56 protein-coding genes and 1 tRNA gene (1 of these 57 only partly in view) are annotated in these 57,061 nt (G+C 45.2%); 34 read left to right on the top strand and 23 right to left on the bottom strand.

What is annotated here, in order from left to right; genetic code table 11:
• Positions 1-55: 55 nt before the first annotated feature.
• The 3 genes from gcvP to ACLWOR_RS10325 are packed head-to-tail and all read left to right on the top strand — an operon-like array spanning position 56 to position 4,923.
• Positions 56-2,926: an aminomethyl-transferring glycine dehydrogenase gene (gene gcvP / locus ACLWOR_RS10335; protein ID WP_413940626.1), complete on the top strand. Its 2,871-nt coding sequence runs from the start codon at positions 56-58 to the stop codon at positions 2,924-2,926.
• A 5-nt stretch (positions 2,927-2,931) separates the two neighbouring features.
• Positions 2,932-3,897: a glycosyltransferase family 9 protein gene (locus tag ACLWOR_RS10330; RefSeq protein ID WP_413940625.1), complete on the top strand. Its 966-nt coding sequence runs from the start codon at positions 2,932-2,934 to the stop codon at positions 3,895-3,897.
• Between the two features lie 3 nt (positions 3,898-3,900).
• Positions 3,901-4,923 carry a small ribosomal subunit Rsm22 family protein gene (locus ACLWOR_RS10325; protein ID WP_413940624.1) on the top strand — a complete coding sequence of 341 codons (1,023 nt, stop codon included), beginning with the start codon at positions 3,901-3,903 and terminating at the stop codon, positions 4,921-4,923.
• A 700-nt stretch (positions 4,924-5,623) separates the two neighbouring features.
• On the opposite strand, the gene ACLWOR_RS10320 is transcribed toward ACLWOR_RS10325, so the two are convergent.
• Together ACLWOR_RS10320 and ACLWOR_RS10315 are read right to left on the bottom strand one after the other, a co-directional pair.
• Positions 5,624-6,121 (bottom strand): DUF4423 domain-containing protein, encoded by a 498-nt coding sequence (locus tag ACLWOR_RS10320; protein ID WP_413940623.1) that lies wholly within the window; start codon positions 6,119-6,121, stop codon positions 5,624-5,626.
• A 62-nt stretch (positions 6,122-6,183) separates the two neighbouring features.
• The gene (locus tag ACLWOR_RS10315) at positions 6,184-6,705 is read right to left on the bottom strand and encodes an SAM-dependent methyltransferase (protein WP_413940622.1); all 522 of its coding nucleotides are present in this window, start codon (positions 6,703-6,705) and stop codon (positions 6,184-6,186) included.
• A 58-nt stretch (positions 6,706-6,763) separates the two neighbouring features.
• On the opposite strand from ACLWOR_RS10315, the gene gcvT reads away from it, so the two are divergent.
• From gcvT to ACLWOR_RS10300, 3 genes are all read left to right on the top strand, one after another.
• On the top strand, positions 6,764-7,846 hold the full coding sequence (gcvT, locus tag ACLWOR_RS10310; RefSeq protein ID WP_413940621.1) for a glycine cleavage system aminomethyltransferase GcvT: 1,083 nt from the start codon (positions 6,764-6,766) through the stop codon (positions 7,844-7,846).
• A gap of 10 nt (positions 7,847-7,856) precedes the next feature.
• Positions 7,857-8,246 (top strand): glycine cleavage system protein GcvH, encoded by a 390-nt coding sequence (gene gcvH, locus ACLWOR_RS10305; RefSeq protein WP_413940620.1) that lies wholly within the window; start codon positions 7,857-7,859, stop codon positions 8,244-8,246.
• Between the two features lie 56 nt (positions 8,247-8,302).
• Positions 8,303-8,385 (top strand) — tRNA-Leu (locus ACLWOR_RS10300).
• Positions 8,386-8,469: 84 nt separating this feature from the next.
• On the opposite strand, the gene ACLWOR_RS10295 is transcribed toward ACLWOR_RS10300, so the two are convergent.
• Positions 8,470-9,834 carry a hypothetical protein gene (locus tag ACLWOR_RS10295; protein ID WP_413940619.1) on the bottom strand — a complete coding sequence of 455 codons (1,365 nt, stop codon included), beginning with the start codon at positions 9,832-9,834 and terminating at the stop codon, positions 8,470-8,472.
• 300 nt (positions 9,835-10,134) lie between these two features.
• Between ACLWOR_RS10295 and ACLWOR_RS10290 the strand changes: the two genes are divergently transcribed.
• Entirely contained in the window at positions 10,135-10,767 is a 633-nt protein-coding gene (locus ACLWOR_RS10290) for a hypothetical protein (RefSeq protein ID WP_413940618.1), read from the top strand.
• Between the two features lie 170 nt (positions 10,768-10,937).
• A complete protein-coding gene (locus ACLWOR_RS10285) occupies positions 10,938-11,324 on the top strand; it encodes a hypothetical protein (RefSeq protein ID WP_413940617.1) in 387 nt (128 codons plus the stop codon).
• A gap of 1 nt (position 11,325) precedes the next feature.
• On the opposite strand, the gene ACLWOR_RS10280 is transcribed toward ACLWOR_RS10285, so the two are convergent.
• The 4 genes from ACLWOR_RS10280 to ACLWOR_RS10265 all read right to left on the bottom strand — a co-directional run bounded on the left by ACLWOR_RS10280 (position 11,326) and on the right by ACLWOR_RS10265 (position 16,925).
• A complete protein-coding gene (locus ACLWOR_RS10280; protein ID WP_413940616.1) occupies positions 11,326-14,127 on the bottom strand; it encodes a hypothetical protein in 2,802 nt (933 codons plus the stop codon).
• Positions 14,128-14,218: 91 nt separating this feature from the next.
• Entirely contained in the window at positions 14,219-15,445 is a 1,227-nt protein-coding gene (locus tag ACLWOR_RS10275; protein ID WP_413940615.1) for a hypothetical protein, read from the bottom strand.
• Entirely contained in the window at positions 15,442-16,209 is a 768-nt protein-coding gene (locus ACLWOR_RS10270; RefSeq protein ID WP_413940614.1) for a TIGR02147 family protein, read from the bottom strand. The genes ACLWOR_RS10275 and ACLWOR_RS10270 overlap by 4 nt, the downstream gene beginning before the upstream one ends.
• Before the next feature lie 137 nt (positions 16,210-16,346).
• On the bottom strand, positions 16,347-16,925 hold the full coding sequence (locus ACLWOR_RS10265) for an NAD(P)H-dependent oxidoreductase (RefSeq protein WP_413940613.1): 579 nt from the start codon (positions 16,923-16,925) through the stop codon (positions 16,347-16,349).
• 100 nt (positions 16,926-17,025) lie between these two features.
• Between ACLWOR_RS10265 and ACLWOR_RS10260 the strand changes: the two genes are divergently transcribed.
• A complete protein-coding gene (locus ACLWOR_RS10260; RefSeq protein ID WP_413940612.1) occupies positions 17,026-17,625 on the top strand; it encodes a TetR/AcrR family transcriptional regulator in 600 nt (199 codons plus the stop codon).
• Positions 17,626-17,696: 71 nt separating this feature from the next.
• Positions 17,697-18,407: a substrate-binding periplasmic protein gene (locus ACLWOR_RS10255; RefSeq protein WP_413940611.1), complete on the top strand. Its 711-nt coding sequence runs from the start codon at positions 17,697-17,699 to the stop codon at positions 18,405-18,407.
• Here the strand turns inward: ACLWOR_RS10255 and ACLWOR_RS10250 are convergent.
• Positions 18,404-19,420, bottom strand: coding sequence for an alpha/beta hydrolase-fold protein (locus ACLWOR_RS10250; protein WP_413940610.1), 1,017 nt, complete (start codon positions 19,418-19,420; stop codon positions 18,404-18,406). The two genes, ACLWOR_RS10255 and ACLWOR_RS10250, sit on opposite strands and share 4 nt — an antisense overlap.
• 195 nt (positions 19,421-19,615) lie before the next feature.
• Between ACLWOR_RS10250 and ACLWOR_RS10245 the strand changes: the two genes are divergently transcribed.
• Positions 19,616-20,026, top strand: a complete 411-nt coding sequence (locus tag ACLWOR_RS10245; RefSeq protein WP_413940609.1) for a hypothetical protein — start codon at positions 19,616-19,618, stop codon at positions 20,024-20,026.
• A gap of 33 nt (positions 20,027-20,059) precedes the next feature.
• Here ACLWOR_RS10245 and ACLWOR_RS10240 read toward each other — a convergent pair whose 3' ends face one another.
• Positions 20,060-22,633, bottom strand: a complete 2,574-nt coding sequence (locus ACLWOR_RS10240; RefSeq protein ID WP_413940608.1) for a hybrid sensor histidine kinase/response regulator — start codon at positions 22,631-22,633, stop codon at positions 20,060-20,062.
• A 77-nt stretch (positions 22,634-22,710) separates the two neighbouring features.
• Between ACLWOR_RS10240 and ACLWOR_RS10235 the strand changes: the two genes are divergently transcribed.
• Positions 22,711-23,118: an Hpt domain-containing protein gene (locus tag ACLWOR_RS10235; protein WP_413940607.1), complete on the top strand. Its 408-nt coding sequence runs from the start codon at positions 22,711-22,713 to the stop codon at positions 23,116-23,118.
• Here the strand turns inward: ACLWOR_RS10235 and ACLWOR_RS10230 are convergent.
• On the bottom strand, positions 23,087-23,806 hold the full coding sequence (locus ACLWOR_RS10230) for a response regulator transcription factor (protein WP_413940606.1): 720 nt from the start codon (positions 23,804-23,806) through the stop codon (positions 23,087-23,089). The genes ACLWOR_RS10235 and ACLWOR_RS10230 overlap by 32 nt on opposite strands.
• A gap of 100 nt (positions 23,807-23,906) precedes the next feature.
• Here ACLWOR_RS10230 and ACLWOR_RS10225 point away from each other — a divergent pair, with 100 nt between their 5' ends.
• Positions 23,907-24,317, top strand: coding sequence for a hypothetical protein (locus ACLWOR_RS10225; RefSeq protein WP_413940605.1), 411 nt, complete (start codon positions 23,907-23,909; stop codon positions 24,315-24,317).
• 10 nt (positions 24,318-24,327) lie between these two features.
• Positions 24,328-25,188, top strand: a complete 861-nt coding sequence (locus ACLWOR_RS10220) for an SDR family NAD(P)-dependent oxidoreductase (protein WP_413940604.1) — start codon at positions 24,328-24,330, stop codon at positions 25,186-25,188.
• 1 nt (position 25,189) lies between these two features.
• Here the strand turns inward: ACLWOR_RS10220 and ACLWOR_RS10215 are convergent, their stop codons facing one another.
• Entirely contained in the window at positions 25,190-25,909 is a 720-nt protein-coding gene (locus ACLWOR_RS10215) for a helix-turn-helix domain-containing protein (RefSeq protein ID WP_413940603.1), read from the bottom strand.
• Between the two features lie 92 nt (positions 25,910-26,001).
• Between ACLWOR_RS10215 and ACLWOR_RS10210 the strand changes: the two genes are divergently transcribed.
• Positions 26,002-27,279 (top strand): aminopeptidase P N-terminal domain-containing protein, encoded by a 1,278-nt coding sequence (locus tag ACLWOR_RS10210; RefSeq protein WP_413940602.1) that lies wholly within the window; start codon positions 26,002-26,004, stop codon positions 27,277-27,279.
• Between the two features lie 80 nt (positions 27,280-27,359).
• A complete protein-coding gene (locus ACLWOR_RS10205) occupies positions 27,360-28,007 on the top strand; it encodes an RsmD family RNA methyltransferase (RefSeq protein ID WP_413940601.1) in 648 nt (215 codons plus the stop codon).
• Here ACLWOR_RS10205 and ACLWOR_RS10200 read toward each other — a convergent pair whose 3' ends face one another.
• Complete coding sequence (locus ACLWOR_RS10200; RefSeq protein ID WP_413940600.1) at positions 28,008-28,796, bottom strand: hypothetical protein; 789 nt, start codon at positions 28,794-28,796, stop codon at positions 28,008-28,010.
• A gap of 238 nt (positions 28,797-29,034) precedes the next feature.
• Between ACLWOR_RS10200 and ACLWOR_RS10195 the strand changes: the two genes are divergently transcribed.
• A complete protein-coding gene (locus ACLWOR_RS10195) occupies positions 29,035-29,238 on the top strand; it encodes a hypothetical protein (RefSeq protein ID WP_413940599.1) in 204 nt (67 codons plus the stop codon).
• 107 nt (positions 29,239-29,345) lie between these two features.
• On the opposite strand, the gene ACLWOR_RS10190 is transcribed toward ACLWOR_RS10195, so the two are convergent.
• Complete coding sequence (locus tag ACLWOR_RS10190; RefSeq protein ID WP_413940598.1) at positions 29,346-29,687, bottom strand: putative quinol monooxygenase; 342 nt, start codon at positions 29,685-29,687, stop codon at positions 29,346-29,348.
• A 120-nt stretch (positions 29,688-29,807) separates the two neighbouring features.
• Here ACLWOR_RS10190 and ACLWOR_RS10185 point away from each other — a divergent pair, with 120 nt between their 5' ends.
• On the top strand, positions 29,808-30,176 hold the full coding sequence (locus ACLWOR_RS10185) for a DUF1304 domain-containing protein (protein WP_413940597.1): 369 nt from the start codon (positions 29,808-29,810) through the stop codon (positions 30,174-30,176).
• Between the two features lie 104 nt (positions 30,177-30,280).
• A complete protein-coding gene (locus ACLWOR_RS10180) occupies positions 30,281-31,093 on the top strand; it encodes a hypothetical protein (RefSeq protein ID WP_413940596.1) in 813 nt (270 codons plus the stop codon).
• 64 nt (positions 31,094-31,157) lie between these two features.
• On the opposite strand, the gene ACLWOR_RS10175 is transcribed toward ACLWOR_RS10180, so the two are convergent.
• Positions 31,158-31,658 (bottom strand): DUF3011 domain-containing protein, encoded by a 501-nt coding sequence (locus ACLWOR_RS10175; protein WP_413940595.1) that lies wholly within the window; start codon positions 31,656-31,658, stop codon positions 31,158-31,160.
• 184 nt (positions 31,659-31,842) lie between these two features.
• Between ACLWOR_RS10175 and ACLWOR_RS10170 the strand changes: the two genes are divergently transcribed.
• From ACLWOR_RS10170 to ACLWOR_RS10155, 4 genes are all read left to right on the top strand, one after another.
• A complete protein-coding gene (locus ACLWOR_RS10170) occupies positions 31,843-32,433 on the top strand; it encodes a hypothetical protein (RefSeq protein ID WP_413940594.1) in 591 nt (196 codons plus the stop codon).
• A complete protein-coding gene (locus ACLWOR_RS10165; protein WP_413940593.1) occupies positions 32,430-35,588 on the top strand; it encodes a beta strand repeat-containing protein in 3,159 nt (1,052 codons plus the stop codon). Before ACLWOR_RS10170 ends, ACLWOR_RS10165 begins: the two co-directional genes overlap by 4 nt.
• 1 nt (position 35,589) lies before the next feature.
• Complete coding sequence (locus ACLWOR_RS10160) at positions 35,590-36,759, top strand: RCC1 domain-containing protein (RefSeq protein ID WP_413940592.1); 1,170 nt, start codon at positions 35,590-35,592, stop codon at positions 36,757-36,759.
• A gap of 129 nt (positions 36,760-36,888) precedes the next feature.
• On the top strand, positions 36,889-38,085 hold the full coding sequence (locus tag ACLWOR_RS10155; protein WP_413940591.1) for a hypothetical protein: 1,197 nt from the start codon (positions 36,889-36,891) through the stop codon (positions 38,083-38,085).
• 50 nt (positions 38,086-38,135) lie between these two features.
• On the opposite strand, the gene ACLWOR_RS10150 is transcribed toward ACLWOR_RS10155, so the two are convergent.
• From ACLWOR_RS10150 to ACLWOR_RS10135, 4 genes are read right to left on the bottom strand one after another with little or no spacing between them, the layout of a single operon-like run.
• A complete protein-coding gene (locus ACLWOR_RS10150; RefSeq protein WP_413940590.1) occupies positions 38,136-39,440 on the bottom strand; it encodes a class I SAM-dependent rRNA methyltransferase in 1,305 nt (434 codons plus the stop codon).
• Positions 39,440-40,528 (bottom strand): esterase-like activity of phytase family protein, encoded by a 1,089-nt coding sequence (locus ACLWOR_RS10145; RefSeq protein WP_413940589.1) that lies wholly within the window; start codon positions 40,526-40,528, stop codon positions 39,440-39,442. The genes ACLWOR_RS10150 and ACLWOR_RS10145 overlap by 1 nt, the downstream gene beginning before the upstream one ends.
• Positions 40,528-41,568 (bottom strand): Rieske 2Fe-2S domain-containing protein, encoded by a 1,041-nt coding sequence (locus tag ACLWOR_RS10140; protein WP_413940588.1) that lies wholly within the window; start codon positions 41,566-41,568, stop codon positions 40,528-40,530. The genes ACLWOR_RS10145 and ACLWOR_RS10140 overlap by 1 nt, the downstream gene beginning before the upstream one ends.
• Before the next feature lie 22 nt (positions 41,569-41,590).
• Complete coding sequence (locus ACLWOR_RS10135; protein ID WP_413940587.1) at positions 41,591-42,451, bottom strand: bifunctional 5,10-methylenetetrahydrofolate dehydrogenase/5,10-methenyltetrahydrofolate cyclohydrolase; 861 nt, start codon at positions 42,449-42,451, stop codon at positions 41,591-41,593.
• Between the two features lie 176 nt (positions 42,452-42,627).
• On the opposite strand from ACLWOR_RS10135, the gene ACLWOR_RS10130 reads away from it, so the two are divergent.
• The 6 genes from ACLWOR_RS10130 (at position 42,628) to ACLWOR_RS10105 (ending at position 45,846) form a co-directional block, all read left to right on the top strand.
• Positions 42,628-42,918, top strand: coding sequence for a hypothetical protein (locus ACLWOR_RS10130; protein WP_413940586.1), 291 nt, complete (start codon positions 42,628-42,630; stop codon positions 42,916-42,918).
• 108 nt (positions 42,919-43,026) lie between these two features.
• Complete coding sequence (locus ACLWOR_RS10125) at positions 43,027-43,302, top strand: Flp family type IVb pilin (RefSeq protein WP_413940585.1); 276 nt, start codon at positions 43,027-43,029, stop codon at positions 43,300-43,302.
• A gap of 2 nt (positions 43,303-43,304) precedes the next feature.
• Positions 43,305-43,673, top strand: coding sequence for a hypothetical protein (locus ACLWOR_RS10120; RefSeq protein WP_413940584.1), 369 nt, complete (start codon positions 43,305-43,307; stop codon positions 43,671-43,673).
• Positions 43,670-44,413 (top strand): hypothetical protein, encoded by a 744-nt coding sequence (locus ACLWOR_RS10115; protein ID WP_413940583.1) that lies wholly within the window; start codon positions 43,670-43,672, stop codon positions 44,411-44,413. Before ACLWOR_RS10120 ends, ACLWOR_RS10115 begins: the two co-directional genes overlap by 4 nt.
• Positions 44,414-44,497: 84 nt before the next feature.
• Positions 44,498-44,968, top strand: coding sequence for a hypothetical protein (locus ACLWOR_RS10110; RefSeq protein WP_413940582.1), 471 nt, complete (start codon positions 44,498-44,500; stop codon positions 44,966-44,968).
• A gap of 8 nt (positions 44,969-44,976) precedes the next feature.
• Positions 44,977-45,846: a hypothetical protein gene (locus ACLWOR_RS10105; protein WP_413940581.1), complete on the top strand. Its 870-nt coding sequence runs from the start codon at positions 44,977-44,979 to the stop codon at positions 45,844-45,846.
• On the opposite strand, the gene ACLWOR_RS10100 is transcribed toward ACLWOR_RS10105, so the two are convergent.
• On the bottom strand, positions 45,832-47,103 hold the full coding sequence (locus ACLWOR_RS10100; protein ID WP_413940580.1) for an amidohydrolase: 1,272 nt from the start codon (positions 47,101-47,103) through the stop codon (positions 45,832-45,834). The two genes, ACLWOR_RS10105 and ACLWOR_RS10100, sit on opposite strands and share 15 nt — an antisense overlap.
• Before the next feature lie 60 nt (positions 47,104-47,163).
• Positions 47,164-49,092, bottom strand: coding sequence for a hypothetical protein (locus tag ACLWOR_RS10095; RefSeq protein ID WP_413940579.1), 1,929 nt, complete (start codon positions 49,090-49,092; stop codon positions 47,164-47,166).
• A gap of 217 nt (positions 49,093-49,309) precedes the next feature.
• Here ACLWOR_RS10095 and ACLWOR_RS10090 point away from each other — a divergent pair, with 217 nt between their 5' ends.
• From ACLWOR_RS10090 to ACLWOR_RS10080, 3 genes are all read left to right on the top strand, one after another.
• Positions 49,310-50,419, top strand: a complete 1,110-nt coding sequence (locus tag ACLWOR_RS10090) for a response regulator (protein ID WP_413940578.1) — start codon at positions 49,310-49,312, stop codon at positions 50,417-50,419.
• A gap of 93 nt (positions 50,420-50,512) precedes the next feature.
• On the top strand, positions 50,513-51,811 hold the full coding sequence (locus ACLWOR_RS10085; RefSeq protein ID WP_413940577.1) for a pilus assembly protein: 1,299 nt from the start codon (positions 50,513-50,515) through the stop codon (positions 51,809-51,811).
• A complete protein-coding gene (locus ACLWOR_RS10080) occupies positions 51,808-52,923 on the top strand; it encodes a CpaF family protein (RefSeq protein WP_413940576.1) in 1,116 nt (371 codons plus the stop codon). The genes ACLWOR_RS10085 and ACLWOR_RS10080 overlap by 4 nt, the downstream gene beginning before the upstream one ends.
• Here the strand turns inward: ACLWOR_RS10080 and ACLWOR_RS10075 are convergent.
• Together ACLWOR_RS10075 and ACLWOR_RS10070 are read right to left on the bottom strand one after the other, a co-directional pair.
• Positions 52,871-53,302: a hypothetical protein gene (locus tag ACLWOR_RS10075; RefSeq protein WP_413940575.1), complete on the bottom strand. Its 432-nt coding sequence runs from the start codon at positions 53,300-53,302 to the stop codon at positions 52,871-52,873. The genes ACLWOR_RS10080 and ACLWOR_RS10075 overlap by 53 nt on opposite strands.
• Positions 53,303-53,398: 96 nt before the next feature.
• The gene (locus tag ACLWOR_RS10070; RefSeq protein WP_413940574.1) at positions 53,399-54,184 is read right to left on the bottom strand and encodes a DUF1266 domain-containing protein; all 786 of its coding nucleotides are present in this window, start codon (positions 54,182-54,184) and stop codon (positions 53,399-53,401) included.
• A gap of 28 nt (positions 54,185-54,212) precedes the next feature.
• Between ACLWOR_RS10070 and ACLWOR_RS10065 the strand changes: the two genes are divergently transcribed.
• The gene (locus ACLWOR_RS10065) at positions 54,213-54,863 is read left to right on the top strand and encodes a hypothetical protein (RefSeq protein ID WP_413940573.1); all 651 of its coding nucleotides are present in this window, start codon (positions 54,213-54,215) and stop codon (positions 54,861-54,863) included.
• A gap of 90 nt (positions 54,864-54,953) precedes the next feature.
• On the opposite strand, the gene aspS is transcribed toward ACLWOR_RS10065, so the two are convergent.
• On the bottom strand, positions 54,954-56,768 hold the full coding sequence (aspS, locus tag ACLWOR_RS10060; protein ID WP_413940572.1) for an aspartate--tRNA ligase: 1,815 nt from the start codon (positions 56,766-56,768) through the stop codon (positions 54,954-54,956).
• A gap of 218 nt (positions 56,769-56,986) precedes the next feature.
• Here aspS and ACLWOR_RS10055 point away from each other — a divergent pair, with 218 nt between their 5' ends.
• Positions 56,987-57,061: the beginning of a polyhydroxyalkanoic acid system family protein gene (locus ACLWOR_RS10055; protein WP_413940571.1), read on the top strand. The gene runs 231 nt beyond the window's last position; the window shows 75 of its 306 coding nt (coding positions 1-75); it begins with the start codon at positions 56,987-56,989; its stop codon lies off the right edge, out of view.

Here is a 57,061-nt window from a genome sequence, read left to right as displayed (position 1 = left end):
AATCTTTCTAAGCAACGGGGGCTATGTTACTGTGGCGTCGTCATTTGAGGTGCACATGAATACTCACGATTTCTCTCCGAAAAACGAATTTATTTCCCGCCATATCGGCCCCCAAGATTCCGACATCCAAGCGATGTTGAAAACTCTTGGTTTTAACTCTCTTGAAGATATGGCCAAAGCCATCATCCCTGCGCAAATCCGCACGGATCACAAATACTCTGATGTCGGTCCTGGTATTTCAGAAGCAGGTCTTTTGAATCACTTGAAATCGATGGTTTCTAAAAACAAAGTTTTTAAAACTTATATCGGCATGGGTTTCCACGACACTTTGACTCCGACTGTGATTCAAAGAAACATTTTCGAAAACCCAGTCTGGTACACGGCCTACACTCCTTACCAAGCAGAGATTGCACAAGGTCGTTTGGAATCTCTTTTGAATTTCCAAACAATGATCACGGATCTTGCGAAAATGGAAATCGCCAACGCGTCTTTGCTTGATGAAGGCACTGCCGCTGCGGAAGCGATGTTCATGGCTCACGCACTTTGCAAAACAAAAGCAAATGCGTTTGTCGTTTCTCCACAAATGCATCCTCATGTAATTGAAGTATTGGGCACTCGTGCCGAACCTCTTGGCTACGAGATGATCATTGCGGATCCAACGAAATACGATTTCGCAAAACCAGTATTTGCAGCATTCTTCCAATACCCGAACACAGAAGGTGTGGTTGAAGATTTGAAAGCCGCGACTGAAAAGTATCACGAAAAAGGTGCTCACGTTGTGGCGTCTGCTGACTTGTTGGCACTTACTATGTTTGCAGCTCCTGGCGAATGGGGTGCGGATATTGTTGTTGGTAATTCTCAACGTTTCGGTGTTCCACTCGGTTTCGGTGGTCCTCACGCGGGATACATGGCAACGAAGGACGCTTACAAGCGTTTGATGCCAGGTCGTCTGGTGGGGGTCAGCCAAGACTCTCAAGGCAAACCGGCGTTGCGTTTGGCTTTGCAAACTCGTGAACAACATATCCGTCGTGAAAAAGCGACTTCAAATATTTGTACAGCGCAAGTGTTGCTAGCAAATATGGCGGCAATGTATGCGGTTTACCACGGACCAAAAGGTCTTAAGAAAATCGCTCAACGTATCAATCGTATGACAGGTGTTTTGAATGCCGGTCTTGTGAAGCTTGGCTTCCAATCATCGCAAGGTCCATTCTTTGATACTGTGACTTACACGACTGACAAAGCAAAAGCGATTGCCGCGCAAGCAGAAAAGCAAGGTATGAATTTCCGTTTGTACAATGCAAATAAAATCGGTTTGTCTTTGAATGAACCAACAACTCCAGAAGATGTTGAACAAATCTGGCAAGCTTTCAACATGGGCGCTGCAGTTCCATTCAAGTACGATGAAGTTGATGCTTCATTGAAACTAGAAATTCCTGCAAATCTTGTTCGTAAAACTGATTACATGACTCACGAAGTTTTCAACTCTCACCACAGTGAGACTGAAATGCTTCGTTACATCCACATGTTGCAAAACCGCGATTTGACTTTGACTCATTCCATGATCCCACTTGGATCTTGCACGATGAAGTTGAACGCAACAACGGAACTTGTTCCTGTTTCATGGCCAGAAATCAGCAAACTTCATCCGTTTGCTCCAGTGGCGCAAGCAGCTGGTTTGATCGAAATGATCAAAGACCTTGAAAAGAAATTGGCTGACATCACAGGTTTTGCAGCAGTGAGCTTGCAACCAAATGCAGGTTCTCAAGGTGAATACGCGGGTCTTCTTGTGATTCGTAAATACCACCAATCTCGTGGCGAAGCTCAACGTAACATCTGCTTGATTCCTCAATCAGCGCACGGAACAAACCCTGCTTCGGCTGCCCTTGCTGGCATGGAAGTTGTGGTTGTGAATTGTGATGACCAAGGTAACGTTGATATTCCAGACTTGAAATTGAAAGCTCAACAACATGCCAAAGACTTGTCATGCTTGATGATCACGTACCCTTCAACTCATGGTGTGTTTGAAGAAGGTATCAAAGAAATTTGCGACATCGTTCACGCAAACGGCGGCCAAGTTTACATGGACGGCGCGAACATGAATGCACAAGTAGGACTTTCTCGTCCGGGTGCATTTGGTGCTGACGTGTCTCACTTGAACTTGCATAAAACGTTCGCGATCCCTCACGGTGGTGGCGGACCGGGTGTTGGTCCTATCGGTGTAGGCGCGCATTTGGCGCAATTCCTTCCGAAGCATTCTTTGGTTCCTGAAGCAGGTCCGGCAACGGGTATCACTTCAACGACATCTGCTCCTTGGGGTTCAGCAAGTATTTTGCCGATCTCTTGGGCGTACATCACAATGATGGGCGCGGAAGGTTTGAAAAAAGCCACATTGGTTTCTATTTTGAGCGCGAACTACATCGCGAAGAAACTAGAAAACCACTACCCTGTTCTTTACAAAGGTAAAAACGGTTTTGTGGCCCACGAATGTATTATCGACCTTCGCGATTTGAAAAAGACTTCAGGCATTGACGTCACTGACGTTGCAAAACGCTTGATCGACTTCGGGTTCCACGCGCCAACAATGAGCTTCCCAGTTGCGGGAACTTTGATGATTGAGCCAACTGAATCTGAAAACAAAAAAGAACTCGATCGTTTTATCGACTCAATGTTGGCGATTCGCTCAGAAATCGCAGCCGTTGAGTCTGGCAAAATGGATAAAGAGAACAATGCTCTTCGCAATTCTCCGCACACAGCACAGATGATGATGAAGCCTGAATGGAATCATCCTTACTCTCGTGAAGAGGCGGTGTACCCACTTGAGTGGTTGCGTGCTAATAAGTTCTGGCCTTCTGTAGGTCGTGTTGATAACGCCTACGGTGACCGCAACCTTATTTGCTCTTGCCCTTCGATTGAAGAGTACAGATAAGCGAAATGAAAAAAGTCCTTCTGGTTCGGCTTGATAAGATCGGTGACCTGATCTCCACGATGTGTGTGGATCAGGCCGAATTCATGAAGGGTGTTGATTCAAGATGGGTGATCGCAAAAGGTTTGTCCTTTGTACCCGATCACTCCACTCCAAAAAGAACTTACCTTGAGCTGTCTAAAGATGACTGGAAAGTTTCTTTCAAAAAACTCCGTGAGTACGTACGCGAATACAAACCCGACGTGGCCGTGAGTTTTCAAGCGCCATGGTGGGTGAATGCGGCTTTTTTCTTAGAAAAAGTTCCGGTTCGGGCGGGCGTCCTCTCACAATGGCATAGTTTTCTATTCCTAAATCGTGGATTGCGCCAGAAACGCAGCCATTCGGTCCAACACGAGGCCGACTACAACTTAGACCTGCTAGCATATGCTATGGATTTTAAAGGCTCTAGGTCCCCGACACCGACGTTAAACATGGTCGCTCCGAACAACCCGGGACTGCTTGAGAAGTTTCATCTTCAAAAAGAATCTTACGTGGTGGTTCATCCGGGAATGGCGGGTTCGGCACTGAACTGGCCAACCAAGAATTATGTTTCCTTGATCGAAAAAACACTCCCGCATTTTCCAGTGGTTCTAACGGGCACTCCGATGGATGAGGCTTTCATTGCTCCGATTCGCGAGCATTTTAAATCTAATTCGCGCGTGATGAATTTGCAGAATCAGTTGAAAACGCCAGAGCTGTTAACGGTTCTTAGCAACAGCAAAGCTGTTGTTGTTCCAAGTACCGGAGTTGCCCATATGGCCGCCTCTTTGGGCGTTCCTGTTTTGGGACTTTATTCTCCCCTTCGCGTGCAACATCCACGTCGTTGGGCGGCTCGTGGAAATAAGGTTTCAATCTTTGTTCCCGAGCAAGAACATCCTGATTGCATGAACGATATTACGCCAGAACAAGTTTCTGCAAAATTGATGGAGCTTTAATCCATGCAACGTTTTTATGGCGTAAGCCCGCAAATTGAAGAATCTATTTCCAAAGCTTTAAAAGCTTACGGCTTAAGTCTCTACAACACTCAAGACCTAGCAAAAGCTGTTCTGGCACTTTCCGATTATTTTATCGCCAATCCTGACAAACAAACACCCTGGCACGAACGCTGGGCACAGATTGCGTACCTTTGTTACTACCTGCCACTGAACATGGCGCGCTTGTCGGCGGTGACAGAAGAAGGCCGCCGTCGTGATTTCTTCAAAGACCTCGATCATGTTATTGATTTTGGCGCAGGCTTGGCGACTGCTTCATTGGTTTTGGCGCAAGAAAAGAATTTTAAATTCACATTGATTGAACGCGCGAACGAGCCTGCGAAACTGATCGATCAAAACTTTGCACATTTCAAAGCGACAAAATGGCAAAAGACGATGGAAGCCAGTGATCTGATTTTGCCAAAAAAATCTTTAGCTGTGTTTTCTTATTCTCTGACGGAACTAACAAGTCTGCCTAAGTGGGCTCTTGAGTGCGAAGCCATGATGTTAGTTGAACCATCAACTCAACAAGATGGTCGCAAGTTATTAATCTTAAGACGTGAGCTTTTAGAAAAAGGCTATCACATCTACGCTCCGTGCACGCACGAAGAGGCGTGCCCACTTCTCACTCAATCTAAAACAGATTGGTGTCACGATCGCTTCCATTTCCAAGCACCAGATTGGTTCACGAAAATGGAAGCCTTCCTACCAATGAAAAACCGCACTCTAACTATGAGCTATCTATTGGTGCGAAAAACAAAACCTGCGACTGAAATCAAAGCCGCACGTGTTGTTGGTGATTTATTAAAAGAAAAAGGCAAAGACCGCCAAATGATCTGCCAAGGAACGGACCGCGAATTCCTCGCTTGGATGCACCGTAAAGGCCAATCGCAAGAAATCCCCCGCGGCGTCCTCATCGAACTCCCCGAAGACCAACAAAAAGTCTCAGCCGAAATCCGCGTCGAAAAAGAACTCAAAATCCTTAAGTAACCAGTCATCTCGAGGCCTTAAACTTTCCAAAGCTTGAACAGCGAAGGCCCTTTGGCGCCATTTAAAGAGTTGGCTCATACTCGTCAGTTTTTATTGGCAATTTACGCTACTACGGAAGGCGCCTTCGCCAGACCCCATCCCTGTCGAACCCCAGCGTCCGGGATTTTACGTCCCATTCCTTGGTCCGAGTCACTGTGTAACACATTGAAACGCAAAAGAGCGACCTCACTGTCAGGTATCAGCTATAAAGCTTTAATTTTTGCGACGATCGTCAAAACCAGTAGAATTATAACCAGAATGGCTCGAGTCACACGCAAAATACACCGATAACGTAAATAACATGGTTTACGTTTCGACATTGAGAGCTCCTTTGTTTTTCGGACGAGAAGCTCAACAAAAGGGATCTAGCGAAAGCAGATCCCTTTTGTGCATTTAAAATACCCACTTCACTCACCATTCACGCGAACAATACGTCCGCAGGACGATTGCAGCCCTACCAAGCCGACAATGAGGCTGTTCAAAAAGGCCCATATGCAAGGCGGAGAGTTTCGCTAAGCGCGGAGGCGTACCCCAGGTACGTCGCAGCGATTAGCGGAATTCTCCAACGCAGTCAGATGGGCCTTTTTCAACAGCCGGCAAAACGAAAAAACCCGAGCTTTTGAGGGCTCGGGCGCAAAATTCAGACAGTGCGATGAAAGAACTAGATTTCGACTTCAGCAACGTTTTCGGTGCGGAAACCAGAAACAGGGAACATAGACAAAGAGATTTGATATGTCTTTCCTTGTGAAGTTCCAGCATCCAAGAAGTTTGCTAGATCACGACGGAAGTTTTTGATCATATCTTTAGCTTGCTCAAGGCGAGCTTCATCTACGTTGATTGAAATCGTTGATTGCTCACGCTCTTCAGTTGGCATTTTCTCCAACAAGCGTTCCAATTTACGTTTCATTTTACGTTCGCGGCTGACTTCACCGAAGTGTTGTAGTTCTTCTGGTGGAAGGTTCAAGCGCTCACCGAACATGCGAATAGTACGCAATGTAACGGTTCTTTTGCCATTTAAAATTTTGGACAGGAATGACGAGTCCACTTCTAAGTGACGTGCGAACGCGCGTAGTGAATAACGAGGATAGTTTTGGCTACGACGAGCCAACTCTTCTTCAAGGAATTGTCTAAAATCCGAATTTTTATTAAGTTCTTGCATACCGACACAATTATAAACAGGGTCCCGAATAATCAATTATTTGTTCACAGTCTTACAGACTTTTAATAATGACCGAGAGACTGCGTCATTTTATCGATCACAAGTAACGTTCGAACGCGCTCTTTTTCCAAAACTTCTAGGTTTTTTTGTAATGCATGACTGAACGCCAATGCCGGTGCGGTTTTCAGGACATCGACGACAAGTGTTTCCATTTTCTGGGGGCCGAGGATCAAACGATCGACATTCGAAAAATTTTGCTGCTGAAGCACACGAATAATGGTGTGAGCGCCCACTCCCAACATCACAACATTACCCGTCAGTTGCTCCCTAATTTCCTCTGCGGGAACCGCGTGAAAAAAAGCCGTGCTTGGATGTCCATCCATGTAAGGTGCGCGACGCCGGAAACGTGTTTGAAGGTTTGTAATGATGGAAGGAACTTGATCTACAAAATGCACTTCCGGGAAGATGCCGCTTTCATAAGCATTCAGACCGAGGTAACCGTGATCGCAACAAAAGTCCCACACCGGTTTTCCGGGCAAGAGATGATCATAAACGGTTTGCAAGCGTGGTGAGAGTTTGAGCACGACGGCAAAATAGAATCTCCATTGACTGTCTGTCTATAGAAAAGAGATTATGCCGCCTATGAAAAAGACTCCACTCGCAGATACACACGTAAACTCAGGTGCCCGCATGGTTGATTTCGCCGGCTGGTACATGCCCGTTCAATACATCGGCCTTCGTGAAGAGCACGACAATGTTCGTAAGAACGTAGGTCTTTTCGACGTTTCTCACATGGGTGAGGTTCGTGTGAAAGGCCCTAAAGCGCTTGAAACTTTGGAATGGCTGACAACAAACGACGTTTCTAAATTGAACGACGGCGAAGCTCAGTACTCTTTGCTTCCGAATGATCAAGGTGGTTTGGTCGACGATATTATCGTTTACTGCTTGTCTAAAAATTCAGACTACTTGGTTTGCGTAAATGCTTCGAACAAAGATAAAGACTTTGCTTGGATGACGAAACACAACAAGGGTGCTGACATCACTGACGAATCAGATCGTTGGGGTCAAATCGCGATTCAAGGCCCGAAAGCCTTGGAACTTTGCGACCGTGTTTTGGGTGTCAAAGTAAGCGAAATGAAACCTTTCACGGTGAAGTCGACGAAATTCCAAAACCACAACATCATGATCGCGACAACTGGCTACACTGGTGAAAAAGGTTGTGAAGTTTTCGTTGAAGCCAATGGAACTGTCGCTTTATGGAATGCTTTGATCGAGCAAGGTAAAGACCTAGGTGTAATGCCGATTGGTTTGGGCGCTCGCGACACTTTGCGCACTGAAATGAAGTATTCTCTTTACGGTCACGAAATCGATGACACAACGAATCCTTACGAAGCCGGCCTTGGTTGGGTTGTGAAACCTGCCAAAAAAGACTTCATGGGTAAGGCTTTGATCGTCGGTAAAAAAGAAGCCGGTTTGGAGCGCACTTTGGTTGGCTTTAAGATGCTTGAGAAGGGCATCCCCCGCCAGGGCTATTCCCTATTTTCTTTTGACAACAAAGAAATCGGCAAGGTAACTAGTGGTACTCACTCTCCGTCCCTGGATGAACCAATTGGAATCGCCTTTATTTCAACGGCTTACGCGAAAGAAGGCACAGAATTTCAATTAGATATCCGCGGCCGTAAAGTGAAGGCAGTGGTTTGCAAAACACCGTTTATCGTTAAATAAAGGACTCAACATGGCTTATCATATTCCAGAAGATTACTATTACACGAAAGAACACGAGTGGGCTCAAGTTGACGAGAATATCGTTACCGTCGGCATCACTGAATTCGCTCAAGACCAATTGGGTGAAGTTGTTTACGTTGAGCTTCCAGAAGAAGGTCAAAAAATCACTCAAGGCCAAACTTTCGGCGTGGTTGAGTCTGTTAAAGCTGTGAGCGACCTTTACGCGCCTGTTTCAGGCACTGTAATCGAAGTAAACACGAGCCTAAACGACGATCCTTCAGTTTTGAACGACGATCCAGTGAACGAAGGCTGGTTGGTTCGTATTGAAATGGACACGGAAAAGGAACTTGCGAACCTAATGCGTGCTCCAGACTACAAAAAATTGATCGTTGAGAAGTAATTCTCCTTGCAATCCCCTAGGGGGTTGCGCTATCAATGTATCTCGCTTTTAGGTGTGCCCCGCTGGTGAAATTGGCAGACACGCTAGACTTAGGATCTAGTGCGCAAGCGTGGGGGTTCAAGTCCCTCGCGGGGCACCAATTTAAAAGAATAAATAAGCTGACTGAGTAAGTCGGCTTTTTTTATGCCCAAAATCTGGCACATCCTCGCGGGGTTTCTTCGAATTAATTTTGAGAAGTATCGCGGATTCCGAGGTAATGGGCTAGCAATGAGAATCCTTGCATGTCGGAGCCTTGGTGGCCTTCGAAGATTCTGCGCATGGCTTGATAGACTTTTGATTTTTTTACGTCTTTGGTGATGGCGAAGTATTCCCAGCTTTTTGATGAGAAATTCGGGGCTTCTTTCAAGAAGCGCAACACCAGGGCTGCATCGTTAAAGTCGCGATTATCCCACTCCGCAGTTCTGCTATTTACATTTTTAAGCGCAGTTAGAACGGCATTCATCGGGAGCTGGTATTTTGTTTCTGCAAATTGTCCGTAAGTAATTAAATCCATCGAAGCTCCACCGTAGGAACTTACGATCTTCCACCAGTTTTTCTCAAGTGCTTGCAGGTCCGTTTTGAGGAGAGCTTGATCTTCAGAAGAAAGTAATTTCAAGATAGATCCGCTTATGAACGTTTGTTCTGTGCTGAGCTTATGCACCAACGGAGTCTGCTCGACCACTTCCTTATATCGGCTGTGAAATCCCCATGATGATTCTGAGAAAATAAATAGCGTCAACCCACCTTCGTCGCGGCGGCGGTAATTGCGTGTGCTGTCTGGACCGATTTTCTTTTCCATTTGCGCCCAGCGAATTTCGCGGGCCTTGTAAGCATTTTGATGAACGGATGCAAAATCGGGATTTTCGATAAAGCTCTGCACGTGCGAGAGATCATGCAAGAAGTCACTCAAGATTGAGCCCTTTTTAAAACGATCAAAATCGAAACGAGTTGTGTTCGTCGCCGACTCTAAACCACCGATTGGGAAAATTCCATTGGCGATCAGTTTTCCAAAAGCTTCAACGGGCAACAAGCTTGATCTGGTTTCATAAACCATGTTGCTGGCTTGAAAGTCTTGAAATGGATCCAGCGTAAGTGCTTGCTCCAGGCCATATTGTTTGTGTTTCAGCGTCCACAAAAATTTCAATTCAACGGGTAGGCTTGCTGACTGTCGCATGAGATCCAGATTCTTCATCATAAAGAAAAAATCAGGAACAACCAAGCGTCCGCCCTTAAATCCAAATCCTAATTTTAGCAGGAACGCGATTGTTGGATGACGGGCGTCCTTGGCTTCTTTATAGACGTCTTGATGATGATCTAAATCGCGCTGAAGAGTTTCCTGAAACTGCTTACCAGTATCGCGCCAAAATTTTTGCGCTTCAGGTGAAGCTTTTTCGAGGTTCGCAATCCATGTCGAAGAATAAGCCGTAGAGAAAAGATCCGAGCATTGATTTGCACTTGCCTGACAGTTCAGGCCAACAAGTGTAAATATGATCGCCAATACAAATCCTTTAAAAGACTTAAATTGGTTTCTACGATTCTTTAGATCCATGACACTTCAGAGTTCAACCTTAGTGCCAAATGCCCGTCTCAATTTGAAACACAGGGCCGGCTGTCTTTTCGAGAAGGTTGAATGCAATAACTCTGAATTGTTGCTCTCAAAAAAAAGCAAAGATTGAATTTGCACCCATAGAACACAGAAAGATATGAGTCTGAAAGCACACAATATTCTCGAATCAATTCGCTCAAACTGAGAAGAAATTAATTAATAAAAAATCGATTTAGTCTGCGAAATATTCGACCGAATGTTAGGTGGCCTTCATTTCGGGGGCTTATAAAAACGGAGAAGAAAATGAAAAGCTTATCCAGTACGTTGTCGAAGCTTATCTTGTCTATCTTGTGTGTGACGGTTCTCGTCAATTGCGAACAACCAGAAGAATCAACAGATGATGGCGGCAGCGAAACGGTTACCTTCAGTGGCGCTTATTATTCAAGCTGTGTACCCGAAGGGGCTCCTGTAGCTAACGGAAATTATACGAATAAAATGATTCACTACCAACCGGATGGCGACTTTGAATACGTCACTTACTACTACAGCGATGCCGCTTGCACCTCAGAAGTATATGCAGTTATTCAGGACGGAACTTATGCTGTTGGACCGGCTACATCGGTGCCTTCCGGTGGGTACGAAGTTGCCTACGCAATTTCTGATTTGTACCTAGCGTACTATACTGATGCCGCTCGCACTGCTCTCATGGGTGGATGCGGAGTTGGTGGCACCTGGTCAGCAGCACCGTCTTTGAAAACGCTTTTTGCTGCTTGGGGATGTGCAAATATCAGCGTTGCTGCACCTAACACAATATTCTACAACGTTGCAAGTGCGGGCAGCACAACAGCAGAAATCGGAATTCCAGATAATGATAATCCAGGCGTTGTGAACGTTGGGAATATCAATATTGGCGCAACTCTATCGTTCTCGAAATAAACAATTTGCGCACTACTAGAAAAAAATTATTCAACTGGTTGAACTCATAATAATCACAGTGGCTGTTTGTACTGGAATACTTCATGCAGTACAAACAGCCATATTTTCGTTTTCGACATCGCGGGATTGCTCCCGTAAAAATCGGGAGCGAACAACACACTGGAGATTTTATGAAAAAGTTCGGCGCATTTGTTTCGATGATGATTTTTGTTTCTAGCTCCGCATTTGCCTCTAGCAACTTTAATTTGGTGATGACTTGCAACGGTCTCAACAAAACCACGGGACAAAAATTAATTGTGCAAGTCTATCAAAACCTGGCAAAGGGCAAAGACCTCGTGACCGTCGGTCAACAAGGTGATTCCAATCAACAACCGTATGAGGCAAGCGTCCTTGCTCAAGAAGGCTTGATTTCTTTTGATCTCGAGTTCGTGCGCAATGGGTTACAATTGGGTGCCAACATTGTTTTTGGCAATCAATCTGTTGTTTCAGGTGTTGCACTTGAATCAAACAATTCTGATATCGCTCGCGCGGTATGGACGTGCTCTAACGATCAATAGTCTATCTGTTAAAGATAAAAACGGCTCCCGCATCTGAAGAGGTGTTGGTGCCGTTTGCATCCGTATCCTGCTTATAAGCGCCAGCTGCGACGGTATTTGCTGAAATCGCAACGGCATAGCCAAAGTTGTCGGATGTAACTCGAGAATTTGTCCCAATCCCAACAAGCTTTTGTCTCTGTTTCCATCCACCGCGACCACGCGAAAAAATAAAAGCCGCGCCCGCATCGCTCACTGCATTGGCACCCGTTTCATCATAATCATTGCGGTAACTGCCCACCACTAATAAATCTTCATGAAGATCCAAAGAGTAACCAAAATAATCTCCGGAATCGCGCGCATTCGTTCCCGTGGGCGTGATTTTCTGACTGACGTTCCAGACGCCTGCTGACCTTACAAAAATCCAAACTGCGCCTGCGCTAATTGTCGAAATTGCGCCTGTTGAATTGAAATAGTGATTGAATGCACCGATCGCAAGAGTGTCTCCATAGATCGCATTTACAAAACCAAAGTTATCGGATGCAGCCCTTCCATTTGTTCCAACTCCAACTAGTTTTTGTTGTTGAGTCCATGTTGCTCCACTCCTAACAAAAACATAAGAAGCTCCCGCATCTGTTAATGAATTCGCACCAGAAACATCGTAGTCTTGCCGATATGCCCCGATAACAACAGTGTCGTTATGAATAGAAACATTTCTGCCGAAAGAATCCAAGGTGACACGTGCATTGGTTCCGCTCGCAATGATTTTTTGTTGCAAGCTCCAGATTGATCCGGACCGTGTGAAAATGTAGGCGGCCCCAGCGTCGGTCACGGCAGCTCCGCCGGAATCATCATAGTCCTGCCCATCTGCACCGACGACAATGGTGTCACCGCTGATAGCGACTGAAAAACCAAATAAGTCTCCCGCCACACGTCCATTGGTCCCAACGCCGACCAAGCGCTGTTGTTGGGTCCAAACACCAGAACTTCGAGTAAAGACATAAGCGGCTCCCGCGTTATTCAGCAGATTGGCGCCCGTGGCATCATAGTCTTGCCAGAAGCAACCCATCACAATGGTATCGCCACTGATAGCGACACTCGAGCCACAACGGTCTGACGCATTTCGAGCGTTAGTCCCTTGGCCGACCAATTTTTGCTGGAAAGCCCATGTGCCTCCGGATTTTATATACACATAGGCAGCTCCTGCCGCCGTCAATGGGTTTGCACCCGAGGCATCCAGTTGATCACTGGTGGATCCAATCACCAGAGTGTTACCATCTTCGGATAGAGCCACTGCATACCCAAAGTATGCACCGTTGGATAAAGATCTTAACGGCGCTGGTGCTTCCGCACTCAAACGCGTAATCTGCGACCAACTGCCACCGCTGTACTCGTCTATAAAAACGGCTCCTGCCGAGGAAAGTGAGTTGCTTCCAATGGAATCGTAGTCCTGCAGGTTAGATCCAACGACCAGTGTTGTTCCAACCAAACTGACGCTCGATCCAAAGTTATCTGTCGCAACTCGAGCATTCGTTCCGCTCGCAATTATTTTTTGCTGTAAACTCCACACCGCTCCACTACGGGAAAATAAAAAGACAGCTCCCGCGTTCGTAACAGTGCCTGCTCCTGCTTCGTCATAGTCCTGTTGATAAGCGCCAATCGCAATAACATCGCCTGAAATAGAAACAGCACTTCCAAATAAATCAGATGCGACACGCCCATTGGTTCCTACTCCGACCAATTTTTGTTGAAGGCTCCATGTGCCACTAGATCTTGTGTAGACATACGCCGCCCCCGCATTTGTCACTGAATTTGCTCCGGCGACATCGTAGTCTTGTTGATGCGTTCCAACGACTAAGGTGTCACCGCTAAGTGCCACACTGAAGGAAAACATATCACTGGTCACTCGCGCATTCGTCCCCGTCGCAACAAGTTTTTGCTGTAAAGTCCAAACACCCGCAGAACGAGTGAACACATAGGCGGCTCCAGCATCATTCAAGGCGTTTCCCCCAGCTGCATCGTAATTGTGCGGATAAGATGCAGCCACCATAGTATCCCCGCTAATCGCAAGCTTGGCGCCAAAGTAATCACCCACACCACGAGCTGCGGTTCCTATAGCGACAAGTTTTTGTTGGAGCGACCAGGTGCTTCCGGTGCGAAGGAAAACGAAAGCTGCGCCTGCGTCAGAGACGGCGGCCCCACCGCTCGCGTCGTAAGACTGATCAGGACAACCCACAATGACCGTATCTCCATCGATCACGACAGACCAACCAAAGTAATCATCAGCAAAGCGGCCATTTAAACCCGTGCCAACTAGTTTCTGCTCCTGGTTCCATACTGCCGCTGAACGCTTAAATACCCATGCGGCGCCAGCAGTTGTTTGTGCATCTGCTCCAGCGGCATCGTAGTCATGTAAAGGTGCGCCGACGACAATCGTGTCTCCGCTGATAGCGACACTCCAACCAAAATTATCTGATGCAATTCGAGCATTCGTTCCGGATGGGACGATCTTTTGTTGATAAACCCAAGCACCGCCCTGCTTGGTGTAAACGTAAACGGCACCGGCATCGGTAACAGAATTTGCACCGTTTGCATCCGTATCATCATAAGGCGCACCAACGACCATCGTGTTTTGATCTTCAGACAAAGCGACTGCATAGCCGTATTGCTGGCCACTGGAACGATGACTTGCCATGGGCACCGTCATGTCAGCGGTTTTGAGATTAAAAGTATAATTGTTAAAATTGTCTCGCGCCCGACGAAGCGACGAACCGGAAAATGAAAAACAAACTTCACAAATCAGCAAGAAGCACAAAACGTATTTCATGCCCTCATTGTTACTGAGAGACTCAAGCGGCTCTAGTTTTAAGGATGGAGCACTTTCATAAAGCGCTCCCGCTGAGAAGACGAGCGCGCAATTAGTTCAAGCAAAACGGAATCTTAAGATCTTTCTTCGCAGACATATCGAACTCGACTTCAGCGAGCTCCGAAGTCACCACAATCGAATGCCCGTTAGAAGTCAGACAGGCTTTATTTTCCAAAAATAATTTTTGAACCTCGCCTCGTGCATCGAATAAAAATCGCGCCCGCTGAGAGGTTTCTTTCGAGAATATAAAAGTTTTTTCATTCACGCGAAGGACATCGTTCGCGTTGTAGAGGCCCGACAATTCATAGCTGCCATCATTCAACAATATCGCTTTGTCAGATTTAATGTCATAACGTCCACTAGTGCCGTTATATTTGTACAGACAGGGAGCTTTAACGAAGAAGACAGCAAGCTTTTCGACGTTTGCTTGACGGCCGAATGTGACCTCACCGTTTAATTCCACAACATCTGAGCGCAAACACTCTTGAAGAGGTTTTAGAAACTCTTGAGCGGATAAAGGAACAGCACTGAAGCGTGCGGCACGAATATGAGAGCTGTCGTGGAAGGTCATGAAATGACGGTTCCACTCCCTGGTCAACGGAAGCCAAGTTCCCAAATCAATACGGAAATCCTGATAGAAAAATTCTTTGAACTGGGCCTCTTGCAACATTGTTAGGTATGTTTGCAAATCCAAACTTTCGAACTCAGTTGAATTTACCCAAGCGTTCAGAAAACGAGTTGGCTCAGAAGTATCAATGCCCGTGCCGAACGTTGTATATTCACGATAAATCAGCTCGTGCAAAACAAGTGCGGCTTTGTTGGCTTCGTCTAATTGCTGCCACAAATCTTGATTGATGCGATAGCGTGACTTATTGAAAATGCTAGGAGCTCTCTGAAATATTGCAAGCTCGAGACGGCAATTTTTCGCAATAACGGTGTAACCAACATCAGGGATTGGATAAAAATTAGAATCGGAAATATACTGCACTTCATTAAAGAAATCTTGAAACCAAGTGTTGTAAAGAAGAGCCCTTTCGGCATCCAAGCGCGCTATCTTAGAAAGAAGACGCGAGAAATGCTGTTCAAGATTCCCAGACGCCTTGGAATCTAAAGAAAGGCCGTGAATATTTTTAGCTTCGTACAGATCCAAAACCTGCGCGGGCTGGGACGGACATAAGACAACATATCCGCCGTTACGAGTTTCAGCCCAATCATTTCCGGCAAAAGCTATCGAGGAAGTTCCCACTAGAGCGATCAGGATTGAAATGAGAGTTCTCATAATCTCGGTCCTTTCTTCATCGGAACAGTTTTCGAGAATGGAAAAAGTTCGAAGCTCATTGTATAAACCTGATTTCTTTTTCCTTTGGACAAATGAGTCGCCAGCTTGCGGCGAAAATTCTGAATCATGATTTTTGCTTCGGGAATTTTGCTTTCATCAATGGCCAGTGTGATTGTTGAAAGATCTCTTTTTTCTACAGGCACTCGATCCATGTTGTTTAAAATATACTGAAGCTTTTCTTTATGCGCTAAGCGAACAAACTGGCTGGGAATATCAGTCGTTGTCGAAATAGGTCCTGTTTTACGTTCGACTTTGCCGTTATCAATCGTAATCAATCCTAAACGGGAAAGCAGCGCTAGAGAACTGACGACAATTGGCTCTGGAATCTCAAGGCGTTCGGCAATCCAACTAGGCTCTAAAATAAAATCCCGCGTGGAGATCAGCGATAGAATCACATAGTGATGCCACTCTACTAAAAGCGCCAACTCGTCGTCGGCCAGCACACGATAATCTGTAGACTTGCGCGCGCGTTCATCGGCAGCAACTAAATGAAGAAAGTATTCGGCTTCAGCGGCGTCCAATCTTAAACCTGGCGACATCTTTTGTGCCATGGTTTTTGAAATTGTTCGTTCGCCATTCATGTATTCGCTGAGACGACCCGAATTAATCCCTAACTGTTGAGCGAAGGCTCGAATGGAGAATCTGGGATTCTTGAGCTTCTTAGAATTATACTGAGCAATCAGATATTCGGCCGCACGTGACATGCGCCGCAATCTAGGAGCAACTCGAATTACTGTCAAAATTAAATATTGTTCAGAATTGGCTTTGACCCAAGTGCAGCGCTCAATATCGCTCCCCGTTTAAGCGGGAGCGAGCAAGTGAAATCTTTTCAAAACAACCACTAGATAGCCCTCTGGCCCAACTCAAAGGTCTTTTTCAAATACTTCTGAATTTCGTGTGGCCGCCTTGTTTTTACAGAGTCAAATTGAGTAACTCCAACGGGTTTGATTCCGCAAAATTCAAGGACTGTAACTTTCATCATGCGAATAGACGGATTCCAATTCACAAACAGATTCCACCACCACGGAGCATCCGTTGTCAGAATAATGCGGCCCGAGCGGCCCTTAAGAAGTCGGTCCCAGAGAGGGTTGTCTTTTCGATATTTGAAAGCGAAGCCCGGTAAGAATGTGCGATCCAAAAAGCCTTTCAAGAGTGCGGGCACAGTCCCCCACCACATCGGATAAACAAAGACCACATGCTCCGCCCAAAGAATATCTTTCTGCGCTTGAATAAGATCAGGTTCGAGTTCTTGAATTTTGAGATAGCCTTTGTGAAGGATCGGATCGAACTTCAGATGAGACAGGTGCACAAGTTTCACTTCATGTCCTGCCTGCTTAGCACCTTCAGAATATTGAAGAGCTAAGTGAGCATTGAGACTCTCATCATTGGGATGACCATTAATTACCAGGACTTTTTTCATAGACTTCCTCCTACACAAAGCATCAATGTCCATGTAACCAATGTTAACATTAATGTTACCGTTGTAAACATAGTAAAAATCTGCTAGCCTTTTTTACAAGATGAAAACGTATCATCATGGCGATTTGAAAATCGCAGCCATTAAGAAAACTGTTGAAATCATTCAGAAAAAGGGTGAGGTCGACTTTACTTTGCGGGAAATCGCCAAGAGCCTCAAAGTGAGCCACACGGCGGTTTATAGGCATTTTCAATCTAAGCAAGACCTTTTGTCTCATATCGCCGAAGAAGGGTTTAGAGCTTTGGTTCAATCCTTCACGGAAGAAGTCAGCAAGGCGCGCACTCCCCGGCAGAAGCTTCAAGCTTCGGGTCGTGCCTATATCGAGTTCGCTCTTAAAAATCCAGGCCATTACCGCAGTATGTTTCACCATGAGCTCCGTTGCGCAACAGAGCAACGTCCGGAGCTTGATCAAATCGGAGCGCAAGCATTTCAAGTTTTAATGGAAATACTTCAAGAAGGAATTAAAACAGGGGTCTTTCGTAAAACAGATACTCTAAACGCCGCTCGCAGCATCTGGTCTGGCATTCACGGATTTTCAATCTTGTTACTGGATGGCCAATTTGCAAGCCTGCAGAGCAAAGCGGAAATCAATAAAGGGATCGATGAGCATCTTGGTTTCCTGGAAAAGGCAATCCTGAAGTAAATTGCATTACACTTGAGCCGCGTTACACCTCATCAGTGACAAGCCCAGTTTTATAAGCTTATTCTTAGAGCATGGGTGCTTTATTTAAATTGCTATTTTGCATCCAGGCGTTCGCCACGCCTGCGCATTCTGAGCCTTCAACGACGTTGGAGATCGCACTTTCGGCCGACGTAGCTCCGTTTTCCTATATGGAAAATGGAACTCTCCATGGCATTAATTACGAAATTCTGAATCAGTTGTCTCAAATAACTGGAATGAAGTTTACCTATAAACTCTATCCACATATTCGACTGCAGAACTCACTATCAAAAATTAATCCTGATATGACGATCTTTTTCTCAGTTAGCTGTGACAAGTACTCGGACCTTTATGAAAAAAAGGAATCCCTCTATACAGCGAAACCCACTTTGTATCTGAAAGAATCCGTCAGTTACGACAAGGAAAAAATTCGTGTAGGCATGCTACGTGGAGCCTGCACCGACCTCAGCACAAAGTATCTAAAACGAGAGCTAATCACGGATGTGACGGATACAAGCCAAGTCATAGAAATGCTTTATACGGGGCGCCTTGATGGTATTTGTGGACTGCCCGCGATGGTAAACTACTTGCTGAAGCAAAGAAAACATTCTGTAAAGCTGATTCCTTATAAAACAGATAGCCAGACACTTGAAGCCGTCATTTGCCGCAAAAAAAACCTATCTCCAGAACTGAAAAAGAAACTAGATGAAGCCTTTAAGTCAGTAAAAATTCCGAGCCTTGATGTTCCAGTCAGTGGCCTCTAGCGCCACTCGTTGGCAAGCCAGTTCCACAACTCAGGACGACGTTCATGGAAATCAAAATGAGTTCCATCAAACTCTGTGTAATCAAGAGCGACGGAGTTCTTATTCAAGATGTCGCGGATATGACGAGCTCCAAAGAATAAATTGAAGTTGTCACGTATGCCGACTTCTAAATAAGATTTCTGCCACTTTTTCACAGCAGTCTTACGCTCTTTTAAAAAGACAACAGGGTCGTGCTCTTTCCACTTTCTCCACACTGATTCACGAATCTCACCCGTTTCAGTATCGATGGGCAATTCAAAGCCGTGATCCGAAGTCGGAGAATAACAAAGCGCCATACAGACGGAGTTTAAGATAGTAAATCCATCTTTGCGCGAGGCAATTTTACCTTGCTTGTGCTGACTCATAAGCCCTTTGAGATCTTTGCACTTCACAATAAACGGAATCGACTGATAAACGTCATTCAAGTAGCAAGTTTCAAAAAACGAGTCTGGAGCCATCGCGGCAACATAAGGAAACACTTCGGGGTAAGAACTTGCCAAGTGAAGAGCTCCATATCCGCCCGAAGAGACGCCCGTGACACAGACTCGACTGTGATCAATCGGGAGATTTGTAAGAACCGTTGGCATCAACTCTTTCATCAAATAATCTTCGTAGCGGCCCATGCCTTTGGAATTAATGAATTGCGAGCCGCCCCAGAATGTCCAAGCATCAACAAACAAATAAAAAGCCTCAGGTCCTTTTCGATCGCTCACACATTCATCAAGCTGTTGAACAAAATTCTTTTCAAACCCTTTGTCGGCCAAATATTTGGGACCGTTTCCGCCAAAACCCGATAATACGACGACCAATGGTAATCGCTCCTGAGGCCTATCCAAATGAATGCGGGGAACTAACAATGGATTGTGTCGAACAGGCGAATCTTTCCAAGGATTGTCTTGAAGAGATGGCGAATCAATGACCACAGATTTCAGAATAAAATTTTCAAGTGCCGGCCACTGAAATTCATTAATCATTTTTACTCCTCATTTTTCTAAGCCAGATTCTCTTTTAATTGGATAAGATTTCTACTTCTTAAGCGTCCCATTGAGACTTTAAAAAGTCAAAAAGCACAGTTTAATCGTACTTGTGCTATTTAACTGACTTACAGGTATTCACTTGTAACGTGTTTTTTGCTTCGTAAGATGAACTCAAAAAGGAGAAATTCCCCAATGAAAACCATACTTGCGCTCACTCTGTTTGCATCAGCTCCACTCTATTCTTACGCGGTGACCACTGAAGAAGTAAAAGAAAAAGCTTCTGACACCATGGTAACGGCGACCCAGTACACGAAAGAGCAGAAAGAAGCATTTCAACGCGAGATGAGAAACAAACTCGACAACATGAAGCAAGAAATCGCCACCATGAAACAAGACGCAGCTAAAAAAACCGGCGAAATGAAAAGCGATATGAGAAAAGAAATCGCGTCACTCGAGAAAAAACAAAATGAAATGTCGAATGATTTGAAAAAGCTTTCAAGAAGCTCAGGCAAAGCCTGGGATGATATGAAAGATGGAATGAATAAGTCCTGGGATGATCTCTCAGCATCTTATGAAAAGGCCAAAGATAAATTCAAGGAATAGACTTCTGAGAAAAGCGGCCTCTTAAAGAGGTCGCTATTCAAGCATTTTGCGAATAGAATCAAAAAGCACAGATTTGCGAATAGGCTTAGTTAAAAAAGACACCTTCGGATATTGCAAAGCTTTTTCCTCTGTCGAACTAAGCGCATCTGCCGTCACAAGCAAAATGGGCTTCGGCGGCGTGCCGGCTTGTAATTCCTGAGCACGAACTTTTTCAACGACCTCAAAACCGTCCATCACAGGCATCCGCACGTCCAAAACTAAAAGATCGGGTTGTTCCCGCAAATACAGCTCCCATGCTTCTTGCCCATTCATGGCATACTGAATTTTCCAAGGACTGCCCTCAAAGTACGCCATATAAAGCTCTTTATTTCCCATATCGTCATCGGCGACGATAAAGGTTCTATTACTTTCCGATTCAGAGATATGCGCCGTCGCCACAGGAGGTTGGATTTGTTTGCGTTCGGCTTTTTTCTTTTGTCGGGTCATCAACCCCATAGCATTCAGAATATCCGTTGCCAAAACAGGTGTGTGATCCAAAACCGTCACTTTAAGATTGTGGTTCGCATCTGCAATCTGGCGTTTGTTTCCTGCAAGCAAGATGTTTTGATGAGCTCCCAACTTTTTCAAACTCTCAATTGCAAAACCTGGAGCTGTGGTGTCGATGACCAACCACGAATAAGGATCTTGACCACTGCGCGCAAGAAGTCCTGGTAAACTTCCGATTTGCGCGGAATGAACCTCGATACTTTCATGCATACTTAAAACAGAAATAGATTCAACCCAACGTGGATCTTGCGAAACCAATTGCAGTTTTCTGATTTGATTGTCCGTGACCTTAAAGGCCGTCAGCCAGCTTTGCTCTTCTAAGACCTCAACATCTAAATCCACTTGGAAAGTAGACCCCTTTTTCGGTTGAGACTTGACGTGCATGCTTCCGCCTAATTTACGCACAAGTTCTTTTACGATAGCTAACCCAAGTCCCACACCCCCCTCAGAGAGCGCGTAAGATCCTTCAATCTGAAAAAAGGCGTCGAAGATTTTAGCGAGCTTGTCTTCTGGAATACCAATTCCAGAATCGGATACTTCAAAACGGATTTGGGTCTTTTGAGCTTGTTGCGCAAGAACGCAAACGCGCAGCTGCACATGTCCTTGGCTCGTATATTTACAAGCATTGCGCAAAAGATTCATAAGAATCTGACGCAAACGACTTGGGTCTGTCTTGATGGCGGCAGGTAGGTCGCCGGCAAAACTCGCGTAAAAGCGCAGGCCTTTTTTCGAACAATCTTGTCCTGCTAAACGAGCGACTTCATCTAAAAACTGGATCAGATTCACTCGCATCGGAGAAATTTGCAGGTCATTGCTTTCAGATTTGGACAGATCCAAAAGATCTTCAATCATCGAGAGGAGATGATTACCGGATGCTCGCATACTTGCCAGATACTGACTGATTTTTTTGTTCGTATCTTCTTCTTCACAAAGATCAACCATGCCCAGAATTAAATTCAAAGGAGTGCGAATTTCGTGACTGATATTTCCCAAAAAGCGGGATTTCCCCAGTAAGATTTCTTCAAGCTCGTGACGGGCTTTTTCCAAATCATTGGTTTTTTCGATAACCAATCTGGTTACAAGCGAGTTTTGACGAACCAATACATAAAACAAGAACGAAACAACGAATGAAATCAACAAACTCATCAGACCAGCAATTAGAGCCGACGAAGACAAAGTGACCTGCTGAAGATAATTAAATCGGAAATTCAGTTTCAATCCTGATTGAGGCATCCCTTCCGAAAAATTAAATTGGTGATGAAGCGTGTTGGGCCCTGGAACTCCCCCACTTGCGACCACGGCTTTTTCACTACCGCTCCCTTTAACCGTCCACGAAAGGCCGCCGGTTTCGTCCATGATATCCAGGCTCTCTCCGGGACGAAGTTCAGTTTTCGCAAAGACACTGCTCAATGGCGCTGTATAGACGAAGTAGACATCGCTGTGAGTTTTTGATCTTAAGATAAAAGAAATTTGCGGCACATCGAGAAAATTGTGCAAAACAGCTTCTTGAAAAGTCTTTTTCGCATCCAATCTCTGCACGCCTTTTAGCGACAGTTCCGAAACCATGTAATCGCTGACCGATGGTGGCAAAGTCGAGTTTTTTGTATTCACTCCCAAAATGACTTTCAGTTTTGGATAACCTGTTTTGGGATCCTTGTTTTGAATTTTTCTAAAAATGGAAATTCGCTGAAAAATCGTATAAGGGAGAGATTGAGAAATAAAGCCCGCATCCTGCTTGTAGGTCCGGGGCTTTGATCCGATATATTCTTCGTAAGATTGAATTCGCAAAATGCTATTAGAAAAAAGAAGGTCGATTTGATTGATCAACTCTTTGGAGCGCGAAAAAGATTCAGCTTGAAGTGCGGCCAATTCCCGTTGTTGGAGACTCTTATAGACATAGACAGAAATTCCGACACCTAAAATAAATGTGAAGATCGGAATCCAAAATAGGAACTTTTTAAGCTGCTTTAATTTCTGAATCTTCTTAGCTGTAAATGGCATCGTTTGATCTTGCTGTTCGCCCTTTGCTTTGAGATTAATTACATTTGAAGGTTTCTTCAAACCAATTTAAAATTGAGATAACCTGCTATTGCTACTGTTTTGCAATGAGACTTTTTACTGAACCGAAAGAAGGCAAAATGGAGTTACAACAAGACTTGGAGCGAGTCGCCAATTACCTTAAAACGTCCTCTGATTTTGATATTGGCGCATTTAATCAACTAACTGAAGACGCGGGCGCTTTGGTTGCACTGCGTGTTTTGGCACGCTTTTGTTTATCCGCTGAAGACTCTTTAAAAGCGATTGAAACCGCTATCGAAGAAGATCATTCCGAAAACGCATGGAAAGCTTGTCACAAGCTGACAGGCTCTTGCGAACTTATTGGACTTAAAGCCTTTGGACAAAGATCTCGTAAGTTGAGTTCAGATATCCGCGCTATGCCTGAATTGCATCTGCACGGCGATGAATTGAATAAATATATTCGCGAGGGACGTCATCTGATTGAAAAAATTGAAACTAACTTTCCGCGCCTGAAGAGCTATCTTTGACTTCGGCCTTATAGCCCACACTCAAAACTGTTTCGATCGAAACACAGCTATCGGTGATTTTCTTACGTAAGTGACTCACATGAGCGTCGACCGTTCTTTGAGTCACATACTTCCCGACACCCCACACTTGATCAATCAATTGATCGCGAGTGAAAACCTGCCCTGGGCGAGCTGCTACAATTTTAAGAATTTTAAATTCAAACGGAGTGAGATCAATTTGAACACGGCCTTTTTTAGAGCTGATAAGTTCTACTGACATGCGATTTGAGTCGATAATCAGGTCGCCAATTTGAATTTGATTGATATTATCTTGCATCACACGCGCCGCACGTAAACGCGCTTCCACGCGGGCACGAAGCTCACTAGCATCAGGTGGTTTTGAGACGTAATCGTCAGCCCCGATACCAAATGCCGCAACCTTGCTAATCACGTCATTATCAGAACTCAAAACAATAATAGGAACAGGCTTTGACTTAAACGCCTCTTTTAAATCCGGCAAAGCACGTACACCGTTTCCATCTGGCAGAGAGATATCTAGAAGGACCAAATCAAAACTGTCTCGTCCTGTTTGGAGAATTTTGAATGCATCATTAAGAGACTCGGCCTGAACCAATATATGGTCCCTAAGGACCGAGGTCAGGTAGATATAAAATTCAGCACTGTCTTCGACGCAGAGAATTTTCGCCATGTAGGTCGAATTTAAGCAAGGTTTTGCGAAATCATCAAATGATTTTAGTCAAAAGACAAAATGCCTCATGCATCCTATTTCAGTAATTCAAGGAGGATTCATGAGTGCACGAGTGCTCGTTGTCGAGGATGACTTGGCTTTAAGGCCACTTTGGGAGCTTGTATTAAAAAGACAGTTCGTTGATTACCATTTAGACTGGGCGATTAGCTGCGAAGAAGCACAACGCTTTCTGACGTCATCTATTAAATACCAGTCACCTTATAGTCTTATTATTACAGATTTATTTCTAGCCGGCTCAGGAACGGGTCTAGATTTGATCCGCTTCAAAGGTCAAATTCACAATACTATTCCTCTGATTCTCGTCTCTGTGGCCGAAGACACTCTTATTAAAGAAAATTTTAATAAGGTCGTCTCATCAACCACTGTTCTGACGAAACCTCTTAGCGTGCCACAACTGGATCGTGCTTTGGAAAAAATCTTTGCGCCTCACGTTCGCCAGGAGTCTAGCTAAGGAGGTCGTCATGAAAGTCATCTTTATCACAGGATGCAGCTCTGGCTTGGGACTTGCTCTCGCAACACATTTTGCAAGCTCGACTCCCTATCGTTTGGTGCTGACAGCGCGTGCCCCCTCCCTTAAATTTTTGCAAAAGCGCTTTCAAGAAAATGATCGCCTACTCATTCGAGAACTGGATGTCACTGACGTGGCTCAAATATACACTGTGGTAAATGACGTGTGTTCAATCTGGGGACGAATTGATGTTCTCATTAACAATGCCGGTGTCTGCTTTCGCTCCGTGATTGAACATATGGACTCTGAATCCGAAGAAATCCAATTCAGAACCAACTATGCAGGTCCCATGGATTTAGTTCGCGCTGTTTTGCCGTTGATGCGCGAACAAGGATCCGGTCACATCGTCAATGTCTCCTCTGTTAGCGGCATGATGTCGATGCCGACCATGGCCTCTTACAGCGCCTCGAAGCATGCACTTGAAGGAGCCAGCGAGGCACTTTGGTATGAAGCCAAGCCTTACGGTATTCATGTCTCTCTTATTCAACCGGGATTCATCAATTCCGCATCATTTAAACGAGTTCTATTTTCGAAAAAAGCGCGCCTCAGCCAAGCTGTTCAGGGACCGCATTGTGAATATTATCTCTCAATGACACCTTTTATTGAAAAACTCATGTCATGGTCGCTCTCTTCCCCAGAGCAAATTGCCAAGAAAGTCCAAAAAGTCATTGAAAAGAAAAATCCCCCCCTGCGAGTTCTTGTCACCCTTGATGCTTTTCTTTTCGCCTGGGTGAGAAGAGTTCTGCCCGCCAGCCTCTTTCATCGAATTATGTTTTCGCTCTTACCTGGATCACGACGATGGGGCGAACGATAAGTTAGAGATCTAAAACTCCTTGAGGAATCGAAGCGACAACCAGTGAGCAACTCATCAGCCTCTCCTTGCTGACTGTCATTTCATCCATTTCGGAATCATGAATGGCGGTATTGATGACCTCATTCATTTTTTTAAGGAACTGTTCATATGAATCTTGAGACATCTGAAGCGCGACAAGGCGATGCAAACCTCGAGATTCTCTTTTCAAGGCCTTCTCAAGTGTCCACTGCGACCATTCTCGATTGAGTGTCTTTGCAAGCTTGGAGTCGTCAGACCATTTGAACTTTCCAGAGTGACGTGCTTTATAAATACCACGACGAACCGACAAAAGATCTAATGCCACCAAACGGTCCAACATTTTCTTTAATTCAGCTTTGGTTAACTTTTGCAGTCGCTCAACTTCAGCTACATCTTTCCCCTCAATGGCAATCCGCCAATAGACTGCTAACAAAGGTCGATTTTTTAATAGGGCTTCTTCTTGTTGCGAAGTTAAGCTTACCTCCGAAACAAATGCTTTTTCCGACAGTGAAAAAAGCTGCCCCGGCAAAACACCAACCGCTTCACAAATCTGTAGAACTCGGCGAAAGGAGATATCTTTCGCGTTCAGCATCTTTTTAATTCCCGACTCTGTCATCTTCAACTGTTCTGCCAAATCTTGATAAGTCACGGATCGCGCTTTCAAAACTCTTTTAATAGCATTCAGATACTGGGAGTGTTCCACGCATGTCTCCTTTACCAGCCTTCAAAGTACCCTAATAGGGAACCTTCATGCTTTTAATATATGATAAAGAATAGTCATTCTATACTCAAGGTATGGAAGCACAAAACTATTTAAAAAGAAGACTCGACCTTGCCACCCGCTACTCAAACACTTTATTTGTTATCTCCTCTGGGACAGAGAGCATGCGTTCGCACTCTGTGGCGTATCGGTACAAAACACCGTCTGACTTTCTATACCTTACCGGTCTGAACCTTTCCCACTCTTATCTGATTATTGCCGGAAAAGATCACTACATATTGTCAGACGCCTTCGCACGCACATCCTCAGTTTGGGGCGAAGAAGCTATGATCGCCGCCAACGAACAACACCTTTTGGGCGACCTCAAATGCGAAAGCTTGCAAAAACTCGATGAGATTCTTCACGATAAGATTTCTCAGTTCGATCGTTTAGCGATCCCAATGGGTCGCGACGCCCATTTAGATCAGAAAGCGCTGTCGCTTGTTTCATTCAAACGTCGCGACCGCCGACGCCTGTCTGCAGTTCCATTAGCTTTAAGTGATTCCCGGACTCTCGTTGGGAGCCTTCGCCTCCATAAAGATACAAGCGAGATTGCACACATGAGAGAAGCAAGCCTTCGCTCCTCGCGCGTTCACGCTGAGATCATGAAATCACAGCTTATTGGGAAGTCTGAAATTCAAATAGCGAACCTGATCGAGTCGCTGTTCTTAAGTGAAGATATGCAATGGACGTCATACGAAAGCATTGTTGGGAGTGGTGAACGAGCGGTGATGCTACACGCGCGAGCAACACAAAAGAAAATTTCAGATGGCGAGTTGATCTTGATCGATGCCGGAGCTGAATGGAATTCGTATTGTGCCGACATCACACGCACAATACCTGCCGGCAAGAAGTTCAGTGCGGAACAAAGAGCTCTCTATGATATAGTTTTAAAAGCACAGAAGGCGATTCTGGCCGCGGTAAAAACAGGAACCACCATTCAAGCACTTCACGAGCTTGGTCTCGAAGAGCTGCGTGAAGGCTTACTAGGCTTGGGTTATGACAAAAACGAACTCGCTCTGGATCTGAGCCAACTGATGCCACACTCAACTTCACATTGGATCGGAATGGACGTCCACGATCCATCAGCTTACTACGACGACAATGGTCAGGAGCGTAGGTTAGAAGAAGGTATGTGCTTTACTGTTGAACCAGGACTGTATTTCCGAGAAGGATTCAAAGAACTTGCGGAATTCGAATATTTGGGAGTTCGTATTGAGGACGATGTCTGCGTCACATCAACCGGTTGCGAAGTCCTGACCTCAGCTCCGAAGGAAACCGACGAGATTGAGGCCCTGCGAGCAAAAGCATAAATTTCAAATACGCCCCTTTGCGGGGCCTTGACCTTCTTTACGTCTGTACAAAGCTTCAAAGCTTGGGTAATTTCCGGTTTATGTCTTCGGTCAATCCGCACTTTACTTTTCAATACTCGCAGCCTGAGGAATATCGATTCTCCCATGATTCGGTTTTTTTGGCGCGCCGAGTGTTTGAACTTATCAAAGTCGAAGAGGTATCTGCAATTCAGGGATTAGATCTGTGTGCTGGAAGTGGTGTGATCGGTTTAGATTTTATTTTTCATTGTCAAAAGGAATGGAACCAAGCTCCTCGCTCTTTTGATTTTTTAGAGATCCAAGACGTCTATATTCCGCACTTCGAAAAAAATCTGCAAACCCTGAACGCCTCAACGCATTGTCAGATGCTTGTGCGAAACTATGCGGATCTTTTAAATGAACACTTCCAAGGCAAGTACAACTTGATCCTCAGCAATCCTCCTTATTTCCGCACGGGCCAAGGAAAACTTTCTCCGTCGGAATTTAAAAACCGTTGCCGTTTCTTTATCGACTCAGATTTCCCGACATTGATTCAAGGAATCGCCAATGCCCTGGCGCCCAACGGCTCTGCCTACATTTTGTTGCGAGATTTAGAGGAACACGGATGGAATCCGTTCAAGGAAGCAAAACAAATGCTTTCATCTGTTTGTGAGATTCAAAGCCTGGCCGACATTCGCGGCACAGGCCTTGTACATATCAAGAAAGCCTAATTACGGAGCAACAAAAGTTGCTTGAACCAACTTACGAGTGTCTTTGATTTCTTTTAAGATTAGCTCTGCCTGTGAATCGTCCATGCTGCGAATAAGAGTTGAAATATTACCCACACTCAAAATCACAGAACCTAAAGTCACAAGATCACTGCGGCCCATCGTACCGCCCGCCACAGAAAGCGCTACACCAATCACCTGAGCTAATTGAGCTTTGACTTTTGCCTTCGCATCTTCGTTTTCTTCTTGATTGAAACGCCCTAGATCGCCCAACAAATATTGCAAGCGTGTATCAAGGTCAGCCAACTGTTGATTTGTATCATCGTCGTTAAGATCAGAGAAAGAGGCCTTTACATTGTCACGCACGATTTGAATCTGCTTTGCCGTTTCAACCGTGACAGTTTCGCCCTTTGCGTTTCCATCCAAATGACCTGCAACACCAGAGACAACCGTAAAGATTCCCGCACCAATTGCGATAGCGCGATTCACTCCGTCAGTCCCTGCTTTTTTTAAGGTAAAATAAGAAAGTGCCGTTAATCCTGCACCTAAAGCCGCACCCGCTACATTTGCCGCAGTAAAAAGAGTCGTTTTTTCACGAGCAATAATTTTCGCTTCTGCACTTTCCAAAGTGGCATCAAGAGCATCGACATCAGACTGCAATGCCATGAGTTTCGCCTTCGCATTTTCAATGGCAGTATTGCCGATTCCTTCGACGCGAGAAGTATTCGCCATCGCTCCACTTTGCACTACCATCAAACCAGCCATCGTCATTGCAACTAATTTCGAATTCATATTTAGGACTCCTGTTTTTATTAACCCTGGACCTCATTGCAACTTCAAAGCCAGTCCTATTGCATATAAGGTGCAATACAAGCTGCTTAAACGTCGAAACAATAGACACAGCGACGAATTAGAGGGGACCCCTTAAACAGATAAAAAAGAATTAATCCCGTTTTAATTGGGCCTTTAGAACTCTTTGCTAGATTGGTTTTGTGAGTTGATCACAAACAAAAAACCGAATGGAGGTTTTATGAAATTCGCGACTCTTCTTATGTCCCTAGTTATGGTTGGTGCTTTTGCAAATGCGCAAGGTGAAGCAACAGCGCCTGCTGCTCCAGCAACGGGAACAGAGCAACAAGCTGATACGGTTGCTAAAGTGAAACACGAAAAGAAAGACAAAAAACACAAACATCACGGCAAAAAAGAAAAAGCAGAAGAGACTACAAAACAGTAATCTCCCCTCTCGTGAAATAAAAAAGGAAGCTTTTAGCTTCCTTTTTTATTTTAATTGGAACGGCTTTCGCTCCCCAAGCAGCTGTTGCTAAATTTGCAAACTTCAAATCACACTGCCGCTGAAGGTTGATTTTCCAGTTGCCCTCGTGAAGGCGGAATCTTAGCCGCAATCACATCCACACGCTGAATTTCCGGAGGTTTTGCAAACAGATCTGAGGCTTGTGCTGCGAGGGCTTGAGCGACCTTGCCTGCGAGATGAATCTTTCGACCCGACTCATCGGGAAAGGCATCAAAAATTCCAAAAGTAGACGGCCCCATTTGTAAGGCATACCAGCTTATTGTCGCAGGTTCTTCATGCACCAGAGCCAGACCACTCTCAAGAAATCGAATGACATCTTCTTCTTTTCCCGGCTTTGCCTCTAAGCGAACAAAAAGAGCGACCTTCACCATAAAACCTCCTAAGACCAATTTAACAGTCCTGCCACCGGAGTTTGACTTGTTCTGAATTTGCCGGAAAAATAAATCTCAATGTGAACTAACATTTTGGCTTTCAACAGAAGGGAAAACTTCGTGGAAATCTCGCTCGCACTTCTCCCCGCTTTTATTCATGTTTATATTTTTGCTTTAGAAAGTTTGCTTTGGGGAAAAAAGAGAACAAACAAAGTATTCCGTATGACCGAAGCCGAGGCACAAACAACAAAGCTCATGGCTTTCAATCAAGGATTTTATAATCTGTTTTTAGCGATCGCTATCTTTCTGGGATTGCACCTCAGAACAGGCGAAATGACTCAATCAGCAGGCACAGTGCTTGTGATTTACGGTCTTGCTTCGATCATCGCGGCAGGTGCGGTTTTGATTCTTTCGTCTCGTCAATTGTGGCGTGCAGCTCTGATTCAAATCATTCCTGCCGCAATCGCGATTATTCCTTATCTTAAGTAAAAAATCCCCCGAAGATGGGCCCTTGTCTAATGTTTAGATACTTATAAGGGCCTATATTCCAGAAGAGTGAGCATTGATCTTGCTTGATAGCGAGCGGAGGAAAAATGCTCGCGAACTTAGCAATGAAAATGACTCTCGCCCTGGCCATTGCAGCACCAGGGAACCTGGTGGATCCAAAACAAGATCCCGATGTGCAGCCTCATATTGCTCGCGGTTATTTCCAACAAACCGAAACTGCCAAACCTGCTTCCTCTATCACCAAAGAACGCACGCAAAAAATCGCCCAAGATTTCTTGCAGCAGTTCTCGCCTCTCCTCAAGGAAAAAGGTTTAAACTTTGCTGTGATTGTTGATTGGGATAATGATTGGTTTTCTGCGCACGCCCGTTTCGACGAAAAGTCGTCTTCGGCTGTTTTATGGGGAGGATTTTTACGAGCCCCAGGAATGACCGAAATTATTATTGCCACAACTCTTTGTCATGAACTGGGTCATTTGATTGCTGGCCCTCCTCTGCAAACAATCTCAGCAACTGATAACTTCTCCACTGAAGGACAATCAGATTTTTATGCTGGCCAATGCCTAGCCGAATTTGCAGGCAAACATCCGGAATACTTCCGTCAGATTTCTTTTGAAGTGCGTTCGTTTTGTGGAAATAACAAAGAGTGCGGGGTTGCCTTAGAAGGTGGTTTGCAGACCGTTCGCTTTATGCAGAAGTGGGGATTTGAAATTTACAAGCCCGTTTCACTAAAAGAGCGCTCAACTCCCGCGAAAAAATTTATTGCGAATACATATCCTGACAATCAATGCCGATTGGACTCATTTATTCAACGCGCGCAGTGTTTGAAAAACCGCAGCGAAGAATGTTTACCTCCGCCTTGTTGGTGGCCCATGGTGATGCGCTATCCACCTACGCAATAGCATTCAAAAAGAAAGGGCCGCTTTTTCAAGCAGCCCCTTCACACACAAATACAAACACGAACTTTTAGTAGTAACGTTCCACAATGAAAGTTCCGCGGCATCCACCACTTGTCCAAAGACGATCGTAGTTGAAGCCCCAAGTTCTTCCATAGATACAAGCATCATATGAATTTTGTTGGTACAAACGCACAGACTGGATTCTGTACGGATTTACATAACATTCATTATAACGATAATCCCAAGCACCACATTGTACATATTCCGTTCTGTAAACTGGAGGTGGTGGATATGGAGGATACGGTTGCGATGGTGGACGTGGACCTGGAGGACCCGGGCGTGGACCAGGGCGAGGTCCTGGATGTGGGTAAGGATCCGGACGACCGTGACCTGGGCGGCCTGGACCAGGACGACCTGGCCCCCAACCGTGACCTGGGCGACGTTCATTCATCGACATAATTTCAACATCAGAATTTTGGCTAAGTTCTTCTTCGTAAGAAACTTCTTGTGCGTGGCTCGCTTGCGTCATCGCAGCGACTGCAAGGAAAACCAAAAGGAATTTACTCATATTCTCTCTCCCCTTAAGTGTCAAAATGACCATTTTTATCAAACGAAGACACTAATAAGCTAAAAGCGTGCCTGGACTTTTGGGGCCATGTTGTCTCTTCAGAATGTTTCAGAGCAAAACAGATTGCGAGATTCTCATGTGCATCTCATTAAGATTTTCCGTCGTTTTTCCGAAGAGTTAAGTGATGAATCATCTACAAGGCATTGTGCGTTATATGGTAGGAAGCTTCGCCGCACTAACAATTTGCGGTTGTACGGATGCAAATCCGCAGCTCTCTGCTTTGAAAACGATGGAAACCTTTGAGCTAAAAAGTCCCCAGATCGTGACCTCGGATTTATCTTCAATTTCAGTCAGCGCAATATGTTCTAATTTCATTACCGACATCGAACTCAGTTTTGATAGCGGCACAACTTGGATGCAATCTCTCGCCTACGACCCAGCAACGAACTTTGCCTGCCAAACAAATAGAGACTTCCAAATGACTTTGAGTAACAGCAAAGCTCCTTGGAATGGAATGACGATCACGACTGGACAAACTCTGAATGTGAAATTCCGTGCGCGTGCTCGCACCGGAACTTACATCACGAAAGACCTGCAAGTTCTTTTCAGCCCGGGTCTTCGCATTTCTCAAGAAGCTTTAGTCGGAAGTGGTATGAACCAATCCGGGACAAATGGTGGAACAACTTATCATATGCGCTCACGTGCACGTTTTCAGGAACAGAGTGTGGCAACTGGTTCTAATGGACTCACGTTGAGAGGAAGGATTTTGCAATGAAAATGCTAATTCTGATCTTCTCATTGCTAATAAGTTCATCTGCATTCGCACAAACAGCCCCGTTTTTTACGTATGAAGGTATCTTAACGGATGCTTCGGGCAACCCTGTTACAACAACTCAATCTGTGACCTTCCAAATTATTTACGGCGGTTCGTGCGTGGTTTTTGAAGAGTCGCAAAATATCACGCCTGGTACCAACGGAGAGTTCAGTTCGATCGTTGGTATTGGCAGTCGTAACGATACAACTAACAATACAACGGCCCAAATCTTTGGAGCCTCAGGAACGGTGAATTGTTATCCGTCTGGAACAGCGAACATCACGGGCTTCACAACTCGCCAATTGCATATTCGTGTGGGCTCTGTGGATCTCAGCCCAGATGTGACACTAACCAATGTCCCTTTTGCATTAAACGCGCAAAAACTTGCAGATAAAGGTGCCGCTGATTTCGTACAAATTAAAGCTGCATCAAACGTCACACAAGCAAACGTAGAAAATATTTTTAATCGCTACACGACTCTTGACCAAATCCTCAGCGGTAATTTCTCAAGCGTCATTAGTGGAATCACAGGTCTTACAGACGCCTCTATCGCTGCCGGTGCTGGCATCAGCAGATCCAAACTTGCAAACGGAACTGCAAGCCATGTTCTCATTAACGATGCAACTGGAAACATGTCGAGCGAAGCGCAGTTATCGGTTACTCGCGGTGGTACAGGATCGGCAACAGCACCAACTACAGGACAAGTCTTGATCGGTAATGGCTCTGTTTATAATCCTGGAAGTATCGTTGCTGGTTCTGGCATTAACGTCACAAGTTCTGGCACATCCATTACCATCAATGCCACAGGCGCAAGTCCTACCGGATCTGCTGGTGGAGATTTAAGTGGTACATATCCAAATCCATCCGTTTCAAAAATTCAAGGTACAAGTGTAAGCACGGCAGGATGGGTCTCGGGTCAGTATCTTCGATATAACGGAACAAATATCGTCAACTCTGCTATAGTCGCTTCAGATCTTCCAACAAGTGGTGTTACAACTGGAACTTATAAATCTGTGACAGTCGATGATCGTGGTCGGGTCACATCAGGAACAAATCCGACAACAGCAAGTGGTTTCGGTCTAACTGATGTTTTTGTCCAAGGCGGAAACAACTTCGGTACAGCTGCCATCTTTGGAACGAAAGACTTCTCACCGATCAATATGAAAACCGATGACCAAGTTCGTCTTACCATCACTCCAACAGGTAACGTGGGTATCGGCACGACGACTCCCGGTGAAGCACTTGACGTCAACGGCAACATCAAAGCCACTCAACTTTGTATCGGCAGTGACTGCCGGGCTGCTTGGCCAAGTGGTGGTGGCGGATCCGTTTCAAATGTTGCGACAGGAACAGGGCTTACGGGCGGACCTATCACAACAACGGGAACAATCTCACTTGCAAACACATCTGTCACTTCTGGAAGCTATGGATCTGCAACCCAGATTCCAACATTCACAGTGGACCCACAAGGTCGTTTGACGAGCGCAGGCTCGGTCGCCATTGGCAGCACAACTCCGACGGGGACGGCAGGCGGTGACTTGCTAGGTTCATATCCAAATCCAACTGTGTCACGAATTCAGGGTCGATCTGTGGACTCGGTCAACCCTGTCGATGGCCAAGCGATGCTTTGGGACAACGGAACTTCAAAGTGGAAGCCTGAATTTGTGCGTATGCAAGACATCCGCAATCAATGGGGTGGATCGCAAATGATTCCAATGACACCTTGTGCTTCAAGTGAGGCGATGGTGTGGAATACGATCACGGATGCGTTTACGTGCCAAGCCATTGGATCATTAAATGCATCGGCAATCACATTAGGAACTATTGCACCGGCTCGATTGGGTACTGGAACTGCGGATAATACGAAATATTTGCGAGGCGATGGAACATGGTCTGTTGTCTCTACTGATGACGTAACAAAACTCCCGTTAGCAGGTGGTACATTGACCGGACCTCTTGTTCTTGCCAATTCAGGACTCCCTCTAAGAATACCTGCAGGAACTTTGGGAACCTCTGCAAGTGGCAATATCGAAAATGACGGCAATTATTTGTACTACACAAGCAATACAGCAGTTCGCCAAAAAGTTTCGGGCTTCACGGGTTTAGTTGGAAACGGAAAACTCCTCATCGGTAATTCCGCAGGATACTTTGAAGCAGCCAATCTCACGCAAGGGACCGGCGTAACGATTACGAACTCATCAGGTGGCATTCAAATTTCTGCCACTGGTTCTGGTGGTACGGTGACATCTGTTACTTCTGCCAACGCAGATATTTCAGTTACAGCAACGACCACTGCTCCGACATTAACTTTAAATTCGGGTCTGTCTGGTGGAAGTGGTGACGCAAATAAAATTGCCAAACTCGACGGAAACGGACTCTTAAACATCAATATGCTTCCTGATCTAAGCGCATCTAAAATCACGACAGGAATATTGCCTGTGGATCGCGGTGGTACGGGAACAAACGCATTTACTCCAAATGGTCTGGTCATGTCAGGAGGTGTAGGTAATGCACCATTAGCCGCTCTTACTTGCGCGGCGACTGGCAGAACTTTAGAATGGACGGGAGCGACCTGGGCTTGCTCGGGCGACTTTGTGACTTCTGGTGCTGGTGGCGCGAAAAGTAACTTCTTGCAAGTTGTGGGTGGCGCATCCAATGGAGACCCCGTCATGATGGGGGCACAAGGTGCTGGCACAACTATCGAACTCAAACTCCAAGGTAAAAATGCGCCTGTTCGAATCATGGGTGATCTTGCTGTTCAAGCAAATGTCGTTGTTAACAATGAAACGGCCAGTAAGACATTCCGAACTATAGCCTCTGTTGATAACAGTGCCGCTATGGCAATTAACTTTGCTCAAGGAAACTTACAACACTCCAGCGCGAGCTGCGGAGCCTTTACATTAAATAACATGGCTGACGGTGCCACATATGTTCTGGCAGTTAAGGGCACGGGTATTAGCACCTGTTCCTTTGTCGCCTATTCCGGAATGGGCACGGGCACCCTGAACGTCAGAATGCCACCAGATCACGGTCCAACAGAAGCAGGCAAACACACTCTTTATACATTTATGGTAATGGGTGGTGACGTCTATGTCTCATGGGTGTCAGGATACTAATATGGATCGCCGCAAGTTTCTTAAACTCCTCGCACAAAGTTCCGCCAGTGTCGGCGCCACAGTTTTCGTAGAGAAAGTCTGGGGCTTCCCTGTTGCATTTCCGAAAAGCCAATCTGGAAAGCTCTACATGTGGGGTCAAGGCGTTGCGGGATTTAATAGCTCGTCCTCAACTACAATTCCGACTCCCACTAAAGTGACTCCTTCGCATAAGTGGAAAAACGTTATGCTAGGCACCAGCTCCGGCGCCAACAGCGGTGTTGCATTTGGAACTGATCACAAAGGTCAGATTTTTGCTTGGGGTAACAACATCAATGGACAACTCGGCCCGACCGCTGGGTCCGTAAGCAACCCTACACTTTTTGGAACATTGATTAACTGGCAGAGCATTTCGTCCTACAGCACACACTCGGTAGGACTCAAAGTGGATGGATCCATTTGGGCCTGGGGCAATAATACATACGGACAATTCGGCACAGCAGTTCCAACCAACTCCAGCTCTCCGATTCGCATCGGAACAGAGAACACTTGGGTCAAAGCATATGCGGGCTTAGGTGCTACTTTCGCGTTGAATAATGCCGGTGAAGTTTGGGCGACAGGATCTTCTACCTCTGGGTATTTGGGAGCCGGACAGGGTTCAGGAAACTACCCGGTTCTAACGAAAGTTCCAAGTGTCATTCCATGGTCCAAAATCAGTGTCGCAAAAGATTTTGTCTTAGGAATTAAAACTGACGGAACTCTTTGGGCTTGGGGCTCTGGTGGTGATGGACAACTAGGAAACGCGCAAACCCTGAATGTATCAACACCTATTCAGATTGGATCTCTCACAACATGGAGTAAAGTCTTTTCAAGTTTTGGTGTGTCGTTTGCGATTCGCAATGACAACACACTCTGGGCCTGGGGATATAACGGAACGGGAAATTTAGGCATAGGCTCTATCGCATCGAAATCCAGCCCTGTGCAGGTACCAGGAAGTTGGTCCGAGATAGCACCATCTGAAGAACATACTATCGCTCTTAGAACTGATGGCACACTCTGGGGATGGGGTCGCAACGATGTTTTCCAATTAGGTGTTGGCAATACAATCAACTATTCAAGCCCGATTCAAATTGGAACAAGCTTGTGGCAGTCGGTTATGACTACAGGAACTACTTCAGCCGCGATTAGAAAATAGCTGTCTCAAATTTATATAATCACGTCTCAAAATATTCCATTCTACGTTCCACACTTTTAACACAGTGTGCGTCTGCTATACTGATAGAGTTCGAAACAATATTTACACTTGTCTGATGAGGTACGTAAGATGAACGTAAGACTTTGGGGCCTATTGTCCCTTATTACATGCTTGGCTATGCTTGCATCTGATATTTCTTTTGCAAAAGCCTCACAATCTTCTGGAAGTCAATCCGGCAAAAAGCTATCGATGAATGATATTCAATGTGTTTTCTCCGGAAGAAACACACGTACCACGACAATTGGGAGCCTCGACTTTCCCGTCGATGATTCGAATACGGTCTGTGATCCGTTAAGTAATAGTACTGCCGACGTTCCGACCCAAGGTCTTTTAGGTAAGTTGATTTTAAAATCAGATCAAATGAGTTCTAATCCAAAAAGCGTTCTTGAGTTCCATGAAAAAGGAACGCGCATGCCACAGGATCTCTACTTTGCCGATGTGAATGTTCCAACTCGTCAATTTACGGAAGGCTTTGTGACCCGTTCAGGTGAAGTTTTAGTCGATGCAAACAATCAAAAGCTGATTGAAAACTTCGCAGTGGAATATACAAGCTCGTTGAAACTTCAACCTTCTGATAAAGCCGGACACTATGAAATTGCGCTTCTTTCAGATGACGGTGCTCGTTTATTTATCAAAGAAGGAGATAAATATAACGAGATCTTGAATAACGACGGCGTGCACTCCACTCGCATGGGTTGCTCGTTCCGTACAGTTTACTTAGATCACAATACCGAAATCCCAATCAAGATTTTGTACTATCAAGGCCCACGCTATCACATTGCAAACGTGATGATCTGGAAACATCATAAAAAAGCAAAATCATGGAAAGAGCCAAATCGTCACTCTCTCTGTGGTTTCCAAGGAAACAATCTTTTCTTTAACGAAAAGTCGAATCGCGAAACTGTGGCAATGAAGGTTCTGAAGTTGGACAAATGGAAGGTCGTTGCGCCGGCTAACTTTAAAATGCCTGAATCAAAACCAAATCCGTGTGTAGAAGAAAAACTAGAGATTTCAAATGTGGTTCCATATCGTTCGGGAACTTCAGGTACAATCTCTTGGAAAACGAACTTGCCGGCATCAAGCCAAGTGAGAATTACAAACACAGATACTGGCGAGCAATTCTTGAGTGATATCGATACAAACTTGGTGACTGAGCATACTGTTACGATCACGAATTTGAATCGTGGAACGAACTATACCGTCGAAGTGATCTCACGCGACGCCTCCGGAGTTGAGGTCGTCGGGTATCCACCAGTTCCATTCTAGTGAACTCAGCGAAGTTCACAAAAAAAAGGAGAGCTTGTGCTCTCCTTTTTTTATTGTACGAAGTGAACGTACATCTTGAGGTAAAACCCTTCTGGGAATTGCATCAGTGTCGGATGATCGGCCGCATGCCCGCCGCGCAACACGCTTCGCACTTCTGAATAATTGCGAAGACTTGCTTTGCGAATCGCATCGCGGAACTCTTCTTCCTCCAAAAGGCCCGAACAAGAGCATGAGGCCACAAAACCGTGCTTCTTCACAACTCGGAACGCCTGCGTATTCATCTTGATATAAGCGTGTTTACCAATAGGAATATCTTTCTTCGCTTTGATAAACGCCGGAGGATCGGCAATAACGATATCATAGTGTTGGCTTGCAAGATTTGCGGTACCTTCAAGAACGTCCATCTCGTAAACCTTAACAGTGGCTCCTTCGCGTTCGGCGTTTTCTTTTGCAAATGCCAAGGCCGTTTTCGAAACATCGACAATAGAAACTTCTACCTCGATGCCCAAAGATTTCAATGCGCGTGTGATTTGTGTCGACCAATGACCGACGTAGCAGCACAGATCCAGAACACGAACAGATTTTGGCTTGTTCTGTTTGGCCCAGTTCTTAAACAAATTTACCGCGAGGAAGATATTATGAGTTTGATCGAGGAAAAATCCTGTCTTCTGCCCTTCATGCAGATCACAAGCCATCTTAATCAAACCATCATCGCTTGCTGAATTCAGCAAAATATCGATGTGAGCAAGATTGACACCCTCAATCGCTTTGATAATTTTTGGCTCTTCGGCTTGCAAGCCTTCAAGCTTGCGCACACCCACGTCATTACGAATCACAACGGCTGTATTGGACCAATCAAGATCTGTCAGCTTCGCAGAAATCGCTTTATCGACAAGCGACTTAAAAAACTCCACGGACTCCTTCAACGCTTCATTCATTCCCGCCGTCACAAGTTGCGCGACAAAGACTTGCGCCTTTTTGCCATTCTGTTCAACTAGGTAATAATCTAAAACAAGACCCGGGATATAATCAGATTCTCCGAAACAAAGACGGAAGCTACCTTTAAAGCCTGCAGCTTTACGAACCTGCCAAGAACTCAAAATACGTTCGTGCAAGAATGAAAAACTTGTTGGTTCTTTTTCTTGAACATCGAAACTCAACGCACGAAACGCGATCAAAGAATGAGGATTGCCGTAGCCACGAGCCAAGAACTGCCCCTTAGCATCCTGCAACTCAATTGGAGTTCCAGGAATAAGGCCTTTTGGACTTGCCGCTAATTCATTTGAGAACACCCAGGGATGTCCACTGCGAATTCTTTTATCAGCTCCAGGACGGAGTCTCCATACGGTCATCATTATTCACCTTCCACCGCAAAAACAACCAACTGCATTTTTTGAGTCTTATTGAAGTTGTTATCTGTCATCATCAGCAACGTCTTTTTTCCGTCTGGCAAAGTCGGACCCCAGGCAAGGGCTTCAAAATTATCCACTGATTTTTTTCGCACATTTTTGAGATCAGTTTCAAAATCCAAGAGCTTCACTTTTTCAGCAAGTACGACTTTGTCATCAAGCTTGTCTTTATCCAGGGTATTTGTCGCCTTAGAAAAATCCGCGATATACAAAGTCACGCGGTTTGAGTAAATCTTTTTCAAAGAAATTCGCACACCACGCTCAAGTACAATCACTTTACTATCGCTAAGTGCGAGAATCTCAGAAACGCCTTGGAAGACTTGTGGACCAATATCATTCGTGACAAAAGGTTCCATGCGATACGCAAACTCCTGCGTGGGCTTCCAAGATTCTTTCTTTTCATAGCGAAGGATACGAATGATCTCGCCCTTATCGGACGGAGGTACCGGAATATCTTGAATTAGAGAACCTTCCATCCCGACAAAAAGGCTGCTCTCCGTTGGCGTGAGAGAAAGCCCCTCGAACGCTTTATTGTTATCTATGCCCTTCGTTTGCATACCAGTTGCTTCCGGCAAGTATTTATCCGGAACAGGCACATCCAAAATCCATTTGCCTTCACGAGTCACTTGGAAAATGCGTGGCATCTCACGAGGCTTCGCATTGTTATTCCCTTCAGAGGAAATCAACAGATCACCAGTCGTTAAACGAACCATGCCTTCGGGATCCATTCCGGCTTTTTTGCCATTCTCATCTGGAAGCCCAACGATGAAGCGGACTTCTTTAGGCTTGAGGGTGACTTTCTTTTTATTGATTTTAAGTTCGAATTCGTAAAAGCGCGGTTCGTTCTTCCCACCTTTATCATCTGACAATGCGTAGAGGCGATCGTTCCCCCACGCTAGTGCCGATATCCCACCTATGGTTGTCTTTTTGAACTGGGCATCAAGTTTGATTTCAGTTTCACCAATATACTTCAATTGCAGGGCCCATGTTGGCAGGGCTGCAAAGATCCCTAGCAGGATGATCGCTTTTTTCATTAACTTCTCCAGCGAAGCTCAGTCTCTTTAACGGGATGATTGAAATCGCGTTTTTGTTCAAGGTGTGAGTGATACTCCGTCTTCAAAGCATAGTACCATTTCGCTTGAGTGTCGGCATCTTTGATCAACATCAGACTTGGGTCGTAGATCAGACCATCTTGTTGTTTCGTCACCGCATCCATATCTTGGCCTAAGAACATCTCCGAGAAACGATTGATAGCAGGTTTGATCAAGCTCAACCAAGGGATGTCCCAATAAGCAAGCTGAGTCACACGCGTGTTTTTCTCATCAACAGGAGTAAGAGCCGTCACAGAATAAAAATTACGTTTCCCAACTTGAATGTGTTCAACACGCACGCTTGGCAATGTGAATGTAATTTCAGTTGTTGGAGTCCCACCCAAGATTTTATATGCCTTCGAATTTTTAGAAGGTTGGTGGCGCACCATTTGGAAACCGAAATGAACTGGCGCAAACTTTTTCTTTTTCTCAAGCATTGTTTTTTCGGAACGCCAGAACCAACTTTTGTGAACGTAAGGACCATGTGCAGGATCCATCAAACCAATCACCGCGTGATCGACATGACATGGGAAATTCACAACGTACTTCAATTTTGGTTTAACATCTTCTGGGAAAGCTTTCATCACAGGAATCGCAGGTGCTTTTGTGACGTCGTAATCTTTGTCACCCATGAAAACCCAAATCAGACCTTGAGCTTCATGCACGGGATAGCTGCGCACTTTGATTTTATTTGGATTCAAATCTTGATCTGGCAACAGCGAAGGAATTTCTGTGCAGGTACCTGTGCAATCAAATTTCCAACCGTGATATGGACACTCCAGCTGATCATTCACCACACGGCCATAGCTGAGCGGAATACCACGATGAGGACAGATATCACGAAGAGCTGAAACTTTACCTTTGGAATCACGATAGAAAACAACAGGCTCACCTAAGATTTTACGAGCCTCAGCTTTATTGATTGCCACCTCAGAACTAGGCAAACCTAAATACCAAACATTACGAAGAAATCCTGTGTACATCACGACTCCCAAATTCAACTGATCAGAGAGTCTGAGATGCTCTTTTTTCCGCGAGGAGGCAAGTGTTTTGTAAGAGTGTTGTAATAGTCATGGGCCCTACTCCACCTGGGACTGGAGATGCGGCCTGAACCCATCCATTTAGTTCCTCAAAACGCACGTCGCCAGTGAGCTTTTGCCCCTGACCCGTGCCGTGCATTCCGACGTCAATCACGATAGCACCTTGCTTGAAATCTTCCTTCCCTAACAAATGGGCTTTTCCTGCCGCAACCACGACTAAATCAGCCTGTTTGGTATGCACAGAAAGATTTTTAGTTTTGGAATGACAAAGAGTCACAGTCGCATTGGCTTCCATCAACATATGCGCCATGGGCTTTCCAACGATATTACTGCGACCCACAACAACGGCATTCATTCCCGCGACCGAAATTCCGTAGTGGTTTAAAATGCTCATGATTCCAGCTGGCGTGCACGGCGAAACAATCGGTTTCCCCGCAAAGAAATAACCAACTGATTTGAATGTCAGACAATCTGGATCTTTTTCAGGAGAGATAATTCCTAACACTTCATCGGTGCTCAAATGTTTTGGTAAAGGCAGCTGAACTAGAATTCCATCCACACCATTATCCGCATTGAGTTTCTTAAGCAGATCATTGAGTTCTTTTTGTGTGATCGAAGCAGGATGCGCATGAATGGTCGAAGTCATTCCTACGGCTTCGCAGGCTTTCTTTTTGTTTTTCACGTAAACGTGACTTGCGACATCGTCCCCAACAATGACAACTGCCAGGTGTGGGACGCGACCTGTACTCAATTTGAACTTTTCTACTCTGGGAATCAGAGAGGCCCGGACAACCTTGGATACTTCTTTACCATTCAAAACAAGCATCTCAATTACCTCCCCCTAGAAAACCTAATTTCCTGCACTTTCCGAACAAATTCAATAGGTTATTACTTGCGCCACGAATCCTAACCAAACTAAAACAAAGTCCCAGTCCCGCACTTTATCCTTGAGCAATTCCTTGGTTTGTTATACAAACCCTTTAAAACACTGGGGGATTTTAAATGGCTGAAAAAGTTAAGCTTTCCAAAGACGGCAGTTCCATCGACTTCGTTCAATCTGACAGCCTTCCTACGTCCCTTAAAAAATTCCGTCAAAGCCCCGAGATCGAAGGTTTTTATCGTTTTATTTACGAAAACGATCTTCAAAAAGAAGCTTATGATATTTTGGACCGTATCATCATCGGTCGTAAGGCAAAAAAAGCCGACGCGAAAAAAGAAGCTGCTCTAGCTGCTAAAGAAGAAAAAGCAGCCGCTAAAAAAGCAGAAGCAACAAAAGCTGCTAAAAAGAAATAGTCTCTTTAAGGTCCGGTTCTCCGGACCTTCTTTTTTGTTTAAACCCTTCCCGCAGTTCCCTTCATTTTGCTAGCAAGCTTCCTTTGCAAATCTCGCAAAGGAGAGCATATGAAAATTCTGAATCCACTCAAAAATAAAAAGGGCCAAGGGCTGATCGAATATTTGATCATCGTGGCAATCGTTGCCGTAGGAAGTATCGCCGTGATTAAAGTTGTCGGCGCTAATATCGACGTGCAGTTCGCCAACGTCGCGCAAGCTTTGGGTGGCACCGACAGCAAAAAGAAAGAAGCGCACAAAGTCACTGAAGGCCTTTATAAGAAACGCGACTTCAGCGACTTCTTCGAAGATTCCGTCAATTCATCCGGAAAAGAAAACAAACGATAGTTATGAACCCGCTCCGCTATCGTCGAGGCCAAGCACTGATTGAATCAGTACTGAGCTTGCCGTTATTAGCTTTAGGAATGACTGCCATCCTCACTCTCGGATATCGAGGTCTGGTGTTCTATATGACTGACTATCATCTGCACGAAGCTCTGGTTTGTCTGGATGATGAGTCTTCATCCACGTGCAAAAAGAACCTTGAGCAACAGATAAAATCCGTTTTGCTTTTTAGTGAATCCTTTCGTGTGAACTTGGGGAAAACAGAATCAAAAGGCGACGGAGAAGTTCTGATTCAATTCAAGCCAGATTCTATTCAACCGAACCTTTCCGTTAGAAAGGAAATGAAATTTCCATTGGGGTCCTCGTTTCTATGAATAACAAAGGCTTTGCACTTGCAATCACCATGGCCCTCTTGCCTGTCCTTTTAGGATTGGGTCTTTTGCTTTTTACAGCACTAGGAATTATGCAGTTTAATCAGCAAACTCAATACATGTGTCGCAGTGGCGGTTTACAGGGACAAAAACTGGTGGCACCTCTTCTGAAGAGTCTTCTTGCTCTCAATTCTCTCGCAGTGAAATTAAAAGCTGACGAGGCTCTTGCGCAAGCTCGTCTCTATACGGCGATGGCGACAGGAAATGCGACCGCGATCGCCACCGCCGAAATGCGCCTTTTGAAAATTCAAGAAAAACGGGCTGACTTGGATCAAAAACAAAAAATGCTGATACGTGAAAGCAATCGCCTCTTAAGCATCAACCACAAATATACACAGGGTAAAATTCGCCAAGCCCTTCAGGAAGGGCTTCCGAAAATTTCATATTTAAAGATCGACTTTCAATTGAATCCAACAACGGCACCCGAACTGGCGGTCCGTCCGGATTACACGGACATAGCTCCGACTTACAGCCCTGTAGATAAATTTGATGAGCAACAGGCACTTGCTCATTCTTGGCAGTATCGCCTTCGCGTTCGCAACTCTTTCCAAAATTTTTTGGATGGAGATATCAAATGGAGCCCGAGTTGTTCGGTGACTCTTAAACAAGAAGGTTCGTCATGGGTTCCAAAAATCAGAAAGGCCAAGTCCTCGTCGAAGTCACAATCGTTGGCTTCTTTTTAGTTCTTATTTTCTTTGCCGGTATTTCACAACTCGAAGGCATTAAAACCAAACACTATCGCTCGCAATTCTCAGAGGAAAAATCCCATGAAAAAAATCGATCTAAAAAATAAACACTATGTCCTGGCATTTTTGGGTATCGGAGGACTTTGTCTTCTGTATTCTTTTAAAAACGCAGCACCCGCTGAAGAAATCCACGAAATTGCGGCTCCCGCATCGGTTGATACCTTTGTCCCAATGGGTATGACGTTGGTTCCTATTGAACTTACAAATGCGGAATCTTTGTCTTCAATAGTTGGCGATATCGGCGGGGTGGTGGATCTCTATCTTCCTGCCACAGACGAACGTAAAGCGGTTATTAAAGTGGGGTCCCGCCTTAAAATCATGCGTGCGCCTCTTAATCCGCAACAATACGCAATTTTGGTAAAAGAAGACGAAGGCTTGAAGATTCTTAAATATGCAGGCCCCTTCACAGCAGTTGTGCAAAACCCGGCTGCCCGAGGAACCGATCTTTCGCAACGATCTAAAAAAACTGTTCGCATCGAATATCAAAACTAGAGGCTCTTATGAAATGGACGTGGATCTTCATATTCTTTTTCTCAACACTGGCTTGGGCGCAACGCCCACTGGTTCTCGCTCCCGGCGCTTCACCAGAGAAATACCAGCAGTATTTGAACAGTCATTCGTCGATGATTTCTGTCACGGACTTTCTAACTCAGAACTCAAAAACCAACGACGAGAAAATATTCTCGCTTGCAGACAGTTTAGAGCAAGCTCCGGAGCAGTTACTTTCTCAAATTGAAAAACTGCGCCAGGAGTCTATTTTTTCCGAAAACGCGGCTTTCTTTTTGCGCGACTTGCTTGAGAAATTAAACACGCGTTCTTTTTCAGCAGAACAGATTAAACGCTATCAGGAACTTGTTTGCTTTAACGAAAGTCTGCTGCATTCCTCGTTGATGAAGCCTTGTCTCATTCAAAAAATGGCATCGAAAGAATTACAAAAAAGATTTCCGTGGGCTGACGCCTTGGTCATCGAGGGCCGCTCCTTCAAGCTTCAAGGCTCAAGCAATCTCGAATTGAATGGCCCAAGCATTTATCATTTTCAAATTGTTTCCAATACTCATAAGACACTTACCTTTTATGGAAGTCTCAGTCAGCTTCTGCAGCAAAGCTTTTCGCCGGACACCTGGGTCTCGGGAGTTTGCGACGAATTCAGTGTGAACGTAGAAGAATTTTCGATACGCGAGCAGGGTCTGGCATTCTTTAATTCTGAATGCTTGGCTGAACTTCGCAATCCTCGCCAAAAAGCATCCATGGCAAAATGGATGGAGAACAATCGTCACTGGGTTTACGCCGCCGGTGCCTTGGTTGTTGGGGGACTTGTTTATTCAATGAGAAATAAAACTGTCGTCGTAGATACGTCAGGCTTCAAGTAACAAAGGTTTTCCTCTGAAAACTACTTCTTTGATCTGCTCGTTTTCAATCACAGTGTACGATTCTGGAGCAAACTCTGTGTCAGGATGAGCGTGAATAATACTGAGATCTCCGGTGAACTTGCGGATTTTTTCTTTGGCACTTTCACGGAGCGCCTTTTCATTATTAAAAAACGAAGGCGGCTCAATGGGACTGTCGCAACCAAAAGACAAAGGCATTTGTGCAGCTCTGAGGGCTTCCCATGGGAAGACGTATTTATACAGCTCTCCGAGTTTTTCCTTCAACCACACGCGATCACTCAGCCAGTGACATGGTTGCATATGACAACGTACATGTAACGGTTTCATCATTTGAATGGTTTCAGGGCGAGCCATTTGAATATGCTCCATATTCAATCGACCGACAAAGCCTTTCGCAGAAAGATCACGGGCACACTTCACAATCTGATGGGCTGCCTCATCCCCGATCGCATGAACTGAAACTTCTAGTTTTTGTTCCCATGACTTTCTTAGAACATCTGCGACATCATTCAAATCCCAAAGCGGACGACCACAGCCACGCGCGGGATCTCCACCGTAGGGTTTTGAAAGAAACGCCGTTTCTGACCCCAAGGAACCATCAAAGAAAATTTTAATACCCTTGGAACGAAGCAAAGCTGTCTCATGTGAACGCGCATAAAGGCATTCTTTCAAAGCACGCTCTACATCATTTGCGTTACTTGCTGTGAAGTTTTCTTCAACAGCCAGAGTCAGAAGATTTTTTTCTTCCATTCCCACAAGCAAATTCCACAAAGACTCGCTGCAAGTGAGATCACGAATATGCGTAAATCCAGCGCGGTTGAAGATCTTGCAAGCTGTTAGAATTTGAAACTCTTCTTGTTCTTTTGAATAAGAAGGAATTTTTGCCATTGCCGCGAAATGCTCAAGCTCTGTCAGCACTCCGGTCTCTGAACTCATACCAAGAGCTTTTAATGCTTGGGAATTCACCCAGCAAGAATGCCCGTCCATGCGAATGAAACACACTGGAAAATGGGGGAAAGCTTTATCTAAGATGACTTTGAGGTTGAGATCTTTTGGCCAAGCTTGGGGATTCCAACCTGAACCGACCAACCAACTTCCTCGAAAGTGTTCCGGTTTAATCGCAAGGTGCTCAACATCATATGCGTTTTGCAAAGCTCCCAACTTTAAACCCAGAGCCCATTCGCCCGTGGCAAGAAAGTGAGTATGACTGTCATAGAGACGTGGGATCTTTAAAAGCATAAGGCCCTCTGTTTTAGCAGAAGGCCTTAGAAAATATAAGAACTTTATTGTGAGAGCGAATTAACGAGGAGCTAGAATCACACCGTTACCTGTTGTGCCACCAGCACCAGGAGCAGGAATTGCTCCGCCGCCACCTACGCCGCCGTAACCTGGAGCTGGAATCGCACCAAGTCCGCCACCACCTACGCCAATACCGATTCCGATACCGCCACCAAGGTAGTCAGTACCCATTCCGTATTGAACTTGTTGGATACGATACAAGAGACCATAAAGCTCTTGTTGCAAGCCTGCAGCCACTTGCTGACGTTGCATTTGTTGTTGCATGACCATTTGTTGTTGCTGCATGTACGATTGATATTGGGCCATTTGCATTTGCATCATTTGTTGCTGCATTTGGAGCATGCCCAAGCTGCCCGTTGCCAAGCCGCCATTCATCATCATTCCCGGCATCATTCCGCCAGCCATCATACCTGGCATCATCATGCCGATACCACCGCCGACCATCATTCCAGGCATCATCATACCTGACATCATCATTCCCGGCATCATCCCACCGGCCATCATACCTGGCATCATCATTCCCGGCATCATTCCGCCAGCCATCATACCCGGCATCATCATGCCGATACCACCGCCGACCATCATTCCAGGCATCATCATACCCGGCATCATTCCACCGGCCATCATACCTGGCATCATCATTCCCGGCATCATTCCGCCAGCCATCATACCTGGCATCATCATACCGATTCCACCAGACATCATCATTCCAGGCATCATCATACCGCCTGGGAATCCGCCCATCATTCCACCGAATGGACCATTCATGCCCCAAGGACCCATGCCCGGCATAAACATGCCGCCACCGTATGGATTCATACCTGCCATCGCATATGGGTTGCCCCACATGCCATTGCCCATCATACCACCGTAAGGTCCCAACATACCGTAAGGACCACCGTTGTTACCTGCGCAACCAAATCCACCCGCGCCGATACCACCACCGACAGCACCGTAAATTTGTCCGCCACCACCCAATGCATTTTGCAAACCTTGAGCGAAGAATGGGAAGCCGAAGCCCCATGAAGGATAAGGTTGAGTTGGGAAACCAATGCTCGCATTATGATCTGCGATCATTTCTTGAGATCTATATCCCATATAAGTTGCAGCAAGACCCAAACCTACGTTCGCAAGAACGCTACCCCAGTTTGTTTCTGGCTTACGATATGAATAACCACTGTTACGAAGATTACACTCAGGGCAATCGCCACCCTCAAGTTGCTCACGACGTGCTTCACGTTGTTCTTGGCGGTAATCACGTTTCAAATCAGCGATCGCTTCTTTTTCACTTTCGATTTCGCGGTCCAAAGCATCGATTTCGTTACGAAGCTTGTCAGCTTTGTCTGTTGCTTTTTTGTATTCAACTAAAGATTTTTGACAGTCAGGAATTGTGCGGCGATTTTTTTCCGCGTTGGCAAAGTTTTTACAAACTGAATCTCTGATTTTACCAGGACCTGAATTATCAACGACGCCCTTCCATTGTTCAGTCGTGAAACCATCAATAGTTTGAGAACCGTTCTCCGATCCGCAAGTTGGAATTGGAGTTCCGCCTTGGTCGCCTTGCGCTTGAACTTCCATGCCTTGGTAGTTACAAAGTTTAAAATTATTGTCGATATGCGAGAAGATCATGCTTGTATATTCAGGAGCCACCACATCTTCTACATCAGCTTTGTAGCGATCCATGCGACGTTGAAGATCCTTCAACTCACTGGCTTTCACTTTCTTCTGATATTTTGCTTCTTGAATCGCTTCTTGTTTTTCTGCGATATCATCAAGAATGCTTGAAGAGCCTTCAGCCGCGCCATATTCGTAGGGGCAAGATTGCATCCCACCGTAATATCCATATCCCCATCCTTGCGAGGCTTCCGCATTTACTGCGAATGTCATCAGTGTGGCGATTGGCATTAATATGCGCATTCGTAAATTCATAAATGATCTCCTGAAAGGAAAAAACACTTCTACAGTTTCACTCATCGTCAGGAGTCGGACCAGACTTGACTCAAATTCGGTCAACCCGGTTAAGAACTAGAAAAAACTGGACCGAGGACCGGTCTCAATTTTGTACAACTCTTTCGTCTTCCATGACTGTCGAGTACACGCGCAAAATCCTTTGCACGGTGCTATTTCAAATCCTACACTACAAAATATGACGAAGCACACAATTCTTTGTGTAGATGATGAAATAGACAACGTAGATGCGCTCGAGCGTCTCTTTCGCAAGAAGTACTCAGTACTAAAGGCTACTTCTGCGAAGGAAGCACTCGTGCTTCTCGACCAACATCCTGGGCCCGTTGCTCTGATTATTACCGATCAACGAATGCCAGAAATGACAGGCGTCGAATTTTTAGAGAAGACTCTTGAGTCTCATCCCGAGACAATGCGTATCTTACTTACGGGCTACACAGATCTTGATTCGGTGATCATGGCTGTGAATAAAGGTCAGATCTTCCGCTATCTCACCAAACCGTGGGACCCGGTTGATTTAACCAATACAGTTGAGCGCGCAGTCGAAAGATTTGAAATCGGTGAAGAGCTCAAAGCTAAAAACATTGAACTTGCAAAAGCTCTGGAAGATTTAAAAAGTTTGGACGTGGCGAAATCTAATTTCATGATTCTGATAAATCATGAATTAAAAACTCCCCTCACTTCGATTTTAAGCTTTAGCTCGCTGTTGGCAGAATCTTCTCTGGGCGCTGAAGACAAGCTCATGGTGAACCGTATCTTAAAAAGTGCGGAACGTCTCAAAGCGCTCGTTGAGGACGTCTTGCTCGTAGTTCGTGCTGAAACCAATCAGCTAAAAGTGGACATGCAAAGCGTGACCTTCACACAGTTCGATGAAAATCTGAGTCGTGAAGTTCAAGATATTTTGCAAAAGAAAAATCAAAAACTGGTGAGCAAAATCGAAGAGGCTCCCGTTCAAGCTGACGTGCGCTTGGTAAAACAAGTCATGCAACGTCTGATTCACAATGCGGCGAAGTTTGGTCTTGAAGGAACAGAAATTGGCGTGAGTACCGAAGTGACTGGGAAAAATTTGCGCTTCACAGTAGCTAATAAAGGCTCGCAAATTCCAAGCTCTATCATGGACAAGATCACAAAGCCTTTCTATATAGACGAAGATGTTATGCACCACTCAACCGGCACGGGCCTAGGACTCACAATCTGTCAGTCGATCTTGAAAGTTCATCATTCGACTCTTCAGTTTAAAAATACAATTGATGGCGTTGAAGTATCGTTTGAACTTCCGCTCGGACACTAACGGCCTTTCAGGCTTAGTGTCGTCCGAAGTGCGGATGCCAACTCCCCTGCTCTAGATTTCACGGGTCCTCACTGTTTGCAGCGTGGGCCTTTTATGAAAACACTTCTCCTTATTTTCATTTCTATTTTTACCAACCAGGCCCTGGCACAAAATATCACTCTGCATCTCGGTGGTTCGCAAAATTTACCCTTAAAAGGACAATCCAATGTATGGATTCAAGATCGTCAACTCATCTCTGCTGAAGTCGTCGGCGGCGAAGTTCGCGTGCGCGGTCTGCGAGAAGGAAGTACCGTTATTAAAATCGGAGCACAAAGCTATCAGCTGCAAGTCGTACATCCCGAGAAAGCCGCGGCCTTCACTGAGCTTCACGAGAAAATGAAATCCTTTGTTGGACTTCGTGTGCAGCTTGAACGCAGTCGTCTTGTCGTCCGCGGTCGGCTCTATCGTTGGACGGATTGGGAAAAGCTCGCCGATCTTTTACAAGAATCGCAAATCGCTTACGTGATGAAGGCTGAACTTTCATCTGAACTTCAAGCAGAGGCGCAACGAAATCTTTCAAATCTTTTGGAGAAAGCCAAGCTTCCCCCGCAAACGATCATCTTTGATCCCGAGCCAGAAATTCGTGTTGCGGGTTCTGACTTGGTATTTCGTCGTTACGAACAACTTTTCCGCCCTTACGGGATTCAAATCACCAAGGACGAAACCAGTCTTGATGTCGCTCCGACGATCAAAGTGGAGATCACAGTCGCAGAGCTCAAGCGTAAAGAAGGCCTACAGTATGGTTTGAAATGGCCTTCTAGTTACACAGCGACGATAATGCCCGATCGCAGTGTTAATAAGAGTGAGTTGCCATTTGTACTCTCGGCGCTGGAGGAACAAGGACTTGGAAAGGTGTTAGCAAGCCCGAATATCATTTGCCGAAGTGGCAAAGAAGCCGAGTTTTTAGCGGGCGGCGAGTTCCCAATTAAAGTTGTGAACTACAAAGCCCAAGATGTTGTGTGGAAGCGCTACGGAATTTTATTAAGAGTACGCCCCAAAGCAGACGCTGCAGGAAGATTGAGTATTTCCGTTGAAACCGAAGTTTCCACTTTGGACAAAGCGACGTCGGTTGAGGGAATTCCAGGAGTTCTGACCAATCGAGTTTCCAGTCACTTTGATTTAACTAAACCGCAAACTATTGCATTGTCAGGGCTTCTCAAAAATGAAAACGGGAATTCCTCCGAGGGTCTGCCACTTCTTTCGCGACTACCGATTCTCGGAGCATTGTTCTCAAGTAAAGATTATCTTGAAAATCGTTCTGAGCTCGTGATCTTTGTTCGTCCCTCTATCATGAAAGAAAACGAAGAACCTCATAGCCCTTCCCATCTTTCTAATTTTAAAGAGTCGATATGAATCTTTCCGCTCAAGATACCTACAATCGAATCCAGGAGCTTATCCAGAAACTTCCTTTGAATGAATTCTCTTTTGCGGGCGAAGACAACCAGGGTCTTCATTCACAGAAAATTGAAAATCTGATTAAAACTGAAACAGAGTCACTGGAGCCAGCCCTGCGTGATCGTGTTCGTCACGAGTTTCAATCTTGGGGTCCGCTGCAAACACTCTTGCTGGATGAAGATATCACAGAAATTTTAGTCAATGGTCCTTCCGCGATTTGGTATGAAAAAAATGGCAGACTTCGCCCTCATAATGACTATTTCTATTCTGATCTTTCTTACCGTAATTGCCTGGAGCGCATCTGCCAAACTTCGCGCGTCCATATCACAATTGAGCATCCTTGTGCCGATGGAAAGTTTTTAGATTTTCGCTTAAGTCTGATTGGTCATGATCTGACTCATTCGAATGTGCACTTGTCGCTTCGGCGTCATCCCAAAAATCCTTGGACGTTTGCAAAGCTTGCCGAAAACAGCTGGTGCGAAGGTAAAGAAATTGAGATTTTTCAGAAAATCATCAAGGATCGAAAAAACTTTCTTGTGGTTGGAAGCACAGGCGCAGGTAAAACCTCGGTTCTCAATTCCTTTCTAAATCTTCTCCCTTCTGACGAACGCGTTTTGGTCATTGAGGATACTCCAGAAATTGTTCTTCCTAATTCCGCCAGCATGAAATTGCTTACGCGAGAAGATCCACAAGGAATACTGCCGTCAGTAGATCAGACACAGTTAGTGAAAAGATCATTGCGTCTCCGCCCCGATCGTTTGGTCATGGGTGAAGTGCGCGGGTCAGAAGCAAAAGATTTTTTGATGGCTCTAGCCACGGGACATTCGGGAAGCTTTGGAACCTTGCATGCGCAAGACGCACATCAAGCATTGATCCGATTGGAAATGCTCATACAGATGGGAGCTCCCCAGTGGAGCCTAGAAGCGATACGACGCCTGATCCAGTTGTCGCTGGATTATATAATCGTCGCAGAAAAGACTTCTTCTGGTCTGCGACGATTAAAAGGTATTTATCGAATTACTTCTCTAGAGAATCACGGGTTTCTGCTCGATAAGCTGGGCGATCACTAACGCTGAATGCAGACTCGTTTGATGTCGTCTTTTTCAGAGTTTGTTCTGCCATGCTATCTTCAGTTCCGCGTAATTCCTTTTTATCCTCAGCGATTTCAGATGGGCTCGAGAAGAACTTCTTATTGATGTCCTCTATCACCTTGATCTTATTAGCCTCGGTATTTTTATAGGTCGCAGGGACCTGGACTTCCGGCGTAGGCATTTGGCCAGTTTGGCGCATTTCATCCAGCTGTTTGCTCAGAGTGATGCGCTCACCGATAGAGTTTTTTCCCATCGGTCTGCCAAACTCGGGAGCCCCCGGGCGTACTGGCTGAGCCGACGCGACTTCCATCAGTTTCATCCGCGGACTTGGCGGAAGAATCCCACTGATCTTTTCCATCTCACACCTCCGTGTGTGCTTGCGTGAAAACCATCCTAGCTCTCACCTCTGCTGTATCGGAATAAGACGTCCTAACTTGAGACGTGAAATGGAATTCTAAACTTCAGTCCAGGAAATGAACTGCCAGGGGCTCAAGGGATGGCCCAAAAGGCGTTCACAGATGGATTTGATTTCGGGATCATCGACCCCACTCCAGAAGGTGCGACCAATTAGGAAGCTTTGAGAGAACTCCATCCAATTGCTAAAGCGCCCTTCAACCGCTGGCGCCCATTTGAGGATTTCTTTCCAAGCTTCGTTATCATCGAGGTATCCCGCGATATAACACAGACGTACTAAATGAACAGAGCGGGCCACATCCCACGCAAGGATCCCCGCCTCACCCAAAAACTTATGCGTTCGTTGCATCCACATCGCAAGCTTCGTATAGTCTTCATTCGACATTTGCAGGTCTTGGCTGTCTTCCATATCGAATTTGAAAATCTGTTTCATTCGATCGAGAGCAACGGAATCCAGAGCTCCTTCAGACGGAATGCTTTTTTGCATGACGCTGAACTTGGTGCGATGACCTTGTTCGAAAATATTCTCTAAAACTTCAAGTGCAGACGCTTTGTCATACACTTTCCAGAAGTCTTCGAGGATTTCGATGCAGTCCGCTTTAATTTGCGATCCATAGTTCATATCCAGGCGGAAAAAGTACTCACCGATTTCATTCAGAGATGATTCTGGATCTGAGGAATCTCCAATAACCTGATAAAGCTCATTTAAAGCGTTATTTTCTTCGACAAAAACTGCCGCTGTGCACATCAATTTTCGCTCGAGATCAGTTTCTGGAAGAATTCGCTGCATAAAGGCTCCTTGACCCCATTCAATTACGTTTCGCATGCTTTTTCAATGTGATAGTATGCCCGACATGTTGAAAAAGCTGATTCTTGCAGCCATAGCTTTGTTCCTTGTTTTTGCCGGGGGCCTGATCCTGATGGCGGGTTATGTTTTGAATAATCCCGAGTCGGTCTTTTCTGCTTTCACAAAAGTCACAAATAAATTTGTTCAAGGTGAAGCTTACAAAGAAAACGAAGAGTTTCTTCTCCAAGGTATTAAGACGCTGAAAATCGACACTCGATCGGTGAAGATTGAACTTGTGCCTTATGATGATTCTACTTTGAAAGTCGTGCTGGAGGGAGAAATCCCACGTTTCGAGCGCGGTCCTTTTTTAAATCAAGAAGCTATCGGTGAAGACCTCATTGTCACAATTAATGAACCCTTGGCAAGCCAATGGATTTCAGTGAACGTGAATGGCGAAGAATACGCACAAGGGACGGATTCTAAATTGACTGCAAAAGTTTATTATCCCAGTTCATACAAAGGCCACATCACCGTTGAAACCAAAGACGGCCCCGTGCACGTGAAAGTTCCTGAAACAGTTCCATTTGAAGTCGAACTTAATTCCGCAACAGGAAAAATAGCCAACAAAGTAGATGCTTCTAAATACGTCGCTCCCGCTGACGGCATTATTGGCAAAATCACCGTGCGCACTGAGGCCGGTGATGTCTCTGCGGATTAAAAAATCTATGTCCACTTTCGATAAGCTAAAAATAAAAAAACCGCTGAATCTCTTCAGCGGTTTCTTAAATTAAAATTGTCTGCCTACTTTTTAGCTCTTCTTAATATCTTCAAGATGCTTTTCAGCTAGAGCACTCAAGCGAACACCCACTTCTGCGAGTTGATCGCGATTTACTTCCGACGGAGCATCGGCCATCAAGTCTGTGGCTTTTGCTGTTTTCGGGAAGGCAATCACTTCGCGGATCGCATCTGTTTCACACAGAAGCATCACAAGACGGTCCATACCCCAAGCGATACCACCATGCGGAGGTGTTCCGTATTTCAAAGCTTCCAAGAAGAAACCGAACTTGTGCTGAGTTTCTTCTGGAGTCATGCCCAATACGCGGAACATCGCTGATTGGATTTCGCTGCGATAGATACGGATACTTCCGCCACCCATTTCATAGCCGTTACAAACAAGGTCGTAAGCTTTTGCCAACATCTTGCCGTAAGCAGCTTCGTTATTGTTGATCAAGTCTTCTGCAAACTGATCTTGTGGAGACGTAAACGGATGATGACGGGCAACCCAGCGTTTTTCATCTGGAGAGTACTCAAGAAGTGGGAAGTCGATCACCCACAAGAAGTTGTCCTTCGTTGTGTCGATCAAGTTCAATTCTTTACCTAAGTGCAAACGCAAAGTTGAAAGCGATGCGCACGCTGTATCGTAGTCATCTGCTACGATCAATGCACAGTCCCCGTTTTGCGCGCCAGTTGCTTTAAAGATCTCTGACAATTTTGCGTTATCAAAGAATTTAGAAACTGGAGAAGCAAATGTTCCGTCAGCTTCAGACTTAATCCAAACAAGACCTTTCGCTCCGCCGCGTTTTGCAATCTCTGTCAATTTATCGAACTGACCACGAGAGTATGCGCCACCTTTAGGAACAGCAATACCGCGCACGATACCACCGCGAGCGATCACATCGTCGAATACTTTAAAGCCCGAGTTTGTCACATGAGCCTTAAGGTCTTTGATTTCCATACCAAAACGCGTGTCTGGTTTGTCGATACCATAACGGTCCATCGCTTCTTGGTAAGTCATGCGAGGAATTTTACCGACTTCAACGCCTTTGATTTCTTTCCAGATCGTGCGCAGAAGTTTTTCGTTCATCTCCATGATGTCTTCTTGATCGATGAAAGACATTTCCATATCGATCTGAGAGAACTCAGGCTGACGGTCCGCACGCAAGTCTTCGTCACGGAAGCAACGAGCGATTTGGAAATAACGGTCATAACCTGAAATCATCAGAAGCTGTTTCAAAGTTTGCGGAGACTGAGGCAACGCATAGAACTGCCCTGGGTTCACACGTGAAGGAACCAAGTAGTCACGCGCACCCTCTGGAGTGGATTTATAAAGAATTGGCGTTTCCACTTCCATAAAGCCATTGTCTGACAAGAAACGACGAACCAGTTGCGCCACTTTGTGACGAACTTTCAAATGATTTGTGAGGCGTGGTGAGCGCAAATCCAAATAACGATATTTCAAACGAAGCATTTCGTTGACGTTGTTATCGTCAACTTGAAATGGTGGCACTGCCGAGTCATTCAAAATTTCACAACGAGTGGCTTCAATTTCAATAGCGCCTGTTTTGATTTTTGTATTTTTCATACCATCTGGGCGAGCACGAACAACACCTTCAACGGCCAAAACAAATTCACCACGTAGATTTTTTGAAGCAGATGTTTCAGATTTATTTGGATCCAAAACAACTTGCACGATTCCTTCGCGATCGCGCAAATCGATAAAGACCAGAGATCCGTGGTCACGACGCACATCAACCCATCCCATAAGGACGACTTTTTGGCCGACGTTTTCAATTCCTAAATTGCCACAATAATTTGTGCGCTTAAGCTCTTTTACAAATTTCATCTGATCTACCCACCGGCTGCGCCGTTGTATTAATGTCTAACCAAGTTTTTTACCGCGTGTAACGGAGTCCCCATATTGTCATTTTGTGTTAATCCAGTCAAAACGCATCTTTATATGAGCTCCAGAACTTTTGCTTATGGACCAGGTGTATAAAATGCTTCGCGCCGTCGGCCTTGGTCGGTATAATTTGAAGGCTTCACCTTTACAAAGGACAAACCATGCCCAAATTTACGATCGACCATGTGAGTTCGAGCAATCCCCAAGAGGCTTACTCGAAAATTAAGGAGTTTTTA

It is taken from the genome of Bdellovibrio sp. HCB2-146 (assembly GCF_047345725.1).
Taxonomy (GTDB): Bacteria; Bdellovibrionota; Bdellovibrionia; order Bdellovibrionales; family Bdellovibrionaceae; genus Bdellovibrio.
Note: the sequence above shows the minus strand (reverse complement) of the source record. Positions and strands in the feature narration are given on the sequence as shown.

Coding starts and splice junctions, on each gene's coding strand:
- ACLWOR_RS10135 (WP_413940587.1), bottom strand. CDS start 42,451: ATGCTTGTTTTGAATGGTAAAGAAGTATCCAAGGTTGTCCGGGCCTCT.
- ACLWOR_RS10105 (WP_413940581.1), top strand. CDS start 44,977: ATGAAATGGACGTGGATCTTCATATTCTTTTTCTCAACACTGGCTTGG.
- ACLWOR_RS10285 (WP_413940617.1), top strand. CDS start 10,938: ATGAAAAAGTTCGGCGCATTTGTTTCGATGATGATTTTTGTTTCTAGC.
- ACLWOR_RS10075 (WP_413940575.1), bottom strand. CDS start 53,302: ATGGAAAAGATCAGTGGGATTCTTCCGCCAAGTCCGCGGATGAAACTG.
- ACLWOR_RS10270 (WP_413940614.1), bottom strand. CDS start 16,209: ATGTCACGTGCGGCCGAATATCTGATTGCTCAGTATAATTCTAAGAAG.
- ACLWOR_RS10190 (WP_413940598.1), bottom strand. CDS start 29,687: ATGGTGAAGGTCGCTCTTTTTGTTCGCTTAGAGGCAAAGCCGGGAAAA.
- ACLWOR_RS10260 (WP_413940612.1), top strand. CDS start 17,026: ATGAAAACGTATCATCATGGCGATTTGAAAATCGCAGCCATTAAGAAA.
- ACLWOR_RS10095 (WP_413940579.1), bottom strand. CDS start 49,092: ATGAATTTACGAATGCGCATATTAATGCCAATCGCCACACTGATGACA.
- gcvT (WP_413940621.1), top strand. CDS start 6,764: ATGAAAAAGACTCCACTCGCAGATACACACGTAAACTCAGGTGCCCGC.
- ACLWOR_RS10110 (WP_413940582.1), top strand. CDS start 44,498: ATGAAAAAAATCGATCTAAAAAATAAACACTATGTCCTGGCATTTTTG.
- ACLWOR_RS10150 (WP_413940590.1), bottom strand. CDS start 39,440: ATGATGACCGTATGGAGACTCCGTCCTGGAGCTGATAAAAGAATTCGC.
- ACLWOR_RS10235 (WP_413940607.1), top strand. CDS start 22,711: ATGGAGTTACAACAAGACTTGGAGCGAGTCGCCAATTACCTTAAAACG.
- ACLWOR_RS10160 (WP_413940592.1), top strand. CDS start 35,590: ATGGATCGCCGCAAGTTTCTTAAACTCCTCGCACAAAGTTCCGCCAGT.
- gcvP (WP_413940626.1), top strand. CDS start 56: ATGAATACTCACGATTTCTCTCCGAAAAACGAATTTATTTCCCGCCAT.
- ACLWOR_RS10090 (WP_413940578.1), top strand. CDS start 49,310: ATGACGAAGCACACAATTCTTTGTGTAGATGATGAAATAGACAACGTA.
- ACLWOR_RS10130 (WP_413940586.1), top strand. CDS start 42,628: ATGGCTGAAAAAGTTAAGCTTTCCAAAGACGGCAGTTCCATCGACTTC.
- ACLWOR_RS10245 (WP_413940609.1), top strand. CDS start 19,616: ATGAAAACCATACTTGCGCTCACTCTGTTTGCATCAGCTCCACTCTAT.
- ACLWOR_RS10295 (WP_413940619.1), bottom strand. CDS start 9,834: ATGGATCTAAAGAATCGTAGAAACCAATTTAAGTCTTTTAAAGGATTT.
- ACLWOR_RS10205 (WP_413940601.1), top strand. CDS start 27,360: ATGTCTTCGGTCAATCCGCACTTTACTTTTCAATACTCGCAGCCTGAG.
- ACLWOR_RS10085 (WP_413940577.1), top strand. CDS start 50,513: ATGAAAACACTTCTCCTTATTTTCATTTCTATTTTTACCAACCAGGCC.
- ACLWOR_RS10155 (WP_413940591.1), top strand. CDS start 36,889: ATGAACGTAAGACTTTGGGGCCTATTGTCCCTTATTACATGCTTGGCT.
- ACLWOR_RS10210 (WP_413940602.1), top strand. CDS start 26,002: ATGGAAGCACAAAACTATTTAAAAAGAAGACTCGACCTTGCCACCCGC.
- ACLWOR_RS10250 (WP_413940610.1), bottom strand. CDS start 19,420: ATGATTAATGAATTTCAGTGGCCGGCACTTGAAAATTTTATTCTGAAA.
- ACLWOR_RS10165 (WP_413940593.1), top strand. CDS start 32,430: ATGAAAATGCTAATTCTGATCTTCTCATTGCTAATAAGTTCATCTGCA.
- ACLWOR_RS10115 (WP_413940583.1), top strand. CDS start 43,670: ATGAATAACAAAGGCTTTGCACTTGCAATCACCATGGCCCTCTTGCCT.
- ACLWOR_RS10070 (WP_413940574.1), bottom strand. CDS start 54,184: ATGCGAAACGTAATTGAATGGGGTCAAGGAGCCTTTATGCAGCGAATT.
- gcvH (WP_413940620.1), top strand. CDS start 7,857: ATGGCTTATCATATTCCAGAAGATTACTATTACACGAAAGAACACGAG.
- ACLWOR_RS10220 (WP_413940604.1), top strand. CDS start 24,328: ATGAAAGTCATCTTTATCACAGGATGCAGCTCTGGCTTGGGACTTGCT.
- ACLWOR_RS10325 (WP_413940624.1), top strand. CDS start 3,901: ATGCAACGTTTTTATGGCGTAAGCCCGCAAATTGAAGAATCTATTTCC.
- ACLWOR_RS10080 (WP_413940576.1), top strand. CDS start 51,808: ATGAATCTTTCCGCTCAAGATACCTACAATCGAATCCAGGAGCTTATC.
- ACLWOR_RS10255 (WP_413940611.1), top strand. CDS start 17,697: ATGGGTGCTTTATTTAAATTGCTATTTTGCATCCAGGCGTTCGCCACG.
- ACLWOR_RS10180 (WP_413940596.1), top strand. CDS start 30,281: ATGCTCGCGAACTTAGCAATGAAAATGACTCTCGCCCTGGCCATTGCA.
- ACLWOR_RS10140 (WP_413940588.1), bottom strand. CDS start 41,568: ATGTACACAGGATTTCTTCGTAATGTTTGGTATTTAGGTTTGCCTAGT.
- ACLWOR_RS10125 (WP_413940585.1), top strand. CDS start 43,027: ATGAAAATTCTGAATCCACTCAAAAATAAAAAGGGCCAAGGGCTGATC.
- ACLWOR_RS10320 (WP_413940623.1), bottom strand. CDS start 6,121: ATGCAAGAACTTAATAAAAATTCGGATTTTAGACAATTCCTTGAAGAA.
- ACLWOR_RS10265 (WP_413940613.1), bottom strand. CDS start 16,925: ATGAAAAAAGTCCTGGTAATTAATGGTCATCCCAATGATGAGAGTCTC.
- ACLWOR_RS10065 (WP_413940573.1), top strand. CDS start 54,213: ATGTTGAAAAAGCTGATTCTTGCAGCCATAGCTTTGTTCCTTGTTTTT.
- ACLWOR_RS10230 (WP_413940606.1), bottom strand. CDS start 23,806: ATGGCGAAAATTCTCTGCGTCGAAGACAGTGCTGAATTTTATATCTAC.
- ACLWOR_RS10120 (WP_413940584.1), top strand. CDS start 43,305: ATGAACCCGCTCCGCTATCGTCGAGGCCAAGCACTGATTGAATCAGTA.
- ACLWOR_RS10225 (WP_413940605.1), top strand. CDS start 23,907: ATGAGTGCACGAGTGCTCGTTGTCGAGGATGACTTGGCTTTAAGGCCA.
- ACLWOR_RS10330 (WP_413940625.1), top strand. CDS start 2,932: ATGAAAAAAGTCCTTCTGGTTCGGCTTGATAAGATCGGTGACCTGATC.
- ACLWOR_RS10290 (WP_413940618.1), top strand. CDS start 10,135: ATGAAAAGCTTATCCAGTACGTTGTCGAAGCTTATCTTGTCTATCTTG.
- ACLWOR_RS10275 (WP_413940615.1), bottom strand. CDS start 15,445: ATGAGAACTCTCATTTCAATCCTGATCGCTCTAGTGGGAACTTCCTCG.
- ACLWOR_RS10175 (WP_413940595.1), bottom strand. CDS start 31,658: ATGAGTAAATTCCTTTTGGTTTTCCTTGCAGTCGCTGCGATGACGCAA.
- ACLWOR_RS10195 (WP_413940599.1), top strand. CDS start 29,035: ATGAAATTCGCGACTCTTCTTATGTCCCTAGTTATGGTTGGTGCTTTT.
- aspS (WP_413940572.1), bottom strand. CDS start 56,768: ATGAAATTTGTAAAAGAGCTTAAGCGCACAAATTATTGTGGCAATTTA.
- ACLWOR_RS10100 (WP_413940580.1), bottom strand. CDS start 47,103: ATGCTTTTAAAGATCCCACGTCTCTATGACAGTCATACTCACTTTCTT.
- ACLWOR_RS10145 (WP_413940589.1), bottom strand. CDS start 40,528: ATGAAAAAAGCGATCATCCTGCTAGGGATCTTTGCAGCCCTGCCAACA.
- ACLWOR_RS10280 (WP_413940616.1), bottom strand. CDS start 14,127: ATGAAATACGTTTTGTGCTTCTTGCTGATTTGTGAAGTTTGTTTTTCA.
- ACLWOR_RS10200 (WP_413940600.1), bottom strand. CDS start 28,796: ATGAATTCGAAATTAGTTGCAATGACGATGGCTGGTTTGATGGTAGTG.
- ACLWOR_RS10170 (WP_413940594.1), top strand. CDS start 31,843: ATGAATCATCTACAAGGCATTGTGCGTTATATGGTAGGAAGCTTCGCC.